The following is a 55,472-nucleotide window of genomic DNA, read 5'->3' on the forward strand; positions in this document are numbered from 1 at the left end:
ATCGCGATGTTCCGGCGGATGACGGGCACCACGCCGGACAAGGTCCGCGGCCACGGCTTCGTGGCGTCGTAGCGGGTCAATCCCTCACATCACTTCGCCGCGCCGCCGGATTGACGGACGACGGCGCTGGAGCCCGGCATGCGGCCTCCCTTCGGCAGCGGCTCGAAAGGCCTGGCAATCCGGTGGGATTGCCAGGCCTTGGAACAGCCGGGGAGCTTGGGTGTTCCCGGAGTCGTTTCGTCCGGAGGACTACCGGACGATGTTCAGCGCGGTGTCATCCAGGAAGAAGCTCGTCTGGAGCGACGAGTCCTCCGTGCCGTTGAAGTAGAGGCGGATGGTCTGGCCCTTGTACGCGGCCAGGTCGAACGTGCGCTGCACGTAGGCCGTGCCCTTGTCCAGGTTGCTGTACGTGGCGAGCGTGGCCAGCACCGTGCCCGCGCTGTTGCGGACCTGGACGGCCAGCTTGTCGTAGGCCGTGCTGGTGGTCGTCTCCGCCGTGGTGATGCGCGCCCAGAAGCTGAACGTGGCGCTGCACGCGGAGGCCGGGATGGTGATGTCCTGGTAGGCGAACTCGGTGCGCGTGGCGCCGTAGCCGTTCAGGTAGGCCTTGTACGTGCCCGTGCGCGGCGCGCTGCCGGACGTGCTGCCGTCAATGACGCCCGACGACGTGGTCCAGCCCGTGTTGCCGCTCTCGAAGCCCGCGTTCACCAGGAGTTGCTCGGAGATGGAGCAGCTGCCCGTGCCGTTGTTCACCGTCACCGACACCGTGGACGACGTGCCCACGTTGTTCGCCGCGTCGTACGCCTTCGTGGTCAGCGCGTAGGTGCCGTTGGCCACCGCCGTCGTGTTCCACGCGACGCTGTAGGGCGCCGCCGTCGCCGTGCCCACCAGCGTGGTGCCCGCGAAGAACTCCACGCGCGACACGCCCACGTTGTCGGAGGCGCTGGCGCTCAGGGTGGCGGTGCCGCTCAGCGTGGAGCCGCCCGCGGGAGAGGTGATGGACGTCGTGGGCGGGGTGGTATCGCTGCCGCCGCCGCCGGTGATGAAGAGCGTGTACAGCAGCTTGTTGGGCGAGCCCGTCCCGGGGCTCGTGACCTTGTTCGGCGTGGCGTTGTTCACCAGCGCGTCGCGCACCTGCGCGGGCGTCGCGCCGGGGTTGGCGCTCAGGTACAGCGCCGCGGCGCCGGCCACGTGCGGCGAGGCCATGGACGTGCCGCTCATCGACGTGCTGGACGAGTTGCCGGAGTTGGAGGCCGAGGTGATGCTCGAGCCCGGCGCGAAGATGTCCACGCACGTGCCGTAGTTGGAGAACGACGAGCGGCCGTCGCTGCTGGTGGTGGAGCCCACGGTGATGGCGTTGGGCGTGCGGGCCGGCGAGTAGTTGCAGGCGTTGGCGCCGTCGTTGCCGGCGGCGACCACCGTCGTGACGCCCGCGGCGATGAGCCGCTCCGTCGCGTCGTCGATGGCCTGGATGCCGACGTCGCCGAGGCTCATGTTGGCGACCGCGGGCTTGACGTGGTTGGCCGCCACCCAGTCGATACCGCCGATGACCTGCGCGTCGTTGCCGTAGCCCGTGCAGTCGAGCACGCGCACGCCGTGGAGGGTGACCTTCTTGGCCACGCCCCAGGTCGTGCCGCCCACCGTGCCGGACACGTGCGTGCCGTGGCCGTGGCAGTCGGACGGGTCGCTGTCGTTGTCGATGAAGTCGTAGCCGTTGCCGAGGCGGCCGGTGAACTCCGTGTGGGTCAGCCGGATGCCGGTGTCGATGACGTACGCGTGCACTCCGGTGCCGTCGACGTTGTAGGTGTAGGAGCTGTTGCGCGGCAGGTCCCGCTGGTCGATGCGGTCGATGCCCCAGGTCGCGCTGGTCTGCGTCGCGGACACGTGGATGAGGCCGTTCTCCTGCACGTAGGCCACGCGCGGGTCGGACAGGAGGCGCTGGGCCTCGGCCTCGGTCATGTTCGCGAGGAAGCCCTGGATGGAGTGCTCGTAGGTCCGCAGCACCCGGCCGCCGCCCAGGGACGTCAGCTCCCGGGCGATGTTCGACGCGCCCTGCTGCCGGACGTCCTTCGCGGAGTCGCGCAGGACGACGATGTACTCACCGGGGATGGCCCGCTCACGGCGGATCATCTGCGCCGTGTGACCGAACTGCTCGCTGTCGGACTCCGGTGCTTCCGGCATCGGGCCGCATGCCGCGGCCAGCAGGGAGAGGGCACTCACCGCCTGGGTCAGTTTCAGTTTCATTCGGCCTCACGGGGAACGTGCGGGCACCGGGACGGATGCCCTCGCACAGTCCGTGTAGTTAGCTTTTCTTGAAAAACCGGTCAATGCAGCCCCGGGTGCGAGGGAAGGGTAGAGTCATCGGTCCGACGGAGGCGGCCATGGATGATGACGACGCGTTTCTCGATGGGTTCTCACGCGGGGAGGTGAGCGGGTTCACGCACCAGGACCATGTGCGGGTGGTCTACCTCTACACGCGAAAGGCTGGCGGTGAGGCCGCCGTCGAGCTGACCCGCGCGGGACTGAAGACGTTGACCCGCAGGCTCGGGGTGCCGGAGAAGTTCCACGAGACCGTGACGGTGGCGTGGGCGCGGCTCGTCAGCGAGCAGGTGGAGGCGGCTCCGGGCCGCGACTTCACCGCGTTCATTGGCGACAACCCGCGCTTCCTGCGCAAGGACCTGCTCGAGGACTACTACTCCCGCGAGGTCCTCTTCGGCTCCGAAGCGCGGAGCCGGTTCATCGAGCCGGACCTGCGGCCCTTGCACCGCTGACTTTACATTGAGCGAACGTTCACTCAAAGATGCGGGGCATGCCTCGTTCGGCGGACGCCAACGCAGCCCTCCGGGAGAAGACGCGGGAGCGCGTGCTCCAGGCCGCGGTGCGGCTCTTCTCCCGGCACGGCTTTGATGGAACTCCCGTCCGCGCGCTCGCGGAAGAGGCGGGCATCGCGGTGGGGCTGCTCTATTCGCACTTCGAGTCGAAGGAGGCGGTGCTCCTGGCGCTGATGCAGTCGTCGATGGTGGACGTCGCGCGGACGCTGGAGGACGCGGACCGTGAGCCCACCGCGCGCGGGTTCGTCACGGCCCTGCTCACGTCCACCGCGGAGATGCTGGACGCGCACCGGGACCTCTGGCGGCTGAGCCAGGGCCTGCGTCACCAGCCGGAGGTGCTGGCGCGGCTGAAGCTGCCGCTGGAGCACTTCCTGGTGGCCACGCACCAGCGGCTGAAGCAGGCGCTGGCGGCGCGCGGGGTGCCGGAGGCGGGCCTTGAAGCGCGGGTGCTCTTCGCCACGGTGGAGGGCTTCACCCAGCAGTACCTGCAGCACGAGAGCGGCTACCCCGCCGCCGAGGTGATTCGCGCCGTGGCGCGGAAGTGGCCCGGTGCTCTTCGCAGGCGAAAGGCGGACGCCCCATGAAGCGGCTGAAGGTTCCCGGTGGTGAGATGGCGTGGTGGGAGGAAGGGCAGGGCACGCCGGTGGTGCTGGTGCACGGGACACCGTCGTCGTCGCGCGAGTGGCGGGACGTGGCCCGGCGGCTCACGCCGTCGTACCGCGTGCTCGCGCCGGATCACCTGGGCTTCGGTGACAGCGAGCGGCCCGGGGACTGGCGCACCTATTCGCTGCCCTGGCACGTGGAGAACCTGCGCGCGTGGTTCGAGCAGCAGGCGCTGGGGCCGTTCCACCTGGTGGTGCATGACTTCGGTGGGCCCATCGCGCTGCCGCTCGCCATCGCGGCGCCGGAGAAGGTGCTGAGCCTCACCGTGGTGCAGAGCTGGCTGTGGGACCTGAAGGGGCCCAACGTCGACAACGCGCTGATGCGGTGGCTGTACCTGTCCTGGAACTTCTCCGCGCGCGTGCTGGTGAAGATGTCCTGGGGCCGCCGCGCGAAGCTGACGCGCGAGCTGCACCAGTCCTTCCTGGCTCGGTTCCCGGACCGGGTGTCGCGGATGGGCACCTGGGGCTTCGCGCGCTCCATCTCCCACGAAGGTCCGTGGATGGAGGAGCAGGGCAAGGGACTGGGCCGGCTCGCGAACGTTCCCTCGCTCGTCGTCTGGGGCAAGGCGGACAAGGTCGTGAAGCCCGAGCACCTGTCCCGGTGGAAACAGACCCTGCCCCGGGCGCGCGTGCTGGAGCTGGAGGACGTGGGTCACTTCCCGCAGCTGGAAGCACCCGATGCGCTGGGTGATGCGCTCCGGGCTCACCTTGACTCTGTATCAATGTCGACAGTTTGATCCTGGGGTTCCGACACTCGCTCCCCAGGAGTCATCACCGTGCCCCACCCCAATGCCGAGACGGCGCTGGAGATGCTGGAGTACTGCCGTTTCGCCTACAAGGCGTACGCCCAGAGCTGTGTCTACCCGATGGATCCGTTCTACGAATCCCACGGGGCCGGGCTGTGGCAGGGCGCGCGGGACCGGGTGCTGGCCCGGGTGCACAAGCTGCGCGGCAGCGAAGCGCACGTCCACAAGTTCGATCCCATCGAGTACGAGCTGACGACTCCGCCAGACCCTACGCTCGGGGTCGTGTACCGGGGGGGCACTGGCGACTCGCCGTACATCCTCTTCCATCCGAGGGAGCTGGACCGCTCCATCTCCTTCTCCAAGGGCGTGGACCTGGGGGGCGAGGACGTCCCCATCAAGGTTGAGGACTTCTTCGGGGAGAAGACCCTGCTGGGGCGCGAGCACTCGCAGGCGACCGGCTCGAAGCGGTGCTGCTACTTCCAGGGCATGACGGGGATGACCCAGACGCACCCGAAGGCGGGCTGGCCCAGTTGGCTGGGGGCCGCCATCTATGACCCGGCCCTCCAGCGGCTGGTGGTGGTGTTTCGCGGGAGCCGGAGCGGAAGCGGTGGACGCGCGCTGGGGCAGGCGCTGGTCAAGAGCACGGGGAGCCCGGACTGGGTCACCGACATGAACCACCTGAAGGAGGCGCGTGTCGGCCGGTTCAGCAACGCGACGCTCTCCGCCGGCTTCTGGTACGCCTACGCGAGCTGCCAGGAGTCGCTGGCCGCGGCCTGCCTGGAGGCGATGCACGGCCGGGTGCCGCGAGAGATCATCTTCACCGGCCACAGCCTGGGGGGCGCGCTCGCGCAGTGCGCCTACCTGGACCTGGTGGGCGGCGAGCTGCTGGAGAAGGTCTACGCGAAGATCAAGAGCAAGGTGAGCGTCACCTGCTACGCCCTCTCCGCCCCGCCCGTCGTGCTCGGCGCGAAGGCGAAGGAGATGCTCACGGTGCACCTGGGCGGGGAGCCGCAGGTGTTCCACCACTTCTCGCCGCACGACGCCGTGCACAACAGCAAGAAGGTGAATCTCTCCGCGGTGACGGCCGTGAACTCCGTCGTGGCGAACCTCACCCATCCGCTCACGTCCTCCATCCACCTGGGGCAGGAGATTCCGCTGAAGGACTGCACCAAGGCCTTCCCGGACGCGCATGAGCCCGAGGAGGTGCGCGCGGGCCTCGTCGCACTCGTGCGCAAGGAGACCGGAGCGATGCTGCCGGCGGATCCCGGCTTCTGGCCCACGTTCGACTTCAACCCGACGGGCATGTGGGGGATGTCGGTGCGGCCGGGCGTGGACACGCTCGAGGCGCACCTGAAGATCGCGCTGCTGACCAGTGTCTCGGAAGAGCGGGCGCGGGTGCGCGCGCAGCTCTGGGCGGACGTGGTCAAGGGCAGTGGAAAGAAGCAGGACGGCTACGCGGTGCTGGAGGACACGGACGGCGACTCCTTCGACGCCTTCGCCAGTGCCTGTGAGCTGGTCGCGGAGCTCAGCAATCCCTTCACGGAGAACCGCAAGCAGAACAAGACCCAGCTTCGGGAGCTGCGCAACGAGATGATCAAGTCGTACCAGGGGGCCTCGGGCCACAAGGCCTCCTCCAGCGTCTACTTCGTGATGCTCCAGTACCTGACCGCGGCGCAGTACGGGCTCGACCTCGTCTGACGTCAGGGCCCATGCCCGGCTCAGAAGGCCGGGATGATGGCGCCGCCGTAGGTGGCTTCGATGTGGCGGCGCACCTCCTTGGACTGGAGCGCTTTCACCAGCGCACGGACCTCCGGGCGGTTCTCGTCGCCCGTCCGGACGGCCAGCACGTTCGCGTGGGGGTTGCGCGTCGCGGACTCACGGGCCAGGACGTGGGCGTCCAGGTGCAGTTGCTTCTGGGCCTCCAGGAAGTAGTTGCCGTTGATGACGGCGGCGTCCACGTCCTCCAGCGTGCGCGGCTGCTGCTCGGCGTCGATCTCCTTCAGCTCCAGCCTGCGGGGATTGCTCACTACGTCCTGGAGGGTGGCGTCCGCTCCCGCGCCCTCACGCAGCGTCAGCAGTCCCTGCTTCGCCAGCAGGTGCAGGGCCCGCGCGGCGTTGCTGGGGTCGGCTGGAAGGGTGAGCTTCGCGCCCTCGGGCAGCTCCGCGAGCTGCCGGTACCGGAGCGAGTAGAGCGCCAGCGGCTCCAGGTGCACCGCGCCCACGCTCTTCAACGCGAGGTGGCGCTCGCTGGCGAAGCGCTCCAGGTAGGGCTCGTGCTGGAAGTAGTTGGCGTCGAGCTGGCCATCCGCCAGCGCGAGGTTCGGCTGGATGTAGTCGGTGAACTCCACCACCTCCACCCGCACGCCTTCCCGCTCCGCGACCTTCGCCGCGACGCGGAGGATTTCGCCATGGGGCACGGGATTGACGCCGACCTTCAGCGGCCGGTGGGCACTCGCGGGCTCGGAGGGCGCGGGCTTGCAACCTCCCAGCAACGACGTGGCGAGGAACAGGAGGAAGGCGGACAGGACTCGGAAGGAAGTGCGCATGGGTTTACGTGTGATCAGGAGAAGGGGAGGGGGAGCCGTTGTGGTCGAAGCGGGAGGCCAGACGCTCTCCCAGCCATTGCAGGAGCTGCACGAGCACCAGCAGCACCGCGAGACAGCCCCACATGACGTCGACGCGAAAGCGCATGTAGCCGTACTTCACCGCCAGGTCGCCCAGGCCGCCTCCGCCCACCGCGCCCGCCATGGCGCTGTAGCCAAGCAGGCTGATGACGACGAGCGCCGCGCCTCGCACCAGCGAGGGCAGGGCTTCCGGAAGCAGCACGCGGAGGATGATGCGCGGGGGCGTGGAGCCCATCGCCACGGCCGCCTCGACCCGGCCGGCGTCCACTTCGCGCAGGGCCTGCTCCACCACCCGGCCCATGAAGGGAATGGCCGCCACGACCAGCGGCACGATGGCCGCCGTCGTTCCGATGGTGGTTCCCACCAGGAGCCGGGTGAGCGGCACGATGGCCACCATCAGGATGATGAACGGGATGGAGCGGCCCACGTTCACCAGCGTCCCCAGCACCCGGTTCAACGCGGGCACCGGCCAGAGCCCGCCCCGGTCCGTCACCACCAGCAACACGCCCAGCGGCAGGCCGGCGAGCGCCACCAGCACCGACGCCACCGACGTCATGTAGAGCGTCTCCAGGGTGGCCACCCCCAACGCTCGCGGCAGGTCACCCATGGGCGGCCTCCCCGGCGGTCAGCCCCTGGTCGCGCAGGAAGGTTCGCGCGTCCGCTATCGCTCCTGGCGCGCCGTGCAGCTCCACGAGCAGCCGGCCCACGCGGGCCCCGCCCACGCGCTCCACCGCGCCCTCCAGCAGCAGCACGTCCACGTCGAAGCGGCGGGCCAGGGTGCTGATCAACGGACTGCGGGCATGCGCATCCGTCAGGGACAGCTCCACGCGCTGGCCCACGGCGGCTTCCTGCGGGGAGAGCGGCGGAAAGCACAGCGCACGGAGCCGGGACTCCGGCGTCGCGAGCAGCTCCTGCACGCGTCCCTGCTCGACCAGCCTTCCGCCCTCCAGCACCGCCACCGAACCACAGAGCGCCTTCACCACCTCCAACTGGTGGGTGATGAGCAGCAGCGCCAAACCAAGCTGTTGCTGGAGGTCCTTCAAGAGCGCGAGCACGGAGCGGGTCGTCTCCGGATCCAGCGCGGACGTGGCTTCATCCGAAAGCAAGACACGCGGACGGGGCGCCAGGGCGCGGGCAATGCCCACCCGCTGCTTCTGTCCCCCCGACAGCTGCGCGGGATACGCGCGCGCCTTGTCGGACAGGCCCACCCGCGACAGCAGCTCCGCCACGCGCGCCCGGATGGCTTCGCGCGACAGGCCCATCACCTCCAGGGGATAGGCGACGTTGCCCTCCACCGTGCGCGAGGCGAACAGGTTGAAGTGCTGGAAGATCATCCCGATGCCTTGTCGCGCCTGCCGCAGCTCGCCGGGGCTCAGCGACAGCAGGTCCTGTCCCGCCATCCGCACCTCGCCCGTGGTGGGGCGCTCCAGGAGGTTGGCGCAGCGAAGGAGGGTGGACTTGCCGGCGCCGCTGCGCCCCAGCACTCCGAACACCTCTCCCTGTGGCACGTGCAGCGACACGTCGTGCAGGGCTGTCACGCGCCGGCCGCCGTGCCCGAAGACCTTGCCTACGCCTCGCAGTTCAATCACGCGCGCCTCCACACGGGGGCTGTGTCACGACGGTGCGGCATCGGGGGCTCCTGGGGCGCCCACGCTCACGGGAGCGGGGGCGCCGGACGGTTTCGGGATGGGGGTGGGAAAAATGAAAAGGCCCGTCCCCGGATGACGGGAACAGGCCAGACCGACAGGCGCGAATGCGCGGAGGGATGCTCAGCGCATGCGAACGGACGGACCGGCCGCGACACGGCAACACATGCCGTGACAACAGGTCCTGAACGTGGCGGCGCGAACGAGCATCAGCGGTGGAGGTAATCGAGCCCGCGCGGACTGTCAACCCGAGGCAGACCTGTCCGACAACCGGACAGGTTGAAGCGTGCGCCGCTCAGCGCCTGAACCACCACGTGCCCCGCGGTCAGCGACAGGGTGTCGCCCGCACCGAGCACGTGGTCGTGCGGGTCGCCCTCGAGCGTGAGCCAGACCTCTCCCTCCTCGCAGCGCAGCCTTCGCGATGAACCGCGCAGGCGCCTGCTCCACAGGCCGCCTTCCAGCAGCGACACCCGTTCCTGGCAATCCTCGGATGTGGGGCCCCACAGGCGTTCGGCCAGCGCTCGCAGCCAGGGGAGATTCAGCAGCGTGAAACGGTCCACCATCTCGGTCCTCCCGTGATGGACCCACCATGCGTCCGAAGCCCCGACCAGAACAGATGCAGCGAATGGCGATTGTGACCAGTACAGTTCCAGCCTGGCGAACTGTGCTGGTCACGGGGTCGCGAAGCTGTACCTGGGCAGCCGGAGCCTCCGGCGCTATCCGTTGAAGTCTCGAGGAGGGTCCCTCCATGGGTGCAGGTGCGCAGTCCCTGAAGCTCTACGAGAGCGTCGCGGAGCGGCTGAAGGACGCCATCGCCGCGGGCACGCTGCGCCCGGGTGAACGGCTGCCCTCGGTGCGGCAGTTGAGCGCCCGTGAGCGGGTGAGCGTCTCCACCGTGCTCCAGGCCTATGTGCAGTTGGAGTCCCAGGGCCTCATCGAGACGCGGCCCCAGTCCGGCCACTACGTGCGCGAGCGGGTGCGGCTCCGGCTCGCCGAGCCTCCGGTGTCCCGCCCTCCGGTCTCCGCGACGCCTGTCACCGTCAGCGACCTGGTGTCGCATCTGTACCGTGCGTCACGGGAGCCGCACATCGTGCAACTGGGCACCGCGTGGCCGGCGCCGGAGCTGCTGCCCACCCGCAGGCTGTCGCGGGAGTTGGGCCAGCTCGCACGGGAGCAGCAGGCCGAAGGCGTCATGTATGACCTGCCCGCCGGTTCGAAGCTGCTGCGCCAGCAACTGGCGAAGCGCTCGCTGGAGTGGGGCTGCGCGCTGGGCGCCGACGACTTCATCACCACCAACGGGGCTTCCGAAGCGGTGCACCTGTGCCTGTCGCTCGTCGCCGCCGCGCGCAGCGGTGACACCATCGCCATCGAGTCTCCCGCCTACTACGGCACGCTGCTCGCCATCGAGTCATTGGGACTCAAGGCCCTGGAGATTCCCTGCCATCCGCGCCATGGCATGGAGCTGGACGCGCTGGAGTCCGCGCTGGAGCGGCGGCGGGTGGCCGCGGTGCTGGTGGTCCCCAGCTTCAGCAACCCGGTGGGCAGCTGCATGCCGGAGGACAACCGGCGCAGGCTGGTGGAGCTGGTGACCGCTCACGACGTGCCGCTCATCGAGGACGACATCTACGGCGACCTGCACTTCGGTCCGGAGCGTCCCCGCCCGTGCAAGGCCTTCGACACGCGGGGACTGGTGATGCTGTGTGGTTCCTTCTCCAAGACGATCGCCCCGGGCTTCCGCGTGGGCTTCGTGGCCCCGGGCCGGTTCCGGGAGCGCATGGAACTGCTCAAGTTCACGCAGACCGTGGCTTCACCGCTGCTGACCCATGCGGCGGTCGCGCGCTTCCTGGAGAGCGGTGGCTATGACAGACACCTGCGTGGCCTGCGCCGCAACCTCGCCTCGCAGGTGGAGCACGTCGCGCACGCTGTCGCCGAGCACTTCCCCCAGGGCACGCGGGTGGCCCTGCCGTCAGGAGGCCTGCTGCTCTGGGTGCAGCTGCCGCCCTCGGTGGACGCACACGCGCTCAACGCACGCGCCCTGGAGGCGGGCATCAGCATCGCGCCGGGGTCCATCTTCTCCGCGCGGCCGGACTCCTACCGGAACTTCATCCGCCTGAGCTGCGGCCAGCCGTGGACGCCGCGCATCGAGGACGCTGTCGCCACGCTGGGACGGATGGCCTCCGGGCTGATGACGACCGCGCCGCGACGATGAACGGGAAGGGCCGTCACGGCATGCGCATGACGGAGGGAATCTCGGCGAGCGGCGGGAAGCCCCAGCGGGCGCGCTCCTCGTCCGTCACGCTGGGGTCCACCGGGTGGAGCTTCATGGCCTTGTCCGCCGGGTCGATCTTGTACTGGGTGCCAAAGCGCTGCGGGCGGTCCGCGTTCATCAGCCACCGGTCCCACGCCGCCGCGGCCAGCCACAGGCCCGAGGGGTGCCCGCGCTTCGCGGCCTCCGCGCCCATCCGCCGTGCCAGGGCGTAGTCCTCCAGCGTGTTGCCATGCTGGAAGATGAACCCCGCCGCGAGGAAGTCCGCTCCCTCCTTCAGGGCACCCTGGGCCAGGAGTTCCTGGACGCGATGCCGCCGCTGGGCATCGCGCGCCGAGATCTTCTTCCAGGCCTCCTTGCTTGGAAAGGGCCCCTGACGGTCCGCCTGGTCCTCCGTGAAGAGCCGCTTCAGCTCCTCGTTGGAATAGGGGTGCGGTTCCGGCAGCGTCGGCATCCGCTCCGCCAGCGTGATGAACGCCGGGTCGTCACGCAGCGGCGCGAGGTCTTCGTCCTTCTTCATCCGGGCCTCGTCGCGGAAGCCGGACTGGACCGCATGGGACAGCCAATCCAGCGCCTCCTGCCGCTTTCCGAGCAGCGACGCCGCGCACGCGGCCGAGTACGCGGCGTTCGGATCCGCGTTGCCCTTGGACCGGATCTGCTCATAGAGGGCCAGGGCCTCCGCGTACTTCTCCTCGTACATCAGGGCGGAGGCCCGCTTCGCCTGCTTCCAGCCCGCCATCGGTGCCGCGGGGGCTTCGATGGGGGGAAGGTCAGCGGTCTTCTCCCCGGCGGCCGTGGGCGCGCTGGAGGGAGCGTGTGCACATGCGACGGTGAACAGGCAGGACAGGGCGAGGATAGGGATTCGCATGGCGCGAACTCTACGCGAGATGGCCTGTCACGACGTCGCGACGATGAACAACCGGGGGAAGGGCAGCAGGACCGTGCCGTCCGGCAGGGCAGGATAGGCTTTGGCGATCCCGGCCTGATAGCGATTGAGGAACTCTGTCTTCTCACCCGCATCGAGCGGTTCGAGGAAGGGCCGGAGCCCCGAGCCCTTGAACCACTCCACCACCGCGCCGGCGCCTCCCGTCAGCGGGTGGAAGTAGGTCGTGCGCCAGACGTCCACCGTGGCGCCTGCGTCACGCAGCACGCGGAAGTACCAGTCGGCACCGAGGCGGGCCGTCCGCGCGTTCGCGGCGGCTCCCAGCTTGCCGGCCCATGGGCCCTCGCTGGCGGTCTGCCGCATCAGCCGGTGCGACGGCTCGTCCAGGTTGTCCGGCATCTGAACGGCGAGGCTTCCGCCCCGCGCCAGCTTGCTCAAGAGCGATGGCAGGAGGGTGGAGTGGTCTGGCACCCATTGCAGCACCGCGTTCGCGAGGATGACGTCGTAGGGGCCCGGGTCGCTCCAGGTCGCGATGTCTCCCAGGTCGAAGCGGACGTCCGGCAGCCGCTTGCGCGCCGCGGTCAGCATGTCCGGTGAGCTGTCCATGCCGGTGATGGCCGCCTGGGGGAAGCGGGCGCGCAGCAGCTCCGTGGAGTTGCCGGGGCCACAGCCGATGTCCGCCGCGCGCTTCACCTCGGGCGTGGGGACCCGCGCGAGCAGGTCCCGGATGGGACGGTTCCGCTCGTCCTCGAACCGCGTGTACTGCGCAGCCGACCAGTCCATGGGCCTCCTCCTTTTTCGGGAACCTATCGCGTCATGGCGGTGTCATGGGCTGGCCATGTCTTGGCGGGCATGCGCTCGCCAGTGGCGGATGGGTTAGCGTTCCAATCATGCGCCTCTTTCGTGCTTCCTCCGTCGTGTTGCTGATGGGGTTCCTCGCCTGGGGTTGTAAACGGGACGCTGACGTCGCCCCGGCCAAGGCCCCTGCTCCGGTCGCGGCGCCGGCCAATGCTCCGGCGCCCTTCGTCCAGGCGGGGCTGGTGGCGCCCGTCACTGCCGCGGGGCAGCCAGACACGGGGGAGGTGGACCTCGCGGCGCTGCGTGACTCCGTGGCGGATCCGCGGGTGCTCTCCGATGAAGAGCTGCAGGCGCTCTCGCCGGACACGAACCGCCGACGGGAGGCCCTTGAGCGCAGGGCCGCACCGCCGAGGGCGCTCGCCATGGAGGCACCCGGGCTGGGGGAAACGGACGTGATGGACAGCGTGCCGCCGGCTCCCACTGAAGACGCCGAGGAGGTGGAGGGGAGCGTCGCCGGGGGAGTCATCGGTGGCGTCGTCGGTGGGCAGCTCGCAGTGCCAGCCCCATCCGCCGCGCCTCCCATGCCGGAGGCGCGTCTGCGTTCCTCCATGCAGGTCATCCGGGGGGCCGGTAGTGGAGGAGGTGGAGTCGGCGCCGTTGGACGCGGCGCGGCGCCCGCGAAGAAGCAGGCCGCCGAACCGGAGGCTCCGAAGCCCGTGCTGCCTCGCGTGGAGGCCGCGCCCCGCGCCGCCAAGGTGCTGGTGATGAGCGACGACGGCCGCTACCAGCCCCTCAAGGCCCGCGCCGTGCGCGTCGTCACGTACATCCAGGGCTCCCGCGCGCGCACCGTGGTCGACCACCTCTTCGAGAACGACACCGGCCGCAGCCTCGAAGGCACGTTCTATTACCCGCTGCCCGGTGGCGCGACGGTGGCGGGCTTCGCGCTGTACTCCGGCGCGGTGGCGGTGGACACGCCGTCGCTGTTCCAGTCGTCGGACCTGCTGCCGCCACTCGGCGACAATTCGACGGAGTCGGAGCAGCTCGCCGCCTCCGCGCCTCCGGCTGCTCGTGGTTCGAAGCGCTCCTGGGGTGACATCCAGGAGGCTCGCGTCGTGGAGCAGAAGCGCGCACGGCAGGTGTACGAGGACGTCGTGCGCCGCAACGTGGACCCCGCGCTGCTCGAATGGTCCGGCGCTTCCACCTTCAGTGCCCGCGTCTTCCCCCTGCCTCCGAAGTCGCTCAAGCGCGTCGTCATCGCGTATGAGCAGACGCTCCTCTTCGACGGCACGCGCCTGCGCTACACGTGGCCGCTGCCCCCGGGCGCGGGCAAGGAGCTGCGCGTCAGCGCTCGCGTCCACGTGGATCCGCGACAGGCCCTGGAGGTCGCGGTGCAGCCGGATGCGGGCGCGAAGGCCCGCACGGTGGGCGCGTGGCAGGTCCATGACTTCCCGACGCTCTCGGGGGACGGCGCGCTGGGATTGGCGCTGAAGCCTCGCGGCGAGGACGCGGACGTGCTGGTGGGGGCCGACGCCGCAGGCCTTCCGGGCCGCGCCTTCCACGCGCGGGTGCGGCTGCCGGGCCGGCTCACCTCCGGCGCGGAGGGGCCTCCCACGGGCCGGGCGGTGCTGGTGGTGGACACGTCGCTGTCCTCCGAGGACGGCAACGCCTGGGCCATCCAGGCGGCCACGCTTCGCGCGCTGCTGGAGAAGGACGCGACGCTGAAGGAGTACGCGGTGCTCCTCTTCGACGTGCGCCCCCGCTGGCTGCACGGACCGGGCTTCCGCCCCAACGACGCCGCGCACCGGCAGGCGAGCTTCGCGGAGCTGGAGCACGTCTTCCTGGAGGGCGCGTCCCACGTGGACGGCGCGCTGGAGGAGCTGGACCGGGCCGGACGTGAATGGCTCAAGCCGTCCGTCTCCGGGGAGCGCGTGACGGCGTTCCTGCTCTCCGACGGCAACATCACCTGGGGGCAGAGCCGCGTGGACGCGCTCCTCTCCCGGCACCCGAGCGTGGAGTCGCTGCGCTGGGTGACGTACCGCTTCGGCGAGGCGGCGGTGAACACGGAGCTCTTCGACGCGCTGGCCCGCTCCAGCGGGGGGCGCGTCGTGAACGTCCTGTCCGCGGCGGAGGTGGAGGCCGCGGCGAAGGCGCACCGCGCGGCGTCCGTGGTGCTGTCCCGCGTGGCCGTGGTGGGCGCGGACGTGAAGGACCTGGTGGTGGCGGGCCGGCCCCGGCTCGTCTTCCCCGGCCAGGAGCTCCAGGTGGCGGGCCGGCTGCCGGGCAAGGGCGACGCGGCGCTGGAGGTGGTGACCCAGGCGGGAACCGGCCCCGAGCGCACGCTGCGCATCCCCCTGCCGTCCGGCGAGGACAGCGCCTTCGCACCCCGGGCGTGGGCGGAGCTCTTCGTGTCCCGGCTGGTGTCCCTGGATGACGAGCGCTTGGACCGGATGGTGGTGGCGCTCAGCCAGCACTACCGGCTGGCCAACGCCCGCGCGTCCATGCTCGTGCTGGAGTCCGAGGGCGACTACACCCGCTACGCCGTGCGCGACGCGCAGGTGGACCTGGAGAACCTGGAGTCGCTGCGGCGCAGGGAGGAGGACCAGCGCCGCGACAAGCTGCTGGGCATCGCGCTGGATGACGTGCCCGCGCGAGGCCGCGCGCTGGTGGCCCGGCTCACCGGGCAGAAGGGCGTGCCCGCGCTCCTGAAGCGGCAGCCGCTGCGGGACGCGCCCTACTCGGGCGGTGAGCAGCGGCTCCAGGCCGAGCTGACCTACCGCAAGGCACGGCGGGAGAACCGGGACGACGTGATGATCTACGAGGCCGTGGCCCGCAGCCGCGCCTTCTCCGGTGACACCTGGGGCGCCGTGCGCGCGCTGTCGTCGCCCGTGGAGCTGCGGCCTCGCGACGCGGAGGCGCTGCGGCTGGTGGGGTATGGCCTGCTGGCGCTGGGGCAGTACCCGGCGGCGGCGGAGCTCTTCGAGCACGTGCGCCTCAACCGTCCCTTCGAGGCGCAGGCCTTCCTGGAGGAGGCGCTCGCGCTGGATGCGGCGGGGCGCTACGCGGAGGCCGCGCGGAACTATGAAATCGTCCTGGCGCGTTCGTGGCCGCGCCATGGCGAGGAGCTGCGGACGGTGGCGGGCTTCCACTACGCCCGCATGCTGGCGGGGCTGGAGCGGCAGGCCCAACTCGCGGAGGTGGCCCCCCTGCTGCGCGAGCGCCGCAACGACTTGCGCGGACCCGACGGCGAGGCGCTGTCCTCGGACGCGCGGCCCATCGACTACCAGCTCACCACGCACTGGAACTCGGACAACACGGACATCGACCTGTGGGTCATCGAGCCGAACGGCGAGAAGTGCTTCTACCAGCACATGCGGTCGTCGCTGGGCGGGCGGCTGTACTGGGACATCACGGATGGCCTGGGGCCGGAGCTGTACCACGCGCGCAAGGCCGCTCCGGGCCCGTACCACGTGGTGGTGCACTACTACGGCAACCACTCGGCGCGGTACGTGGTGCCCACGGCGCTGCTGCTCGTGAGCGACCGGAACGTCTTCGCGGAGGACGACGGGGCCCAGCGTCGCTTCCAGGTGCGCATCCTGCCCAACGCGAACGCACGGCTGTTGCTGCGGCGCGAGGAGCTGGTGGCGGCGAAGGACCGCGTGTCGGCGCAGCCCTCACCGTGACGCGCGGCCCTCCTGCCGCAGCAGCCAGGTGGTGATGGCCTCCTGGCACTCGGCATGGCGGTCCAGGAAGGCGAAGTGCCCGCTGTCCACGCCGAACCAGGTCGCGCGCCTTCCCAGACGCGCGGCCACGTCCCGGGCAAGGCTGGCGGGCATCATCGTGTCGCGCGTCCCCTGCACGAACAGCACGGGGACCTCGGGCGTCGCCGCCCGGCGCTCCGCACCGGAGATCAACACCAGTCCCCGCAGCTCCAGGCCCGAGTCCGCGACACGGCTGCTGAGGACATGCGCCCCCACGGCTCCGTTGGACAGCCCCGCCAGGTAGACGCGGCGGATGCCCCGGGCCTTGAGCCCCGTCAGGGTTTGCTCGAGCGTCCTCGCGCCGTCCTCCGTCCACCAGGCGCCCTGTGGGCCCACGGAAGGACAGACGGTCCTCGCGGAGATGGCCCGGGCGGCCTGGGCCAGTTGCCAGCAATACACGGTGAAGTTGCCGGCGAAGCCGTGGAGCATCACCACGGCCGTGTCAGGACTGGGGTGCTCCGGGGTGATGACCACCGTGTCGAAGGCCTCCGGTGACTGGAGCCCGAGCCACGTCGCGATGGCGGGCGTGGCCACCGGGCCTTCCTCCCGCGCGAGCCGCTCAAAGGCAGACTCCAGCGCGGGGATGAACCCGGCCGCGTCCGAGGCGGGCAGCCGCCGCGCGAGCAGGAGCGCGTGGGCCGCGACGAGCGTCCCGTCGCGCTCGTCCACCAGCCGGTTCAGGTAACGCGTTCCCGGCGACGGCAGCCGCTCGGTGTGCACCCGGGCGCCATCCGCCACCGCGAGCCGGACCGCCGCGACCGTGACGAGGAGCGCCAGTCCCACGCGGGTCAGGCCCCGCCGCGTCCGCCAGGGCTTCGTGAGGAGGCCCAGCGAGAGCAGGACGCCTCCCAGCGCGTATCCCCAGCCAGATGCCGAGGCGCCGATGCAGGCCGCCAGCACGAACAGGCCGCAGGTGATGGGGCCCGTGACGAGCCCGAGAGAGAAGGCCGACCAGGAGAGAGGATGCCTCGAGGCATTCATGCCACGAAGCATCGCGGCGCGGGCCGCCCGGGAGGACTTCCGCTTCCCGAGCGGTCCCGCGTCAGGCCCGAGCGGTCGCTTGCCGGGGCCCGGCGGTGCCAGTCCCTTCAGCGCGGAGCGCTCTCAGGGAGGGCACTGCGAGATGCAGAACGCGCGATAGCTGTTGCAGTAGTACGGGTCGCCGCCGCCGAAGTAACACTGGTAGTACTTCGCGTCGCACGCGTCGGTACAGGCGCTGGGCACCGCCATCTCGACGACGCGGTTCGCCTCCTCGGGGCTCATCGGCTCCGCTTCCGCGGCACCGCCACAGCCCGCGAGCAGACCGACAGCCATCAGCCCGGCAATCATTGCCATGCGCATTCGCTTCTCCTGGGTTTTGGGGGAAGGTGTTTCCCCGCCAGGATAGCGCTGTCTTTCAATGGAAGACAATGGGCCGGCCGAAAGCCCTTTCAATGCCTTACGGGGCGCAGACGACCCCCACGCAGCCGCCCGCGCCGTTGCCGCGTGCGGCATTGCCTCCTGCGTCAATCGCCGTGGGCGCGTGGATGCCCCAGCCCGTGTTGCCCTGGGAGATATTTCTGGCGAGGGTGGGGGTGCTGCCGGGGAGGACGCGCAGGCCGTCGCCGTCGTTCGCCAGGAAGCGGTTGCCGTGGACGGGGCCGACGAGCGGCGTGGGCTCGAACTCCGGCAGGTCGGACAGGGTCAGTCCTCCCGCGTTGTCCCACCAGACGTTGTTCCGGATGTCGACGGTCCGGGTCGCGACCTTCAGGCCGCCGCCGTTGTTCATCACCCAGGAGTTGCGCAGCTGGAAGTCGAAGGGCTCCCAGTCGGGATGCTCGGGCGTGCCGAACGCGGTGTTGTTCGCGATGACGGTGTTGTCGAAGACGAGCTCCCAGCAGTTGTCGAAGGCGCTGCTGTTCCAGGTCAGGTCGGCCACGGAGGTGTTCCAGGCGAGCGTGCTCGACCTGAAGCGGACACGGCCGTAGAAGCAGAAGAGGACGTTCGCGTTCAGCGTGAAGGTCGAACCGGACACGTTGACCTCGTGGTCATCCACGAACAGCACGGTCCCGTTCCCGGTGAACTGGGACCCCCGCACGTCGACGACGCCATTGGCCGCGTCGAACTCACTGCGCATGCCGAAGGTGTTCCCGGCCAGCTGGGAGTCCGTGATGAGGACCTGGGCGTAGCCCAGGCGATGGTAGATGGCGGTCCGGTTGTCGAGCAGCGCCACCTGGTGCAGCCACACCGGCCCGGCGTCGAACACGTAGCCCGAGTCGAACCCACGCACCGTGCCGTTGCGCACCGTGCTCCCTTCCTCGGCCACGATGCCCAGGGAGTCATCGGTCGCGGGGCCGGAGCGGCGCACGGTGTGGCCGCCCAGGTCGAGCACGACGCCCGGGGCGGCGATCCGCAGCGCGGGCTCGGGCGTGCCCGGGCAGGACAGGTCGCTCGTGAGCCGCGTGTCCCGGGTCAGCACCTCGCCGCACCGGACAGGCCGCGCCTCGCTGGGCTCACTGGCCTTCGCGGTGGTGTCCCCAAGGAGCAACAGCGCCAGGGGCCACGTCACGACCCCACCTCGAATCCGTTGCATGGTGCTTCCCCCTGGCTGGAGGCCTTGCGCCTCCGCGCGAGGAGGCTGCTCACCCCACCGCGTGCCCCCCAGCCCGACCAGTGGTGGCAGGCGACTGCGTGGGGGGAGACAGTGCGGGTGCGTCCACGGGGCGGGGCTGTTGCTATCCTTGGGCTCCCCCTGCGACAGGAAGGACGGCGCACCATGACGACGAAGCCTCTGGCGACCCGGACCGACTTGAGGGAGGCGCTGCGGCGGCTGGGCATGGAGGAGGGCGACGTCGTGATGGTCCACGCCGGCCTCCGGAGCGTGGGGCCCGTCCTGGGCGGTGTGAACACCGTGGTGCAGGCGCTGCTCGACGCGGTGGGCTCCCGGGGCACGCTCATGGCGTACCTGGACTGGGAGATGGGCGTGGAGCCGGAGGACTTCGAGGACGCGCGCCTCCGGGAGGAGATTCCGACCTTCGACAAGCGCATCGCGCGGGCCACCCGCGACCACGGCATCCTCGCGGAGACGCTGCGGACGTGGCCCGGCGCGGTCCGCAGCGACCATCCGGACGCGGGCATGGTCGCCATCGGCGCACGGGCGGAGTGGCTGTGCTCCGAGCACCCCTTCCGCTACGGCTACGGCCCCGGCTCGCCGCTGGCCCGGCTGGTGGAGGCCGGGGGCAAGGTGCTGATGCTCGGGGCTCCGCTGGAGAAGCTCACGCTGCTGCACCACGCGGAGCACCTGGCGGACCTCCCCGGCAAGCGCGTCGTCCGCTACCAGCGGCCGCTGCTCGTCAACGGCGAGCGGCGCTGGGTGGACTTCGAGGAGTTCGACACCAGCGAGCCGGTGACCGACGCCCTGCGCGCGTCCAGCGTGGATCCGTTCACGCTCATTGGAGAGCAATGCCTGACGGAGGGAATCGGCCGCGCGGGAGCGGTTGGCCAGGCGCCCTCCCATCTCTTTGACGCCCGCCGGCTGTTGCTGCGCGGCGTTGCCTGGTTGGAGGCGTTTCCCCGCTGAAAGGAGCCGTTGTGATTCTCTTGAAGACCGCGCTCATCCTGGCCCTGACCGCCGCCAACCCCGAAGCCGCGCCCGCGAAGGCCGGCTGCGCCACCACGAACATCGAGGTCGCGCTGCGGCACCTGTTCGACCGCTACAAGGATGGCGGCACGCTGGACGTCGCGCGGGACTCCGGCGAGCCCATCACGCCCCAGTTCATCGCGGAGTCCCTGAAGGTGCGCGACGTGCCGAACGGCTACGCGCTGGTGGAGAGCCCGGACCTCATCGAGACGTACGAGGCCGCCCTGTTCAAGAACCCGGACGGCTACCACCTGGTGGTGGTGTCGTCCGGCGCGTCCGTGAGCCGCACGGCGGTCTTCAGGTGCGATGCGGAAGGGCTGAAGGCGGACAACACGGCCTTGCAGCTCTCCGACGCGGACGCCGTCCAGCTCTACACCGACGCGGGGCTCCTCAAGCCGAACGCCAGGAAGGGCCTGAGCGAGCAGACCCTCAAGGACTGGGCGGGCTCCATCATCACCCTGGCCCTGCCGCGCAAGGGCCGCGTCATCACCATCAAGGCGAACGTGGACGAACCGGCCGGCGTGTATGGGAAGAAGCTGGGCACCGTCGACTACGTCGACGGCCGGTTCGTCGTGAAGTCCCTCGCGAAGAAGGCCCGCTAGCTACGGGCTGGTGACGCGCACGTCGTCGTAGGTCGCCACGCCCGTGGCGTAGAAGCCGGGCTTGCCCGCGGTCAGGCTCGTGTCCGTCCCCTGCACGCGGAGCACGCCGTCCACGAAGCCCTGGAGGGACGTGCCGCTGACGGTGAGGGTCAGCGTGTAGAACGTGGACGTGCTCGCGGTGAACGGCACGGTCTGAAGGGTCGTCGTCGAGCCGGCGACCTTCTTGTTCAGCACCAGGTTCCCGTTGTGGAGGACCAGGAAGTAGAAGTTGTTCCCATCCACGTACCGGGCCACCAGGCCGTTGCGGATGGACGTGGAGCCGGTCTTCACCCGGGCCGAGTACGAGTAGTTCGCCCAGGTGGCCTGCCCGCCCGTGACGATGTAGGTCGCCGATGAGGTGGACTGCTGGCGCGCCGCCTTCGTCCCGTCCGTGACGATGGCCCAGGTCCCGTTGCCGCTGGCGTTCGTCCAGCCTCCCGCGGGGAAGGACGTGTAGGACTCGAAGTTGTCCGGCCCCGGGCCCGCGCACGGCGCGGTGGGCGTGCCCACGGACGTGCCCGTCACCACGGGCGCCGTCGTGTCGAACGTGTTGCCGCAGAAGGTCGCCTGCGCCGCGTCGTTGTCGTTGCGGATGAACGCGCCCGTCGCCTGCTGGAACGTGTTGTTCGTGGCGGAGTTGCCGCCCAGGTCATAGGCGTCCGAGTCCGACTTCATCTTGAGCGCGTAGCTGCGGCTGACCGCGAGGACGTTGGAGTCCAGCACGTTGTGGTGGCCGCGCAGCTCCACGAGGCTGCCCAGGTACTCCAGCGGCTCGTCGTTGTAGCGGCAGTCGTTGCGCGCGAACGTGTTGTCGTGCGCGTTCTCCTTCACGTTCAGGCACTCCGACCCGTACGTGTGGATGGTGTTGTCGCGGACGTTGTTGAAGGAGCTGGTGTCATTCGCATACATCGGCTGGTCCGTCGACTTGGGGCTGGTGCCGATGTAGACGCCCTCGCCGTTGTGGTAGCGGTAGCCGTCGCTGCTGCTCTTGGCGTACAGGCCGCACCACTGGATGACGGAGTTGGCGATCTCGTTGTGGTGCGCGTTGCTGCGCATGCGGATGCACTCGCCGCCCGCGCCGTTGAGGAACATGTCGCGGATCACCACGCCGGTGATGTCCCGAGACGTCTCCGACGAGCCGATGTAGATGAGCCGGCCGTCGGCGACGACGCCGGTGTTGGCGTCCTTGAAGGCGCTCACGCCGGACAGGGACGTGGGCCAGGACGCGTTGAGCAGCTTCTCCTGCCCATCGATGGTGAAGCCCTCCAGCACGTAATGGCTGTGGTCGATGTTGAAGATGCGCCCCGTGCCGAACAGCACCGCCTTGTAGCGCCCGGAGCGCGCCTTGCCCGTCTCCGGCCCCTTGATCGTGATGGGCGCGGTGGCGGTGCCCGCGCGCTTCGTCGTGGGCCGCTCGCGGTAGGTGCCCGCGGCCAGGTTGATGGTCGTGCCAGCGGTGGCCTTGTCCAGGGCCGCCTGGAGGGTCTTCAGCGGCGCGGAGGCGGAGGTGCCGGCGTTGGAGTCAGAGCCGCTGGGGCTCACGTAGAGCGGCGCGGCGCTGGCCAGGAAGGGCAGCAGCGCCAGCGCGGCCAGGACGCGGCCCGGGCGGAGGGAGAGGATCGCGGAGCGGTTCACGGGGGCTCGGGGGGATGGGGCGTTCTGCTGTCAGGGGCAGCCGGAGCTGACCTCGAGCGCGTCGTACGCCATCCAGCCGTTGCGGCGGGTGCCGGTGGCGGCGATGACGTAGCCGTAGATGAACTTCATGGTTCCCGACTGCTGGCGGTAGCGGCCCACGCTGTCCTGCACCCAGAGCGGGATGTCGATGGAGGGCGCGCCCGAGTTCGTCGGCACGTCCAGGCGCTGGAACTTCGTGCCCGCGGGGAAGTGGTCCACCGCCACGCCGCCCAGGCCGAAGCCCGGCACGTTGAAGGCGAGGTTCACCGAGCGCAGGCCGTTGGCGCGCACCAGCGGCAGGTAGTCACCAGCGCGCTCGTGCACCGCCGTGCTGTCGTAGACCACCTTCTTGAACTCCAGCGTGGTGTCGTGCGAGTTGCGCACGGCGTAGCACGCCATCTTGCTCAGCCCGGAGCTCAGCGCGGAGACGTGGCCGACCTTCTCCTCGAAGGAGGTGCGCCCCAGGATGGCGGACATGGGCAGCCAGCCCGCGCTGGAGTTGGACGTCGACGTGGCGAACGCGTGCAGTTCCCCGGCGAAGGTGCGCGTCTGGCCGTAGTTGAAGAGGGAGCGCGTCCGGGTGGACGTGCCCATGATGGTGCCGTTGCCGTCACGGATGGGCACGCCCACGGTGATGCCCCACGAGTCGTCGTCGCTCGTGTCGTTGGTCTGCACGCGGTTGCCGCCCGAGGGCCGCAGCTTGCAGTTGTACGGGCTCTCCTCGCACACCGTGCCGTTCACACCGGAGAAGGCCGCCTGCCGCGTGGTGGCCAGGTCCTCCGCCGCGACCGTGTCCTCCTCGAACGCTTCGCCGCCACAGGCGAGGGAGGCCATCACCACCGAGCACAGCACCGGATATTTGAAGTTCATGATAAAAATGGAAATCTGATTTTACCCGCTTTGTCAAACGGCAGGGCGTGGCAGTGCCCGCCAGGTGTCATGGCCGGGTTGCGTCGCGCACCCCCAGTGCGTTCAGCGGTTGGTGCGCGCCGGAAACGCCAGCGCGTGGAGGTGCTCCGGGAGTTGTTGCCGTTGCCACTCGCGCTCGCGGGCGGTGACTTCCGCGACGTCGGTGGCTTCGGCGGCGCCGTGGGCCGCGGCGGTGGCCGCGTAGGTGGCGGCGTGCGGTGCATGGGTGACGACGTGGGCGGTGGCGGCGGCGTGACCCGCGGCACGGGCGGCGGCGCAGGCGGCGGCGTGCGCGGTGGCATCGTGGGCGGCGGCGTGCGCGGCGAAGGCGGCGGCGCGTGCCTCGCTCATCGCCAGTGCTCCCTGTGCCCAGGCCCGAGCGGCCTCGAGGGCCCGGCGGGGACGGAGGTCCTCCGGGAACTTCTGTTCGAAGAAGGGGAGCACGTGCTCGGCGCAGTCAGCGGCCCAGCGGGCCAGGGCCTCGTGGTCGGATTTGCCGAACTCCATGCCCCCGCTCCTTCCGGCGTCATGCTCCTCGTGAGTTCTCTGTCATTCCTGGCGGACAGGTCAACGCGGGCGCTGCTGGATCCACGCCATGCGTCCGGGAGGGGACTTCCGGAGTTCTCGCCAGGGAACCCCGCGGCGGGGGGCGCCGGAGCCGTACGCCGTCAGCGCTCCGGCTCGTCGTCTTCGTTCAGGAGGCCGTGCTTGCGGAGCTTGTCGTGCAGCGTGGCACGGCCGATGCCCAGCGCCTTCGCGGCCTCCGTGCGCTGGCCCTTGGATGCCGCGAGCGCCGCGAGGATGAGCTCCCGCTCGTGCGCGTCCAGCTTCTCTCGCAGGGTGGCGCCGGTGGATGGGGGCAGGGGCGTGCTGGGGCCTCCGCCGGGCAGCAGCTCCAGGTCCAGCGTGCCGTCGGGAGACAGCACCACGGCGCTCTCCAGGGCGTTCTCCAACTCGCGCACATTGCCGGGCCAGGGGTGGGCCGTGAGGCGTTCCAGGAGCGCGGGCGTGAGCGCCACTGGCGGCATGCGGAAGCGCTCGGTGTGGCGGGCGAGGAAATGCTTCGCGAGCGCTGCGATGTCCTCCGGGCGGCTTCGCAGCGGGGGCACCTGGAGCGTCACGACCTTGAGTCGGTAGTACAGGTCCTCGCGGAAGCGGCCCTCCGCCACGCGCTGGGGAAGGTCGCGGTGGGTGGCGGCCAGCACGCGGACGTCCACGGGGAAGGCGCGGTCCTCGCCCACGGGCCGCACCTCGCCCTCTTGCAGGACGCGCAGGAGCTTCGCCTGGAGGGGCAGGGCGAGCTCTCCCACTTCGTCCAGGAGCAGGGTGCCTCCGGAAGCCTCGCGGAAGAGGCCGGGCCGGGCGCGCACGGCTCCGGTGAAGGCGCCCCTTGAGTGGCCGAAGAGCTCCGCCTCCGCGAGCTCCGGTGTGAGGGCTGCGCAGTTGAAGCGCACGTAGGGCTTGTCCGCGCGCGGGGAGGCGCGCACCAGGGCTTCGGCGACGCGCTCCTTGCCAGTGCCGCTCTCACCGGTGATGAGCACGGTGACGTCACGCGGGCCCACGCGCTGGATGAGCAGGGCCAGGCGGGCCATGGACGGCGACACGAAGACCAGCGAGCGCAGCAGGTTCACTTCGCCGGACAGCCGCTCGTTCTCCGCCTCCAGCCGGACCATCCCGAGCGCACGGCGCACCACGGCCAGCACGTCGTCCACGTCGAACGGCTTGCGGAAGTAGTCCAGCGCGCCGAGCTTCATGGCCTCCACCGCATGGCGCTCCGAGCCGTGCGCGGTGATGAGGATGACGCGGGGCGCATGCGGGAGCGCACGGACGCGGCGCAGCAGCTCCATGCCATCCACACGCGGCATGCGCAGGTCGCTGAGCACCAGGTCCACGGGAGGCTCCGCCTCCAGGCGAGCGAGGGCGGCCTCTCCGTCCACGGCTTCCTCCACGGCGAGCCCGTCGTCTTCCAGAAGGCCACGCAGCGTGTAGCGCACGCCCGCGTCGTCATCCGCCACCAGCACGCGTGCCTTCACGACAAGGCCTCCGTTCGACAGGCATTCACGAGCGGCTTCGCGGCGGGGCCACCCGCCTGCATCACACGAGACTTCACGGCAGGGCCTCCTTTCGCGGCGCTTCGGCCATCAGGGATGCGGCCGGCAGGAGCAGTTCCGCCACGCAGCCTCCGCCGTCGCGTGCGCGCAGGCTCAGCTCCCCGCCATGCTGACGCATCAGCGCTCGCGACAATGCGAGCCCCAGGCCGGAGCCGTGGGGCTTCGTGGTGATGCCTGGCTCGAAGACGCGCTCCCGCACCTCCTCCGCGAGCCCGGGGCCCCGGTCGCGCACCTCGACGCGGCCTCCGCCTCCTGGCTGCGTCCAGGCCTGGAGCTCCACCGTGGTGCCCCTTGGCGCGGCGTCCAGTGCGTTCTGCACCACGTCGATCAACACCTGCCGCACCTTGCGCGCGTCGCACCAGGCTTCGACGGGCGGTCCCTCCGTGACCCTCAGCGCCACGCCGCGCTCTCCCGCCATGCCTTCGTGCAGCTCCGCCACCTGCCGGCACAAGCCATCCAGTGGCACGTGCGCTTCGTTCAACGGGAGCAGCGGCCGGGAGAAGTTGAGGAACCCCTCCAGGATCTCCTGCATCCGGTCCACCTCCCGGCGCAGCACCGCCAGCCGCTCCGCGGGCCGTCCCTCCACCTCGCGCGCGATCATCGCCGCCAGGCCCTTCACGCTCGCCAGCGGGTTCTTCAGCTCGTGGGCAATCTCTCCCGACAGCGTCGTGAGCGAGCGCACCCGCTCCTCGTGCGCCTTCAGCGCTTCATCCCGCGCGTCCAGCGCCGTGCGCACCATGCCCCGGAACGTGCGCCGCAGGTTCGTGCCCACGAAGTTCGTCCACATGACGAGGAACACCATCACCGCGAGCATCATCAGGAGCAGCGCGTTGGTGTGCCCCGCGCGCGGACCGCCGCCGAACAGCGAGGGCACCAGGTCCTCCACCGCGCCCGTCAGCGTCACCGCCGCCTGCACGCCCACCAGCGCCAGCAGGTAGCCCGCCCACCTGCGGGCCCTTGGCGGCGGGAAGAGGATGGCCGTGGCCAGCGACACCGGCAGCACCAGCGGGATGAGTGGGCTCTCCAGTCCTCCCAGCGACAGGTTCACCACCGTGAACAGGGGGAAGGCCACCAGCGGCAACAGCCGGCCCGGCGCATCGGACACCACCGGCTGACGCCTCCACGCGGCGACGATGCCCAGCCCCACCAGGACAATCGCCAACGTGAGCGCCACGCACCACCGGCGCCACGCGGACGTGTCCCCGATGAGCCCCAGCGACACCAGCACCACCGGCAGGGGACTGAGGAACGACAGCACCTTCGTCACCTGCTGGAACAGCCGCGAGAACGCCTCGCGCTGGACCTGCTCGACTCCGGCGGCCGTGGGCTGGGTTGGGGAATGCAAGGCGCGTCCTCCTGGACCGTGGCGCTACCCTATGCCCAAGCAAGGCGGATGCCCCAGCCCGTGTGCCCTGGGGCGCCTCTTCCTCCGCCGCCTCCTGTTCGGCGTCCCGGCGTCCGGCGCCGGAAATCCGAACAGCGACGGCCCTGCCCCCGAGGGATCCCCTCGCGTTCAGTGCTGGCACGTCCGGTGCTCAAGGTGACGCCAGCACACAGGGCCAGGACGGCCCCGTGCGCCGGACGCGGACTCCCCGGGACGGGCAGGCGTAGCGTGGAGCCGCCGCGCTCCGGGGGCGCTTCATTCGCGGCATGGGCCGCGCCAGGAGGCTGGGGTGTCGGGACCGGGCAGGAAGTCGAAACACTCGAAGCGCGGCATGGTCGCGGGGGCCCTCCTGGTCGCCGTCATCGCCAGCGGCATCCTCTGGCTGCGGAGGCCGGCCCCGGAACCGCCGCCACGCTTCACCGGCTACGTCGTCAGCGACAACGTCTACCTGTCCTCCCCGGTGGCGGGCATGGTGGCGTCCGTCGCGGTGGCACGCGGACAGCGCGTGGAGCCCGGCACGCCGCTGTTCCGCATGGAGCCCACGTCGATGACGGCACGCGCGGATCAGGCGCGGGCGCAGGTGGGGCAGACGGAAGCCCAGCTCCTCGCGCGCCAGTCGGACGTGGCCCGTGCCCGTGCCTCGCTCGCCGCCGCGCAGGCGGAGGTGGAGCGCGCGGACGCGGAGCTGGCCCGCCTGGTCGCCGTGCAGAAGGCGATGGAGGGCGCAGTGACGCCCCAGCAGTTGGACCTGCTGCGCGCCACCGCGACCCGCGCCCATGCCCAGCGCGACGCGGCCCGCACGGACGTGGTGGCGGCGGGCGCGCAGCTGGAGGTCGTCCGCGCGCAGCTGGCCAGCGGCCGCGCGGGCGTCACCGCCGCGGAGCAGCAGGTCGTGGAGCTGGCGCCCGTGTCCCCCGTGGCGGGCCGCGTGGAGGACGTCCTCTTCCAGCAGGGCGAGTGGGCCATGCCCAACGCCCCCGTCGTCAGCATCATCCCGGACGCGAAGCTGAAGGTGCGCTTCTACGTGCCGCAGGGGCGGGTGGCGTCCTTCCCTCCTGGCACCACCGTGAACATCGCCTGCGACGGCTGCGACACCGGGATGACGGCGCGCGTGGACTACGTCGCCTCGCGCCCTGAATACACGCCGCCCATCATCTACAGCCTGGAGACGCGGCAGAAGCTGGTGTTCCTGGTGGAGGCCGTGCCCTCCGCGCCCACGCGCCTGTTGCCAGGACAGCCCATCGACGTGACGCCCCTCCAGCACGCGCCCGTGGAGGCGGACCGATGAACGCGCGGGCCATCGACGTGCGCGGGCTCAACAAGTCCTTCGGCGACCGGCATGTCGTGCGGGACGTCTCCATCGCCGTGGACACCGGGCGCATCACCGGGTTCCTGGGGCCCAACGGCTCCGGCAAGACGACGACGCTGCGGCTGTTGTGCGGGCTGCTCACTCCGGACAGCGGCGAGGGCACCGTGCTGGGCATGGACTTCCGCGCCCGGGGCGACGCCATCAAGCGCCAGACGGGCTACATGACGCAGAAGTTCTCCCTCTACGAGGACATGACGCTGGAGGAGAACCTCGCCTTCGTCGCGCGCGTCCACGGCCTGGAGCAGCGGCGCGAGCGGGTGGCGGACACGCTCCACCGGCTGGGCCTCTTCGACCGGCGGCGGCAGCTGGCGGGCGCGCTCTCCGGAGGCTGGAAGCAGCGCCTGGCCCTGGCCGCCGCGACGCTGCACTCGCCCCGGCTGCTGCTCCTGGACGAGCCCACCGCGGGCGTGGACCCCAAGGCCCGCCGCGAGTTCTGGGACGAAATCCACACGCTCGCCGCGGACGGCCTCACGGTGCTGGTGTCCACGCACTACATGGACGAAGCCGAGCGCTGTCACGACATCGGCTACATCCTCTATGGGCGCCTCATCGCCCGGGGCACGGCGGACACGCTCATCCGCGACTCCGGGCTGGTGACGTTCCTGGGCGAGGGCCCGGGCATCGACCGCGCGGCGCACCTGCTGGCCCGGGCGGACGGCGTGCTCAGCGCCTCCGCGTTCGGCGCCGCCGTGCACGTCAGCGGGCTGAAGCGGGAGGCCCTGGAGGCCGCGCTCGCTCCGTGGCGCAAGGAGCCCTTCCGGTGGAGCGAGGTGACGCCCTCCCTGGAGGACGTCTTCATCCAGCTCATGGGTCGCGAGCGCGACGAACGGTACACGTCATGACGGGCCCGCTTCCGCGCATCCTGGCCGTGCTGCTCAAGGAGTTCACGCAGCTGCGGCGCGACCGCATCACGTACGCGATGATCCTCGTCATGCCGGTGATGCAGCTGCTCATCTTCGGCTACGCCATCAACATGGACCCCAAGCACCTGCCCGCCGCGGTGCTGTCCCACGACACCAGCACCCTGGCGGACTCCGTCGTGTCCGCGCTGGAGCGCACGGGCTACGTGGACGTGCGCTACCTGCCGCGCTCCGACGAGGAGCTGGATCAGCTCATCCGCCGGGGACAGGTCATGCTGGGCATCACCATCCCGCCGGACTTCACCCGGCGCGTGCTCAAGGGGGAGCGCGCGCAGATCCTCGCGGAGGCGGACGCGTCCGACCCGCAGGCCGCCGCGGGGGCGCTGGCCGCGGTGAGCGTGCTGCCCGCGGAGGCGCTCCGGAACGAACGGTTGGGGCTGGGGCCGCCCCGGTCCACCGCGCCCGCGTTCGAGGTGGTGGTGCACCGGCGCTACAACCCGGAGAGCCGCTCGCCGTTCCACATCGTGCCGGGCCTCTTGGGCATCATCCTGTCCATGACGCTGGTGATGATGACCGCCATGGCCGTCACCCGCGAGCGCGAGCGCGGCACCATGGAGACGCTCCTGTCCACGCCCGCCACACCCGCGGAGATCATGGTGGGCAAGCTCACGCCGTACGTCGTCGTGGGCCTGGTGCAGACCGTCGTCGTGCTGGGCATGGCGCGGGGGTTGTTCTCGGTGCCCATGGCGCGCACGCCCGCGGGATGGCTGGCATTGGCGTGCGGCATCGTGCTGTTCATCGTGGGCAACCTGTCGCTGGGCTACCTCATCTCCACCGTGGCGCGCAGCCAGTTGCAGGCGATGCAGATGTCCATGTTCTACATGCTGCCGTCCATCTTCCTCTCCGGCTTCGCGTTCCCCTTCCTGGGGCTGCCGCCGTGGGCGCGGGTGCTGGGCGAAATCATCCCGGTGACGCACTTCCTGCGCATCGTCCGGGGCGCGCTGCTCAAGGACCAGGTGCTCGCGGACATGGGGAACGACCTGCTCGCGCTGGGGCTGTTCGTGCTCGCGGTGGCGGGCGCGGCGCTCGCGCGTTCACGCACCACCCTGGATTGACGCCCCACGTCGAACATGACGCATGCCGCGAAAGTGAAGGTGCGGGGGCCCCCGGCGATCCAATCGGACCGCTGATTGCAACCTTCTCCGCACTGGAGCCACGCCCCACGTGGTTTCGCGGGTTTCACGCCCGCGTCCGGTCTGGAGATGCCCATGTCCCGTGACAACTCCTTCGCGGCAGGTGCGGTGCGGACTTCGCGCCTGACCCTCTCACTCGCGCTGCTGGTCGTGGCGGCCTTCACTGCCGGCTGTGGCGACGACGAGTGCGTTCCCCGGACCTGCGAGTCGCAGGGCTTCAACTGTGGCGAGGCGACGGATGGCTGTGGCCAGCCGCTCGAATGCGGCACCTGCTCGGGGGCCTCCTCCTGTGGCGGCGGTGGCCAGGCGAATGTCTGTGGATGCACCGCGCAGAAGAAGGAATGCAGCGCCGGAGCCGAGTGCGGCACCGAACCGGATGAGTGCGGTGGCACCATCAGCTGCGGAACCTGCACGGCGCCGGAGGTGTGCGGCGGGCGCGGCGTGGAGAAGACCTGCGGCATCCCCGCCGCCAACCGCGAGTGCAGCGACGGCTGGTGCTGGGAGTACCCGCTGCCCCACGGCTACAGCTTCAAGGGCGCGCACTTCCGCGCCCCCGATGACGGCTGGGCGGTGGGCGAGGACGGCTTCATCCAGCACTGGGACGGAACGCGGTGGACGCGCGTGGCCAGCGGCACGCTGGCGCCGCTGCGCGACGTGTATGCCGTCACGCCGACGGACGTGTGGACGGTGGGCACGGGCGGCACCCTGCTGCACTCCACGACGGGCGGGGCCTTCTCCTCCGTGAGCTCCGGGACGACGCGCGACCTGCGGTCCGTGTGGGCCACCGGCCCGAGCGACGTCTGGGCCGTGGGCGCGGGCGGCACCGTGCGGCGCGACAAGGGCAGCGGCTTCCAGGGCGTGGACGTGTCCACGACGAAGGACCTCGACGGCGTGTGGGCCAGCGGGCCTTCGGATGTCTGGATGGTGGGACAGGCCGGCACGCTGCGCCGGTACGACGGCAACGCGGTCTCCAGCATCGACGCGGGCACGACGGACATCGACTTCCACGAGGTGACGGGCACCGGCCCGAACGACGTCTGGACCGTCGCCTCCGACGACCCGTGCATCTTCTGCGACGACTTCGGTCAGGTGTTCCGCACCACGCCCGCGGGCGTCGAGCAGTCGCTGCGCTCGTCGGATCAGCTGTTCTCCGTGTACGCCGCGTCACCCTCGCTGGTGCTGACGGGCGGAGAGGACTTCGGCTACGTCTGGAACGGCACGAAGTGGACGGACACGGACGAGGACGCCGTGGGCGCCCTCGCCGGCAGCGGGCCTGACGACGTGTGGTCCTTCGGTCCGGGCGGACAGGTGCAGAAGTGGACCGGGCAGGCGTGGACCCGCAAGGCGCCGCTGCGCACGCTGGGCGCGGCGCGGGCCGTCCATGGCACGGGGCCCTCGGACGTGTGGGTGGTGGCGGACACGGGCCGCGTGCTGCACTGGAACGGTGGCGGCTGGCTGGAGCCCGCGCTGGCGTCCTTCACCTCCGACAACGTGTCGGGCGTGTACGCGGCCTCCCCGACGGCGGTCTGGGTGACGACGTCGTTCTTCCGCCGCATCCTCCGGTTCGACGGGACTCGCTTCAACGAGGAGTTCAATTCGGAATCGCTGGAGCTGTACGCCATCCACGGCGCGTCGGCGACGGACATCTGGGTGGTGGGCAAGGGCGGCGAGGCCATCCACTCCGACGGCACCACCTGGACGCGGATGCCCACGGGGGCCAGCGCGGCGCTCAACGCCGTCTGGGTGCAGGGACCCTCGCTGGCCATCGCGGTGGGCGACGCCGGCACCATCATGCGCTGGGACGGCGCCGCCTGGACCGCCCTGGACTCCGGCGTGAAGGTGTCGCTGAAGGCCGTGTGGGGCAGCAGCCCGACGGACATCTGGGCCGCCGGCGAGGGGGGCACACTGCTGCGCTACAACGGCACGCTCTGGCTGCCCGTGGTCAGCGGCACGTCGTCCCAGCTCAACGGGCTGTTTGGCCGCTCCGCCACCGAGGTCTGGGCGGTGGGCGACAACGGCACGCTGCTGCGCTTCGACAACGGCAAGTGGACCGCGGAGACCACCGGCACCCGCCGCGTCCTGCGGGGCGTGTGGGCGCCTTCGTCCTCGGAGCTGTGGATGGTGGGGGACACGGCGGTCCTGCACAAACCCTGACACCGGCCCTTCGCCCTGGCCTCCAGCGTGCTCCCGCCCTGTAGATTGGGGCGGGACACGTCTTGCCTGGGAGGGCGCATGGGCTGCTGTCACTACCCCGCCGTGAAGGAAGGCTGCGACAGCGCCTTCACGGTGGACACCTCGCGCATCACCTTCGGTCCGGGCTGCCTGGCGGAAGTGGGCGACCGGGCGCGGGCGCTGGGGATGAAGCGGGTGGCGCTGTTCTCCGACGCGCGCGTGGCGCGGCTGCCCCACTTCCAGAAGGTGCGCCAGTCGCTGCTCGCCGCCGGGCTGGACGTCGTCGTCTTCACGGACGTGCACGTCGAGCCCACGGACCAGTCCTTCCTGGAGGCGGCACGCTTCGCCACGGAGGCCCGGCCGGACGGCTACGTGTCCCTGGGCGGCGGCTCGGTCATCGACACCTGCAAGGCGGCGAACCTCTACGCCACGCACCCGGCGGACTTCCTCGCCTACGTGAACGCGCCGGTGGGGGAGGGCAGGGCGGTGCCCGGGCCCCTCCAGCCGCACATCGCCTGCCCCACCACGTCCGGGACGGGCAGCGAGGTGACGGGCATCACCATCTTCGACCTGCTGTCGCTGTCCGCGAAGACGGGCATCGCGTCACCCGCGCTGCGGCCCACCGAGGCGCTCATCGACCCGGACTGCACCGCGACCCTGCCCGCGGAGGTCGTCGCGGCCAGCGGGCTGGACGTGCTGTCGCACGCGCTGGAGTCCTATACGGCGCGGCCCTTCGTCCACCGTCCCGCCCCCGCGCGCCCCAGCCTCCGGCCGATGAGCCAGGGCGCCAACCCGTGGAGCGACCTGGGCTGCCGCGAGGCCCTGCGCCTGATGGGCCTGTACCTGGAGCGCGGCGTGAAGGACGCCGGGGACACGGAGGCCCGCGAGCAGCTCATGTGGGCCGCCACGCTCGCGGGCATCGCGTTCGGCAACGCGGGCGTGCACGCGCCGCACGGCATGGCCTACGCGGTGGCGGGGCGGGTGCGCGACTTCCGGCCGTCCGGCTATCCGCAGGACGAGCCGCTGGTGCCGCACGGCATGGCCGTCATCGTCAACGCCCCGGCGGTGTTCCGCTACACGGCCGCCGCGCACCCCGAGCGCCACCTGGAGGCCGCGGGCTTCCTGGGCGCGGACGTGCGCGGCGCGGACAGCCGGGACGCGGGCGAGGTGCTCGCGGGCCGCGTCGTCCAGCTCATGCGGGCGGTGGGCGTGCCCAACGGCCTGGAGGGCGTGGGCTATACCGACGCGGACGTGGATGCCCTCACGGAGGGCGCCTTCCCGCAGCAGCGACTGCTCCAGAACGCGCCCCGGGAGATGACCCGGCCCGTGCTCACGGAGCTGTTCCGCCAGGCGCTGCGCTACTGGTAACCCGAACCCGCACCGACAAGGACCCTCCCGTGTCCGACGCAGAGACGGCCGACCGCTACCGCTACTTCCTGCCCATCACCACGCGGTGGATGGACAACGACGTGTACGGCCACATCAACAACGTCACGTACTACAGCTACTTCGACACCGTCGCGAACCACTACCTCGTCCACGAGGGCGGCCTGGACATCCACACGGGCTCGGTCATCGGGCTGGTGGTGGAGTCGAAGTGCGCCTACCGCGCGCCGCTCGCGTACCCGGACCCCCTGCGGGCGGGCCTGCGCGTGGACAAGCTGGGCCAGCGCTCGGTCACCTACGGCATCGCCATCTTCAAGGAGGGGGACGAGCAGGCGGCGGCGCACGGCCACTTCGTGCACGTCTTCGTGGACCGCCAGACGCGAAAGGCCGTGGCCATGCCCGAGCGGCTGCGTGAAGCCCTGGCCCGTCTGGTCCTGACGCCACGCGAGCAGGCCTGAGCGCGAGGCACCGCAAGGGTTCCCGGGCGACCGGGGAGCCCCTGCCGTTCCGCGTGCCGATTCCGGCTTGCCGTCATCCCCATCGTCTTCTTGAACCCTTTCAAGAAGGAGATGGGTGATGTGTTGCAACTCCAGACTCTGGCATTCCCACCACTGCATCCTGCCGCCGTACGTGAACCGCAGGATCGCGCAGAACGGCTCCCCGCAGCAGCGCACCCGGGCCCTGCGGACCCTGTCCGTTGACACCACCTTGCGCGCCATCCGCCTCTCGAGCAGTGGCGCGCCCCAGGCAGCGAAGCGCATGATCCCCGGCCCCATGGTCGTGGAGAGCCAGAAGCTCCGCACCATCTACGACGTGAAGAACTCCGAGGCCCTTCCGGGAATGGTGGTCCGCAAGGAGGGGGATGAGGACACCGGCGACGCGGCATGCGACGAGGCCTACGTCGGCCTGGGCGGCACCTACGACCTCTACTGGGAGGTCTTCGGGCGCAACTCCATTGACGGCAATGGCATGCCGCTGAACGCGCACGTCCACTATGGCAGCGGCTACGACAATGCCTTCTGGGACGGCGAGCGCATGGTGTTCGGCGACGGCGACGGCGATCTGTTCAACCGCTTCACCATCTCGGTGGACGTCATCGGGCACGAGCTGGCCCACGGCGTGACGGAGCACGAGGGCCCTCTTGCCTACTTCTCCCAGGCGGGCGCGCTCAACGAGCACCTGTCCGACGTCTTCGGCTCATTGGTGAAGCAGCGCCTGTTGAACCAGACGGCGGAGCAGGCCGACTGGCTCATTGGCGCGGGGCTCCTCACGGACCGCGTCCAGGGCAAGGCCCTGCGCTCCATGAAGGACCCTGGCACCGCGTTCGATGATCCGGTGCTCGGCAAGGACCCGCAGCCGGCCCACATGAAGGACTTCGTGAACACGTGGGAGGACAACGGCGGCGTGCACATCAACTCCGGCATCCCCAACAAGGTCTTCTGCATCGCGGCCACCAATCTGAAGGGCTTCGCGTGGGAGAAGGCCGGCCTCATCTGGCTGGAGACGCTGCGCGACTCCCGGCTGAAGCCCAACGCCTCGTTCCTCTCGTTCGCCCGGCTCACCGTGACGGCGGCCGTCCGGCTCTACGGCAGCGGCGACGAGGAGCAGATCGTGCGCGACGCCTGGAACCAGGTGGGCATCAAGGTCTCCAAGGAGCGGGCAGGCCAGCCAGCCTGGACGCCGCAGATGCAGAAGCAGGCCGCGCAGCCGGCCCAGCGCAAGCACTAGGGCGGGAGCCGGGAATGCGAATCGAGCTCAAGCGGGAAGGGGGCATCGCCTTCTTCCCGGGCCTCGCCAGGCCCCGCACGGTGGACCTCGCGGCCCTGCCTCCCGCCACGGCGGAGGCACTCCAGCGGGAGGTGCGGGAGGCCCGCTTCTTCGAGCAGCCCGCCGTCGTGGGGGGCAGCCCCACCGCGGGCGCGGACCGGACGCGCTACACCGTCACCATCGAGGACGACGGGGGACGGCGGCACTCGGTCCAGTTGCTGGAGCCGGTGAAGGAGCCGCACCTGCGCTCCCTGCTGGACCTCATCCAGCAGGCCGCGCGGGGCAGCGCCTAGTAGTGCGGCCGGGTGGGCAGGTTCAGGTCGTCGCGGAGGACGTTCTCCCCGGGGCGGCCGCCCTGCACCACGTCCGGCGTGGACGGGTCCTGGTCCAGGTCGATGGGCAGGCCCACCGCGGACGTCTCGCGGTTGTTCACGCCGTCCTTCTCCCCGCGCGCCAGCGTGCCGTTGGCGTAGTCCGAGGCGTGCACCAGCTCGTGGAAGAGGCCGACGACGGGCGGGCGGTTCTGCCAGTCCTCGGTGCCCAGCGAGATGCGCGTGGTGTTGTAGTTCACCGTGCCGTTGGTGCCCTTGTTCTTCGTGCCGTCGGTGTTGAGCCAGGCGTCGTCCTTGTTCTGCGCGGCCGCGGAGTTGCCGCTGGACGTCTGCTGGATGGTCGTCGTGTGCCCGCTGTCGTCCAGCGTGCGCAGCAGTTCCTGGCCCGAGGGCAGCGAGCGCATCGCGTCCAGGTCCGACTGCACGCGCGCCTGGAACTCCGCGCTGCCCGACACCGTCACCGAGCGGCCGCGCTGGTCCGCGTCCGTCATGTCGACGATTTCGCGCTCGGCCTTCTCCGCGTCGGCGGTCGTCTCATTCTCCTCGACGTAGAGCTTGTCGGTGCCCGTGCCGCCCGACACCTTGTCGGCGCCTTCGCCGCCCGCCACCGCGTCGTTGCCGCGCCCGCCGCTCAGCGTGTCGTTGCCGCGCCCGCCGATGACCTGATCATCCCCGTCGCCGCCGTAGGCCCGGTCGTTGCCCGCGCCGCCGTCGATGTAGTCCCGGCCATTGCCGCCGGACACGTAGTCGTTGCCGTCCAGGCCGTAGAGGACGTCGCGGCCCTCGCCGCCCAGGATGCGGTCATCGCCCGCGCCGCCCTCCAGGTAGTCGTCGCCGTCCTGGCCCTGGAGCGTGTCCTTGCCCTCGCCGCCGATGATGGTGTCGTTGCCCGCGCCGCCGACGAGCGTGTCGTTGCCCTTGCCGCCGGTGAGCTTGTCGTCGCCCGCGCCGCCGTCCAGCGTGAGGTCCTGCGTGACGCTGGCGTCCAGGGTGATGGAGTCGTTGCCGTCACCGCCGTTGATGATGGCGCCCTTGGCCTGCTCGGCGGTGAGCGTCACCGTGTCGCTGCCGGACTTGATGGTGAGCCCGCCGTCCTTGTTCTGCGACACCGTCGCGGTGTTGTTGCCCGTGCCCAGGTCCACCACCGTGCGGCCCTGCGCGTTCGTGCTCACCTGCGGCCCGGCGAGGGCGCTGCCAATGCGGCCCGCGAGCTTGCCCAGCGCCTCACCGATGCCGCCCGCGGCCTTGCCCGCCGCCTTGCCCACGGCGGACCCGAGGGTGGCTCCGGCGCCCGCCGCACCCTCACCGGCGCGCGGGGTGGCGCGGGTCTCCGCGGAGAGCGGCGGCCGGGAAGCGGCGCCCGTGCGGGGGCCCGCGTCAAAGCCGTCCTTCATCCGCTGGGCCACGGCGGTCTGCACCGCGTTGGGCTTCGCCGGGGCGGGCGCCTTCACGGGCTGCGCGCTCACGGAGGACGGGGTGGGACGCGAACCGGGCTTTCCGATGGAGGTCATGTCGCTTCTCGCCGGGTGACGGGCACGCCCGGTGCGGGCCCGGCGGACGGCGGCCGGGGAGCGGAGGAATGCCGCCCGAAGGGGATTGTCGCGGAAGCGTGACGCCGGTTGCCTGGGCCCTCCGGATTCAGGCCCAACCCCGCGAAACGACTTGCCCGGAAGGGTGGGCTCAGAGGGGAAGCTGGGCCCCGTCCAGGGTGAGCACGCACTGGGGGACCGCCCAGGGCTCTTGGGGATCGGACAGGACTCCCAGGTACGCACCGGGCACGACATGCCCGGCGGTTCCGATGGAGACCGTCACCCGCAGGGAGACGCGTGCGGTGGGGCCCGCCGCGTGCCAGGGAACGACGTCCAGCGCGAGCTCATGGCCCGTGACCATCCCCTTGCGGTGGACCGAGCCGACGATGGCCGCCTGCTCCACCCGCGCCCAGGTCAACCGGGCGCGGCGAAGGTGTTCGGCCTGGAGATGCCGCTGACGCTGGTGCTCCGCGCCCTCTCTTCCCAGGAGGCGCGCGGCGTTGAGCACCGCCGCCAGGCCGCAGAGGCCAATGCCCACGCCGACCACGGGGTGGCCTTGCGTGTAGGCCAGGGCCCCGAGCCCCAGGGCGAGCAGCCCGAACATCAGGTCGTTCGAGGTCCGCGCGTAGGCCTCCGGCAGCTTCGGCTCCACGCGCAGGACGGGCGGCGGCCACGGTGGCTCCACCCCCGGTGCGAGGGTGGCGGGCGCCGGCCGCAGCGCGACGAGGCTCGCGGGCTCCAGCGGAAGCGGATGGCTCATGGGGGCAACAGTCCTTCGACAGCGCTGCGTTCACGGGCGCCCGCCGGTCCCTGGCCCCCACGTTGGATGCTGACGTGATGCCGGGGCCATGTCACGGGCGTGTGACATGAAGCGCTCGTTCCTGTGACAGGACGGCGTCGCCGGTAACGGTGTGGCAACAACAGAGGGCGGTGTGTGGCGGAGGGCTGCTCCATTCGGTAACGGGTGCGCCACATCGGGACCGGGCGGGTCCCTCCCCGTTCCCCGCCCGGCGCCCACGCACCCATGACCTTCGCCACGTCCCACCGCTCCGTCCTTCAGGCCCTGCTGGCTGGTACCGCGCTCTTCTGCTCCTCCTCCGCCCTGGCCCTGGCGCAGGAAACCCCGCCCGAACCCGCGCCCGTGGGTGAGGCTCCGCCGCCCGCGGAGCCGCCCGCGCCCGCGCCCGTGCCTCCCGCCGCCGCGCCGCCTCCGGAGGAGGAGAAGAAGAAGGACAAGCCCTGGTACGAGAACCTCCGCCTCCGGGGCTACACGCAGGTCCGCTACAACCGGCTGCCCAGCTTCCGGGTGAACGACTCGCTCATCAACGACCAGGGCGACCGCTTCCTGGGCAAGGACACCGGCTTCGGCATCCGCCGCGCGCGGCTGGTCATCTTCGGGGACGTGCACCCGCACGTGTCCATCTACCTGCAGCCGGACTTCGCCTCCGTCATCGGGGACCAGTACAACGTCGCCATCATGCGGGACTGGTACGCGGACATCTTCGTGGACACGAAGAAGGAGTTCCGCTTCCGCGTGGGCCAGTCCAAGGTGCCGTTCGGCTTCGAGAACCTCCAGTCCAGCCAGAACCGCCTGGCGCTGGACCGCAACGACGCCATCAACAGCGCGCTGAAGGACGAGCGCGACCTGGGCGTGTTCTTCTACTGGGAGCCCGCGCACATCCGCGAGCGCTTCAAGCACCTCGTCGACAGCGGCCTCAAGGGCTCCGGTGACTACGGCGTCGTGGGCCTGGGCGTCTACAACGGCCAGACGGCCAATCGCGCCGAGCGCAACAACAGCCCGCACGCCGTCGCGCGCATCACCTATCCGTTCCTCTTCGGCTCGCAGTACGTGGAGGTCGGCGCCGGCGCCTACTACGGCCGCTTCAACCTGAGCGCGTCCCCGCGCGACGACGCGGCCTATGCGCTCGCGCGCGGAGGGAACCTGGTGGATGCCCGCGCCATCGTCAGCCTGATGATCTACCCGCAGCCCCTGGGCTTCCAGGCGGAGTACAACGTGGGCCGGGGGCCGTCGCTGGGCACGGGAGACGAAGCCCTCCTCATCGACAGCCGCAACCTCCAGGGCGGCTACGCGCAGCTCATGTACAAGCTGGACGGCGTGGTGGGCGTGTCGCTCATCCCCTACGTGCGCGGCACCCTCTACAAGGGCGGCAAGAAGTTCGAGACCAACGCCCCCCGCTACGACGTGCGCGAGCTGGAGCTGGGCGCGGAGTGGCAGCTCTGGAAGGCCCTGGAGCTGACGGCGGCCTACGTCATCGCGGACCGCACGTCGTCTCGCTACCCGTATGAACAGGAGCAGGGGCACATCACGCGCCTCCAGCTCCAGTTCAACTACTGAGCCCCCGCGCTACCCGCCGACCACCTGGTCGATGGCGCCGAAGATGCTGTTGCCTGCGTCGTCCCGCATCTCGATGCGCACCCGGTTGCCGCGCTTCAGGAAGGGCGTCTTCGGCGCGCCGTCGCGGAGGGTTTCCACCACGCGCACCTCCGCGATGCACGAGTAGCCCGCGCCGCCGTCCCGCACGGGCTTGCCGGGGCCGCCGTCCGGGCCCCGGTTGGACACCGTGCCGGACCCGATGATGCTGCCCGCGCACAGCGAGCGCGTCTTCGCCGCGTGCGCCACCAGCGTGCCGAAGTCGAACGTCATGTCCACGCCCGCGTCCGCGCGGCCGAAGGGCTCTGCGTCGAGGAAGACCTCCAGGCGGCGGTGCAGCTTGCCGTCCCGCCACGCGGTCCCCAGCTCGTCCGGCGTCACGAACACCGGGGAGAACGCCGACGCGGGCTTGGACTGGAAGAAGCCGAAGCCCTTCGCCAGCTCCGCCGGGATCAGGTTGCGCAGCGATACATCATTGACCAGCCCTACCAGCACCACCGCCGCCAGGGACTGCTCGCGCGTGGCGCCCAGGGGCACGTCGCGCGTCACCACCACGACCTCGCCCTCCATGTCGCAGCCCCACGCCTCGTCGGCCAGCGGGATGGGCTGACACGGCCCGAGGAAGCCGTCGGAGCCGCCCTGGTACATCAGCGGATCCGTCCAGAAGGAGGGCGGCAGCTCCGCGCCCCGCGCCTTGCGCACCAGCTCCACGTGGTTCACGTACGCCGAGCCGTCCGCCCACTGGTACGCGCGGGGCAGGGGGGCCGCGCACGCGGCGGGATGGAAGGACGCGCCCGGAAGCGCTCCGCGCTCCAGCCGCTCCGACAGCGCGCGCAGGGCCGGCGCGTGGCGCTCCCAGTCATCCAGCGCGGCCTGGAGGGTGGGCGCGATGGCGGACGCGTCCGTGTACCGGGAGAGGTCCTTCGTCACGACGACGAGCCGGCCGTCGCGTCCCTGGTTGAGTGACGCGAGCTTCACGGCTGTCCGCCTCCCGTGGACGGCACCTTCGCCTTGGGCAGGTCCGCCCAGCAGGCGTCGTAGTCCGCCTGGAGCGCGGGGCTCTCCATCGCCTGGCGCGTGGGCGCGATGACCCAGCGGGTCTCGAACATGAACGCGAGCGTGTTGTCGATCTTCTTCGGCGTCAGCTCCGCGGCGACGGCGGCCTCGTACGTCTTGCGGTCGGGGCCGTGGGCGCTCATGCAGTTGTGCAGCGACGCGCCGCCGGGCAGGAACGCGTCCGCCTTGGCGTCGTAGACGCCGTGCACCAGGCCCATCAATTCGCTCATCACGTTGCGGTGGAACCAGGGCGGCCGGAAGGTGTGCTCCGCCACCATCCACCGGGGCGGGAAGATGACGAAGTCGCAGTTCGCCGTTCCCGGCGTGTCGCTGGGCGACGTGAGCACCGTGAAGATGGACGGATCCGGGTGGTCGAAGCTCACCGTGTTGATGGTGTTGAAGCGCGCCAGGTCGTACGTGTACGGCGCGTAGTTGCCGTGCCACGCGACGACGTTGAAGGGCGAGTGGTCCAGCGTCGTCTCCCAGAGGTTCCCCTGGAACTTCTGCACCACGCGCGTGGGGCGCTCCACGTCCTCGTACGCGGCGTTCGGCGCCACGAAGTCGCGCGGGTTCGCCAGCCCGTTGGAGCCGATGGGCCCCAGCTCCGGGAGCCGGAACGCCGCGCCGTAGTTCTCACAGATGTAGCCGCGCGCGGGGCCGCCGGGCAGCTCCACCCGCATGCGCATGCCGCGAGGAATCAGCGCGACGTGGCCGGGCGGAACCTCCAGCACGCCCAGTTCCGTGACGATGCGCAGCGTGCCGGACTGCGGGACGATGAGCAGCTCGCCGTCCGCGTTGAAGAACGCCGTGTCCGTCATGGACGCGTTCGCAGCGTACAGGTGCACCGCCGCGCCCGCGCCCTCCGCGGGTGAGCCGTTGCCGCCCAGCGTGAAGAGGCCCTCCAGGAACGTGGTGGGCGCCGTGGGCATGGGCGAAGGGCTCCAGCGCAGCCGGTTGGGCGACGGGGGCACCTCCCGGAACGGACCGCTGCGCAGCGTGCGGGCCTCCACGGGCCGGTACGCCGGGTGCCCCGCGCTGGGCCGCAGCCGGTACAGCCACGTGCGCCGGTTCACGCCGCGCGGCGCGGTGAACGCGGTGCCGGAGAGCTGCTCGGCGTAGAGGCCGAAGGCGACGCGCTGGGGCGTGTTCTGGCCCACTGGAAGCGCACCGGGGACAGCCTCCGATGCGTGCTCATTCCCAAAGCCTGTCAGGTGGCGGACGTTTTCCATGGCACCCGAAATAGTAACAGATGTAACCAATGCGGCAAGGCTCAGGGGGCGGGCTCCAGGGCCCGGACGGCGGCGCGCTCCACGCGCTCCAGCAGGGAGCGCAGCACCGCGCGTTCAGCGGCTGACAGCTCCGCCAGCACCTCCGCCTCCGCCCGGAGCGCGGCGGGGGCCACGCGCTGGTAGAGCTTGCGGCCGGAGGCGGTCAGCGTCAGGCGCCGCGAGCGGGCATCGCTCTGGCTCGTGGCGCGCCGCACCAGGCCGCGCTCCTCCAGCGAGCGCGCGGCGCGGCTCACCGGCACCTTGTCCATCCGCGTGCGCAGCACGAGCTCCCGCTGCGAGCGCTCGCCGTCCTCGCCCAAGACGGCGATGAGCCGCCACTCCTGGGTGGAGAGGCCGTCCTCGGCCGCGTACACGCGCGCGATGCGCTGGCTCACCACGTTGTCCGCGACCGACAGGCGATAGGGGAGGAAGTCGTCGAGGGTGAGGCGCGCGGGACGTGCTTTCTTCATCGGGCGGCCGACTATAGCCAGCGCCGTGCGCCTGACAGCCCGCCGATGCGCGCTCGCGCGACGTGGTTTCATCGCCGGGCGGGTTTCGTTCCCTTGTCCGCTGACGCCCGTCCGGCTGCCCACCGAGGCGGGCGGACGCGGCCCCGTTGCAGGAGCGGGCAGGGGCGTGGACCTTTCACGCACCATGGCCACGAGCAAGCAGCGCGCCGCCGGGCGCAAGAACATCAAGAAGGCCGCGACCGCCGCCAAGCGCAAGCGCACCTTGAGCAAGCTCCCCAAGAGCACCCGCAGCGCGCTGGGCAAGCAGGCCAACAAGGTGAAGCGCGCCAAGGCGAAGGCGCGCTGAGTCGTCGCGCCCGGGGACGGGAACGCCATGCCACTCTGGCTCCAGGCCGGACTGTGGGGACTGCTCGCCGGGAGCGCGCTGCTCGTCGGCGCGGCGGCGGGCTATGCCTTCCGGCTGCCCACGCGGCTCATCGCCAGCGTCATGGCGTTTGGCGCGGGCGTGCTCATCTCCGCGCTCTCCTTCGACCTGATGGACGAGGCCTTCCACCAGGGCGGCTTCACCCCCACCGCGCTGGGCTTCGTCGCGGGCGCGTCCCTCTACAGCGCGGCCAACGTGGCGCTCTCACGCAGGGGGGCGAAGCACCGCAAGCGCTCCGGCGGGAAGCAGCCCTCGGAGGCCGAGCATGGGGGCAGCGGCATGGCCATCGCCGTGGGCGCGCTGCTCGACGGCATCCCGGAGTCCATCGTCATCGGCGTGAGCCTCATCGCCGGAGGCGCGGTGAGCCTCGTGGCCGTCGTGGCCGTCTTCCTCTCCAACGTCCCGGAGGGTCTCTCCTCCGCGGCGGGGATGAAGCAGGCCGGGCGCTCCCGGGGCTACGTCTTCGGCGTGTGGGGCGGCATCGCGCTCATCTCCGGCCTGGCGTCGCTGCTGGGCTACGTCGTCTTCCGCGGCTTCGACCCCAGCGTGGTCGCGGGCACCACCGCCGTGGCCGCCGGCGCCATCCTCGCCATGCTCGCGGACACGATGATGCCGGAGGCCACCGAGGGGGCCCATGAGCTCACCGGCCTCATCACCGTCGCGGGCTTCCTCGCCGCGTTCATGCTCACGAAGCTGGGTGGGTGACTTTCCGGGGAATGCGGGGGTGGGTGCTAGTCTCGCGCTCCCATCCGTCTTCGGAAGGAGTGCGCTCCATGTTGTCGTTGCTCGCCGCCGTCCTGCTGGCCTCCGCGCCCACGTCCCCGTCGCTGTCACTGCTGACGCCGGAGGATGGGCCGGCGCACTCCGCGCGGCTGCTGGGGGCGCAGCAGGCCCCGGTGGTTGGGGCTCCCGAGTCGACGCCCTTTCCGGACGGCGGCCTGGACGCGCGAATCCAGGAGCTGACCCAGCGCGTGGGCCTGCTCCAGGAGGAGATCGACGGCATCCGCCTGGGGCGTCCCCGCAGCTCGAAGATCATGACGACCTTCGGCTTCATCCTCGGGGCGGCGCTGCTGTTCGGCCTGCCCGTGTTGATTGATGGCTTGCTGGACTCAGGCACGGACCAGGACCTGAAGCTCATCGTGGGCGTTCCCCTGACGATCGTCGGTGTGGTGGGGGTGGTGATGGTGGTCGTGGGCTTCAGCCGGGGAGGGCGCATCGCGCGGGAGAAGAAGGCGCGCCGCGACGCGCTCGTCCAGGAGAAGACCCAGTTGGAGGCGGAGCTGCGGGACCTGCGGGCCCGCCGCAACGGGATGCGCACGCGGCAGTGGCAGCCCCGTCCGTCCCTGCCCCTCATCGCCGTGAACTTCTAGGCCGGGCCCCTGGTGACAGCGGTCATCAGGCCCCTGACGGCGGTCATCAGGGGCCGGGCTCCGGGGCCGGAGTAAACCCCTGGAATCACGAGGAGGCCTTGCGTTCCAGGGGGGCTCCGGAGGCGGCACGGCGGTTGCTCTAGGGATGGGCACACGACGTCTTCCGCATCCGAGGCCCCTCATGAAGCTGCGCTCCTCCTCCTTCTCCAAGCCTTCCATCCCCTCCGGTTCCAGCACGCGCAGCCCCAGCGCGCCCCCCAAGCTGGAGACGCCCAAGACGGTGAAGCCGGAGACGGTGTCGAAGCCGAAGGCGCCCACGGCCTCGGAGCTGCAGGCCGGCAAGAACAACCTCAAGCCCGCGGACCACGGCGTGGTGCACCCGGACCTGCCGGGTATCCGGACCCGCCGTGACAACGGCCAGACCGGCGCGCAGTTCGCGGACTTCACGCAGGACGCGCGCAACTCCACGCACACGCTGATGAGCCGCCCCGTGGGCAACCAGATGCTGACGGACCTCAACGGCCGCACGCAGCACGTGAACCCCGGCAAGACGGGCACGCCGCAGAAGCCGCTGACGGTGGCGGACATCTACTCCGGCCGCAACGAGTCCATGCCCATGTCGCACCGCCCGCGTCACGACGGCACGGTGCAGTCGCTGCGCCCGGCGTACCGCTACGACGGCCAGCCCAGCGCGGGCCAGGCCAGCCGCATCAACTACAACGAGAACGACCCCGGCAAGCGCTTCAACAGCCTGGGCCACGAGTCCGTGCACGCCTGGCGCGCCGCCAATGGCACGCAGGTGAGCCCGCTGGCGGTGAGCAAGCACTCCAACGCGGACGTGTTCAAGCGCTACCCCGAGCACTCGGCCGCGATGAAGGACACGGTGGAGACGCGCCTGCAGCTGCGCGAGGAGTTCGAGACGGTGGGCCTGCGCCCCACGCCGCGCATGCCGAACGCGCCCACGGAGAACGCCATCCGTGCCGAGCACGGCCTGCCCGCGCGCCAGGACTACTCGGGCTTCCGCCCCGGCGCGAACAAGAACGACGCGAACTTCGAGAACTACGACATGGGCTCGGATGACCGCAGCCGGTTCCAGAAGTTCATGGGCACCCCGTCGCCGCTCGGGAAGATCGTCGGCGACCTGGAGAAGTAGGCCCTCTTTCGGGACGCGTCCGGGCGAGGGGTTCGCCGGTGGGATTGCCGCGCGCGCAACCACCCCCCACCGTTGACCTGGGACCCAGGTCCAAGGGGGCATTCCATGCGCGCGCGATTCCTGTTCATCCTCATCCCGTTCCTGATGACCTCGGGGACGTCTGTCGGAGCGCATGGCAATCCGTCCGCCCTGTCGAGCCTGACCTCGCTCGCGCAGGGGGCCGTGCTCTTCGATGACCTGGGGAACTTCCAGCGCAAGGTGAGCACGCGGTCACCGGAGGCGCAGGCCTTCTTCGACCAGGGCATGCGGCTGACGTATGCCTTCAACCACGACGAGGCCGCGCGCTCGTTCGCCCGGGCCGCGCAGTTGGATCCGTCCTGCGCCATGTGCTTCTGGGGCACCGCCCTGGTGCTGGGGCCCAACTACAACGTGCCCATGCTGCCGGACCGGGCCGCGACCGCGTGGACCGCCCTGCAGCGGGCCCGGGCGCTCGCCCCCACGGCGCCCCCGGTGGAGCAGGCGCTCATCGGCGCGCTGTCGAAGCGCTATGGAGGGCCGGAGCCCCGCACGCCGGAGCAGATGAAGCCCTTCTCCCAGTCCTATGCCAACGCCATGCGCGACGTGGCGAAGCGCTTCCCGGACGACCTGGACGTGCAGGTGCTGTTCGCCGAGTCGTTGATGGACCTGAACCCGTGGAAGCTGTGGACGCTGGAGGGCAAGCCCAACCCGGGGACGGAGGAGATCGTCTCGCGGCTGGAGAAGGTGCTCGCGCGCGCGCCGGACCACCCGGGCGCCAATCACTATTACATCCACGCCATCGAGGCTTCGGAGCACCCCGAGCGCGCGCTGGCCTCCGCGGACCGGCTGCCGGACCTGATGCCGGGCGCGGGGCACGTCGTGCACATGCCGGCGCACATCTACCAGCGCGTGGGCCGGTATGCGGACGCCTCGGAGAGCAACCGCCGCGCCGTCGACGCGGACAATGCCTATCTGCGCAAGGTGGAGCCCATCGGTTACTACCCGATGTACCTCGCGCACAACTGGGGCTTCCTGTCGTTCTCCGCGTCCATGGAGGGCCGGCGCGAGGAGTCCATCCGCGCCGCGCGCGAGTCCTCGAAGGTCCTGCCGCCGGAGATGCTGACGGAGATGCCGGGCATGGACTTCTTCGTCTCCGAGCCGCTGCTGGCGATGGTGCGCTTCGGCCGCTTCGATGAGCTGCTCGCCCAGCCCCGGCCGGACGCGAAGTACCCGGTGCTGACGGGCCTGTGGCTGCACGCGCACGGACTGGCGCTCGCCGCGAAGGGCGAGTTCAAGCGGGCCCGCGCGGAGCACGATGAGCTGGTGAAGCTGGCCGCGAGCGTCCCGGACACGCTGACCGCCGGGAACAACTCGGCGAAGGACGTGCTGGACGTGGCGGCCCGCGTGCTCGACGCCTCCATCGCGGAGCGGCAGGGCTGCGCGGATGCGTTGTCGCGCTGGGACGACGCGGTGCGGGCGGCGGATCAGCTGGCCTACTCCGAGCCCAGCGACTGGTTCTACCCGGTGCGCCACTACCAGGGCGCGGCGCTGCTGGACGCGAAGCAGTACAGGGCCGCGGAGGCCGTCTACCAGGAGGACCTGCGCCGCAACCCGGGCAACGGCTGGGCCCTCTTCGGGCTCATGCAGTCGCTGAAGGGGCAGGGCAGGACGGCGGAAGCCACCGCCGCGCGTCAGCGCTTCGAGACGGCCTGGGCGAACGCGGACATCGCGCTCACGCGCACGGCCTTCTGAAGTCAGCGCGCTTCGGCGCGGCGAAAGCCATACACCCAGGCTCCGGCGGCGATGAGCGCGGGGAGGACCACGGACAGGGTGAGCGCGCCGAACACGGCGTCGTTCACCGGCTGCCCGATGAGGTCCACGCCGGACACCCGCAGCCACGCCTTCACGCAGGTGATGCCCCAGTTGGCCCAGTTGGCGACGATGACCGCCCAGGCCAGCCGGCGCTGTCCCACGGGGCCGTAGCGCAGCATGGGCAGCGTCCACGCGACGCCCAAGAGGAAGAACGTCCCCATCAGCGCGTTCAGGTGCGCGGCGAGCGCCATGTGCGGATCCGCCGGCACCTTGCCCGTCATCGCCGCGGAGACGTAGCCGCCCGTGAGCAGCCCCACCAGCATCAGCCAGGCCCCGGCGTGCGCCATGAGCCGGGCCGCGGGCTGGACCTGTGCCTGGGTCTCAGGCACCGCGGTGGATTCGGGGACGGCGGCCTCGGAGAGGGGACGGGCGGAAGCGGTGTGCATGGTGGGCGGAGCGTCATCCTCGCACCCGGCCAAGCCTGGACGCCAATCACCCCCTCCTGACTCCCAGCGTCAGAAGCGGGCCTGGAGCAGCACGTTGACGCCCACCGCGTTGGCGGGCTGGAAGACGGGCTCGGCGACGCCCGTCAGGTCGTCCTCGAAGCGGGTCCGGTTCGGGTCGTGGGTGTAGGAGACCTCCGCCAGCACGCCCGCCACCGTCCCCAGGTCCCAGCGGGCCGTGGCCTTCACGGTCACCACCAGCCTCGGGACCTCACCCTCGGGCAGGATGTCGAGCTGGTTGGGGCCCCGGAACACGATGTCGCGGGCCGGGAAGTCCACCAGCGCGTTCCGGAGCGAGGCGGGCCGGGTGACGCGCAGGAGCAGCCCGGGCGTCAGCCCCCAGGCCTGGAGGTGGTAGTCGCTGCTCAGCGTGCCGGACACCTCCGCGCGCGTCTCCGCGTCGTCCAGGAAGTCCTGGTGCGGGGGGAACCCGGGCACGTCCATCTGGAGGAAGCCGAGCGTGCGGACATAGGCCAGCGCGTGCGCCCGCCAGAAGCCCTGCTTCACCCGCGCCTCCAGGGCCCCCGCCCCCGAGGTCTGCGTGCTTCGCTGGGGCGGGGTGGTCCCCGGAGCCAGCAGGCCCTGCGACGCGAAACTTCCCTCCAGCGACACGGAGGCGCCGAAGCCTCCGGTGTACGTCTCCGGCTGGAAGAAGCGCTCGAAGAAGGTCGGGTCGCCCGAGTAGAGCGTCAGGTCGACGTTGTTCCCCACGGGCTCGCCCCGGTGCCAGACCGCGCCCAGCGAGGCCCCACGCACGGGGACGTCCAGCTCGATGCCCTGGATCGCGGCGGCGGGGATCTGCCCCCGGTTGAGCACGGTGCCCTTCGCGGCCAGCCGCAGCTCGGGGGTGACGTCCAGGAAGCCGCCCGCGAGCAGGGCATAGTGGCGTGAGGACTCCAGCACGAGGTCATCGGCCACGTTGGCGGACTTGAGCGCCACGAAGGCCTCCCACCGCCGCCGGGACAGGCGCAGCTCCAGCGCGGACTCGTTGCCGGTGCGGCGGGGGAACGCCTGCCGCTCCCAGCTCACCGGCCAGGTGAAGCCCATGTAGAGCCGCGACGTGCTCAGCGGATGGACCGCTACGACAAAACCCTCTCCGGACTCCCAGCCCGACGGGCGGTAGCGCAGCCGCAGGTTGCTGCCGAAGTCCTGCAGGCTGATGCCCTGGGTGCCCGGCGTGGACAGGAAGAACGACAGCGTGGCTTCCGCGCGCAGGCCCGACGCGAGCTCCGGCGTATGGCCTTCCAGCGCCGCGTGGAAGGACGTGCCCGAGCCCTCGCGGTCGATGTCCTCGTCGAGGGCCTGGAACGACAGCCGCGCCTGGAGGGGCGCTTCAGCGGGCGTGGATTCGGGGGCCTGCCCCAGGAGGAGCAGCAGGGGCAGCGTCAGCAAGGGAGCCGTCATGGACGCGCGCGTCTATCACGGGTCGATGCGGCTGTGGCGCCGGGTGTCTGGCATCACGGTGTAGACGAGCAGCGAGCAGAAGATGCAGGCCGTGACGTACCAGAAGAACCACGCCTCGTGCCCGGCCAGCTTCAGGCGCGTGCCCACGTACTCCGCGGTGCCGCCGAAGAGGGACACCGTGAGCGCGTACGGCAGCCCCACGCCCAGTGCGCGGATGCGCGCGGGGAACAGCTCCGCCTTCACCACCGCGTTGATGGACGTGTAGCCGGAGAGGATGACCAGCGCCGCGAGCACCAGCAGGAACGCGGTGAAGGCGTCCTTCGTCCGCGTCAGCGCGGTGAGCAGCGGCACGGTGCACAGCGTGCCCAGGATGCCAAAGCCCATCAGCACCGGCCTGCGCCCCACCTTGTCGGAGACGAAGCCCAGCACCGGCTGGAGCAGCATGTACAGGAACAACGAGCCCGCGGAGATGAGCGTGGCCTCATCCCGCGTGAGCCCCACGGAGTTCACCAGGAACTTCTGCATGTAGACGGTGTATGTGTAGAAGGCCAGCGTCCCGCCCAGGGTGAGCCCCACCACGACGGCGATCTCCTTCGGGTGGCGCAACAGCTCCCGCATGGGGTGGTGCCGGGCCTTCGTCGCGGCCTCGCGCGTGAAGGCCTCCGTCTCCACCATGTTGCGCCGCATGTAGAAGCCGAAGACGGCCAGCGCCGCGCCAATGCCAAACGGGATGCGCCAGCCCCACGCCTCCAGCTGCGGGCCCGTCAACAGCAGCCGCTGCAACACCAGCAGCGTCAGCGTGGCCAGGAGCTGTCCCAGGATGAGCGTGACGTACTGGAAGGAGCTGTAGAAGCCCCGGTGGCGGGAGGTGGCCACCTCGCTCAGGTACGTGGCGCTGGTGCCGTACTCGCCGCCCAGGGAGAGCCCCTGGAGCAGCCGCGCGAGCATCAGCACGATGGGGGCCGCCACGCCGATGCGCGCGTACGTGGGGCACACGGCGATGACCAGCGAGCCCAGGCACATCAGCGTGACGGACACCGTCAGCGCGGACCTGCGGCCCTTCAGGTCCGCGTAGAGCCCCATCAGCCAGCCGCCCACCGGCCGGATGAGGAAGCCCAGCGCGAACACCCCGGCGGTGTTGAGCTGCTGCACCAGCGGATCCGCGTCCGGGAAGAACGCCTGCGCGAAGTACAGCGAGAACGCGGAGTAGACGTAGAAGTCGTACCACTCGATGAGGTTGCCCACCGAGCCGCCGAAGATGGAGAGCAGCCGCTGCCGCGTCGCGGACATCGGGCGGGCTCAGGCCTTCAGCGTGCGGCCGAACAGGTCCTCGATGCGGGTCCAATGCGTCTCCGCGACCTCCGCGTTGAACTGCGGCGTGCCCGGCACCGCGTAGCCGTGCTGTGCGCCGGGGTAGAGCTCCGAGCGGTACTTCACGCCCGCGTCCTTCAGCGCCGCCTCCAGCGTGCGGATGGCGTCCGCGGGCATGGCGTTGTCCTGGTCCGCGTGGCCGAAGTACAGCTCCGCCTTCACCTGGTTCAGCAGGCGGTGGGGGCTCTCCGGCGAGTCCGTGGCCAGCCGTCCGCCGTGGGACGACGCCACCGCGGCGATGCGGTCCGGGAAGTCCGCGCCCATGCGCACCGCGAGCCCGCCGCTGAAGCAGTAGCCGGCCACGCCCGCCTTCGGGCCCTTCACGAAGGGCTGGCGGAAGAGGAAGTCCAACTCCGCTCCCGCGTCCGCCTTCAGGCGGTCCGGCGTCAGCGTGCCGATGAGCGCGTAGATGCGCTTGCGGAAGGCCTCGTCATGGAACGTGCCCTTGAGCTCCAGCTTCGACGCGGGCGCCTCCCGGTAGAACACGTTGGGCAGCAGCACGACGAAGCCGGACTTCGACAGGCGCCGGGCCATCTGCTCGAAGACGGGCCGGACGCCAAAGGCATCCGTCAGCATGATGACCGCGGGCCACGGCCCCGAGCCTTCCGGCTGGAACAGCTTCGCGTCCATCACTCCATCCGCGGTCTTGATGTCGACGTCCTGCATGGCGTGGGTCTCCTCCAGGGCGGGCAGGGCTGCGCGCCCGCGCTGGAAGAGACACCACACGTGCTGGCGATGCGCCATCCGTTTCGCGCCGGGCCCCCACCACCCCTCGCGAAACGGACACTTGCTTCCCTGGCGGGCCGCGCGACTACTTGACGCAGTTGCCCCAGCCGCGCTTGCTGTTGGAGACGGTCATCTCCCAGTAGCGGGTGCCGCTGTTGTAGTCGATGGACACGCCGTCGGTGTAGTTGCTGGTGCTGAAGTTGCCACCGATGCCGGACAGCATGCAGGCGACGCCACCCGGATCGTAGGCCAGGTTGTGCGTGAAGCTGCCCGGGTTGCCCGCGATCCACAGCCAGCCGCCCTGGTCCGAGGCGACGTCCACGCAGACGGCGCGAGCGCCGCCCGCCGCGCCCAGGTTGCCGCCCAGGTACCAGTTGTACCCGTCGTTCCAGACGCGGGCGTAGTCGGAGTTGGCCGTGTAGCCGCCCGCGGCCTCCACCTGCGTGAGGAAGCAGCGGCGCGCGGAGGTGACCGCGCCCAGCAGCTTCGCCGCCTGGCCGTCGTACCAGGAGACCTCCGGGGTCCGGTTGGTGGCGGTGTTGATGCACTGCACGCCCGAGCTCAGCGCCTTGCCGTTGCTCTGGTTGACGAAGATCATCCAGTTGCCCGCGTAATCGAACACGCCCACGCCGGCCCAGCTGGTGCCCTTCAGGTTGCCCTGGACGCCGGTCAGGAAGCAGGTGCGGTTCGTGGACGTCCCGATGGACGTGGAGGTCAGGCCGTTGGCGGCGGTGCCCCACCAGTACGTCCCGCCCAGGGCCACACCCTGCTCGCTCGCCGCGAGGGACGCGTCCGCCGGGGCGGCGGTCTCGGTGACAGCTTCGGCCGGCGCGGTCTCGTTCGCCAGGGACTGGTCCATCATCGGGTCGCCACCGCAGCCCACCGCGAAGAGGGACAGGGGGGCCGCCAGGAACAGCTTCCGCGCGAAGTGATGGGTAGACATGACGTTTCTCCGTTCTGCGTTCGGGAAATGCCAGCGATGCGTCCTGCTGGCCGGGGTTCGTCCCGGCCGGGTCGCCAGCGGGGAACGTGACGGTGCATGAGCAACCGGGATGCCAACGCCTCGCTCCAGGGGGCGCGCTGCCGAGGGCCGCGAGGAACGGCAAGCCTTGCGTGTCCCCGGTGCCTGGGGCCCGGCAAGGCTTGCACGGACGGCAAGAGTTGCACGGGGGAGCCCTCCTGGCAGGATCCGCGCAGTCTCCGGAAGCGGGAGGACAAGGTGGGCATGCATCGCGAAGGCGCGGCCGTGGTCCGGACCCTGGTGGTGCTGGGCCTGATGTGGGGCGCGGGCGCGCGGGCGGAGGTGACGCGCGCGGAGTTCCTGGTGCCTTCGGAAGAAGGCATCGAGGTGTCCGTCCGCGAGGTGAAGGACTCCGGCATGCAGATGGCGAACCTGCCGCCCCTCATCCTCCTGCACGGCGCGCGGGTGCCGGGGCGCGCCTCGTTCGACCTGCCGGTGGAGGGCGGCTCCCTCGCGGCGGAGCTCGCTCGGGCGGGGCACGCCGTGTACCTCATGGACGCGCGCGGCTATGGCGGCTCCACGCGGCCCCTGGCCATGAGCACGCCCGCGAAGGGCCCGCCCCTGGTGGGCTCGCACGAGGTCGTCCAGGACGTGCACGCGGTGGTGGCCTGGGTGAAGGCGCGCACGGGGCAGCGCCGCGTGGGGCTGGTGGGGTGGGCCACCGGAGGCCACTGGGCGGGCATGTACGCCAGCCTCCACCCGGACAACGTCAGCCACCTGGTGATGCTCAACGCGCTCTATGCGGGCAGCGCGGAGCACAAGATGCTGGGCAGGGGCACGGACTTCGAGGACCCCAAGCGGCCAGGGCAGTTCAACGCGGAGGGCATGGGCGCCTACCGGTGGAACACGGGCGCGTCGCTGATGGCGGTGTGGGACCGGCAACTGCCGGCGGAGGAGGCGGAGCGCGCGAAGTGGCGCGACCCGGAGGTGGCCGCGTCCTTCCAGCGCGAGGCGCTCGCGAGTGATCCGCTGGGCCCTTCGCGCACGCCGTTCGCGTTCCGGGCGCCGTCAGGGGCGCTGGAGGACAGCTTCTACCTGGCCACGGGCCGGCAGCTCTGGGACGGGGCCGCCATCACGGGGAAGGTGTTGATTGTCCGCGCGGAGAACGACTTCTGGAGCCGGCCGGAGGACGTCACGCGCCTCCAGGAGCACCTGAACCACGCGGCCAGCGTGAAGGCCGTGGTGCTGCCGGGCGCGACGCACTTCGTGCACCTGGAGCGGCCGGAGCGGGGCCGCCGCGTCTTCATGGACGAGCTGCTGCGCTTCACCGGCGCCCGCGTCACCCCCGCGCCGAAGCCCCCGAAGCCGGCCGCGCCGTGAGCCGGTTAGACTGGCGATGATGATTTCCATCCGGAGACTCGAACAGGCGACCCCCGACGAGCGGCGGGCGTTGGCCGAGCTGCTCATCGACTCCGTCGAGGGCGGCGCATCGGTGGGCTTCCTGCCGCCGCTGTCGCTGGACGCGGCGGAGGAGTACTGGCGGGGCGTCCTCGCGGCGCTGGGCCCGGGGCTGGTGCTCTGGGTGGCGGAGGTGGACGGGCGCATCGACGGCACCGTGCAGCTCGCGCCGTCCCTGCGTCCCAACGGGCTGCACCGCGCGGAGGTGCAGAAGCTGCTCGTGCACTCGCGGGCCCGGGGACAGGGGCTCGCGTCACGGCTGCTCCAGGAGGTCGAGCAGTTCGCCCGGGGACAGGGGCGCACGTTGCTGGTGCTCGACACGTTGGCGGGCTCGAAGGCGGAGGCCGTCTACCAGCACTTCCAGTGGCAGCGCGCCGGAGAGATTCCCGACTGGGCGCGGCACACCGACGGGGAGCTGCACCCCACGGTCCTCTTCTTCAAACGCCTCACGCCATAGGCATTACGGCGGGAGAACGGCTGCTGGCTTCCCTGGTCCCGGGAGCGCCGAGGGGCGGGGCTTCGCCGCGCCACCCGTGCAGGTGCGGATGCCGCGCGTCTTCATCTGTCATGAGAAGGAGGCCCGGGTGCTCCCCATCGGGCGTGGTGGTTGGAGGACGCGTGATGCGTGGGGCGCGTCCGCTGCTCCAGTAGCGTCCGGAGGCGAAGAAGATGCAGTCCGAGGCATCCAAGGCGACGGGCCGCACCGGCAGGGGGCGCAACAAGGTCCCCAAGGTGTCGCGCGCGGACTCCTCGGAGAAGAAGGGCGGGAAGCTGCGCGGCAATCACTCCACCAAGGCCTGACGTGGCCCGCGGGAGCCTGTGGCCCAGGTGCCCCTATCAGGGATGGTAGGGGTACCGCGCCAGGACCTTCCCCTCTGGCGATACGGCATACAGTTCGTACCAGTGCGCGGAGGGGTTGAATCCAGGTGCTGCCCAGCCGCACTTCTCGACGCGCCGGTTGATCTGCACGAAGTACAGACCGCCATGCTGAGCGACGGAGACCTCCATCGCCTTGGCGGTGTACGAACAATCTTTCGCATACTCCTTTGGAAAGCTCGCCAGCAGCCGCTGCAAGGCCGCATGGGCGGCGAGGAGCGCCGGGCCATCCAGCGTTGCCAGGGGCCGCAGGTCCTCAGGCCATTCGATTCCCTCCGCGATAAGAGGCGTGCGTGGGGTGGTGCCTCCGTCCGCGCTTGTCACCGTGGCGGAGGACACGGGGCTGCCCCCATCTCTCGCGGCGGTACCAGAGGAGGCGGGAGGCGTGCCTCCATCCAGCAGGAGCGTCATGAGAAGGACGTGGTGAGGAAGTTTCATCATGGGGACAGGCTCCAGGGAACTTCTACCACTTCAGTTCGGGCGAGCAGCGAGGCAGCAGCATGCGGGGGCTGCGCATGCCGGAGGACTCTTGTGGACGACAGTTCGCCTGGAACTCCCAACGCGCCTTGTCCTCGCTCCACTGGAAGACCTCCCCGGCGGTGTTCCACTTGTAGAAACGGGGTTCGTCCTTGTGACCCGTGGCGAGCCAGGCCCATGCGGGGATCAACCGGTTGCTTGAATCACGCGCCAGCTGTCCATCCGGGCTTGCCGCATAGGACACCATTGTCCACAACCCATCCGCCATCTTCACTGCGGGAAACTGCCCCAGGTCGTCACTGCTCATGCGCGTCGAGCAGGGATGGTTGTGCGCGAAGCCGATGATGGGCACGCCCCGGCCATAGGACTCATCGTCGACGCCACCGAAGGGAGGCTGGCAGGAGCTGCGCTCCTTCAGCAGGTTGCGGATGGGCCAGGAAACACGCCAGTCCTGCGGCGTCTTGTAGAGGGCGACACAATATTCGGCTGCATCCGGCCGTGGACCACCGGTGTTCGGGTCGCAGGCGTCCGCCGCGCCCGGCAAGGCCATCAGGGCCCGGAGCGTTGGCAGCA

At 70.7% G+C, this 55,472-nt stretch carries 53 protein-coding genes (2 of these 53 cut by a window edge); 26 read left to right on the plus strand and 27 right to left on the minus strand.

Translation table 11 applies throughout. The annotated features are described in order from the left end of the window. On the plus strand, positions 1 to 72 hold the final stretch of the coding sequence (locus JYK02_RS03250) for an AraC family transcriptional regulator (RefSeq protein WP_207048369.1). It extends 714 nt beyond the left edge of the window; 72 of the gene's 786 nt are visible here — the last part of the coding sequence; the start codon falls outside the window, past its left edge; the stop codon is at positions 70 to 72. 177 nt (positions 73 to 249) lie between these two features. Here JYK02_RS03250 and JYK02_RS03255 read toward each other — a convergent pair whose 3' ends face one another. Then, positions 250 to 2,244 (minus strand): S8 family serine peptidase, encoded by a 1,995-nt coding sequence (locus JYK02_RS03255; protein ID WP_207048370.1) that lies wholly within the window; start codon positions 2,242 to 2,244, stop codon positions 250 to 252. Positions 2,245 to 2,381: 137 nt separating this feature from the next. Here JYK02_RS03255 and JYK02_RS03260 point away from each other — a divergent pair, with 137 nt between their 5' ends. The 4 genes from JYK02_RS03260 to JYK02_RS39450 are packed head-to-tail and all read left to right on the plus strand — an operon-like array spanning position 2,382 to position 5,937. Further along, on the plus strand, positions 2,382 to 2,771 hold the full coding sequence (locus tag JYK02_RS03260) for a hypothetical protein (RefSeq protein ID WP_207048371.1): 390 nt from the start codon (positions 2,382 to 2,384) through the stop codon (positions 2,769 to 2,771). A gap of 38 nt (positions 2,772 to 2,809) precedes the next feature. Next, on the plus strand, positions 2,810 to 3,415 hold the full coding sequence (locus tag JYK02_RS03265) for a TetR/AcrR family transcriptional regulator (protein WP_207048372.1): 606 nt from the start codon (positions 2,810 to 2,812) through the stop codon (positions 3,413 to 3,415). Beyond that, positions 3,412 to 4,230, plus strand: a complete 819-nt coding sequence (locus JYK02_RS03270; RefSeq protein WP_207048373.1) for an alpha/beta fold hydrolase — start codon at positions 3,412 to 3,414, stop codon at positions 4,228 to 4,230. Before JYK02_RS03265 ends, JYK02_RS03270 begins: the two co-directional genes overlap by 4 nt. 39 nt (positions 4,231 to 4,269) lie before the next feature. Then, positions 4,270 to 5,937 carry a lipase family protein gene (locus tag JYK02_RS39450; RefSeq protein WP_207048374.1) on the plus strand — a complete coding sequence of 556 codons (1,668 nt, stop codon included), beginning with the start codon at positions 4,270 to 4,272 and terminating at the stop codon, positions 5,935 to 5,937. A 20-nt stretch (positions 5,938 to 5,957) separates the two neighbouring features. On the opposite strand, the gene JYK02_RS03280 is transcribed toward JYK02_RS39450, so the two are convergent. The 4 genes from JYK02_RS03280 to JYK02_RS03295 all read right to left on the minus strand — a co-directional run bounded on the left by JYK02_RS03280 (position 5,958) and on the right by JYK02_RS03295 (position 9,072). Beyond that, the gene (locus JYK02_RS03280) at positions 5,958 to 6,785 is read right to left on the minus strand and encodes a MetQ/NlpA family ABC transporter substrate-binding protein (protein ID WP_207048375.1); all 828 of its coding nucleotides are present in this window, start codon (positions 6,783 to 6,785) and stop codon (positions 5,958 to 5,960) included. 4 nt (positions 6,786 to 6,789) lie between these two features. Then, positions 6,790 to 7,470 carry a methionine ABC transporter permease gene (locus JYK02_RS03285; RefSeq protein WP_207048376.1) on the minus strand — a complete coding sequence of 227 codons (681 nt, stop codon included), beginning with the start codon at positions 7,468 to 7,470 and terminating at the stop codon, positions 6,790 to 6,792. After that, on the minus strand, positions 7,463 to 8,452 hold the full coding sequence (locus JYK02_RS03290; protein WP_207048377.1) for an ATP-binding cassette domain-containing protein: 990 nt from the start codon (positions 8,450 to 8,452) through the stop codon (positions 7,463 to 7,465). The genes JYK02_RS03285 and JYK02_RS03290 overlap by 8 nt, the downstream gene beginning before the upstream one ends. 266 nt (positions 8,453 to 8,718) lie before the next feature. Further along, positions 8,719 to 9,072, minus strand: coding sequence for a DUF2917 domain-containing protein (locus JYK02_RS03295; RefSeq protein ID WP_207048378.1), 354 nt, complete (start codon positions 9,070 to 9,072; stop codon positions 8,719 to 8,721). 185 nt (positions 9,073 to 9,257) lie between these two features. Between JYK02_RS03295 and JYK02_RS03300 the strand changes: the two genes are divergently transcribed. Then, on the plus strand, positions 9,258 to 10,718 hold the full coding sequence (locus JYK02_RS03300; RefSeq protein ID WP_207048379.1) for a PLP-dependent aminotransferase family protein: 1,461 nt from the start codon (positions 9,258 to 9,260) through the stop codon (positions 10,716 to 10,718). Positions 10,719 to 10,731: 13 nt separating this feature from the next. Here the strand turns inward: JYK02_RS03300 and JYK02_RS03305 are convergent, their stop codons facing one another. Both JYK02_RS03305 and tam read right to left on the minus strand, forming a co-directional pair. Then, positions 10,732 to 11,643, minus strand: coding sequence for a TPR end-of-group domain-containing protein (locus JYK02_RS03305; protein ID WP_207048380.1), 912 nt, complete (start codon positions 11,641 to 11,643; stop codon positions 10,732 to 10,734). A 27-nt stretch (positions 11,644 to 11,670) separates the two neighbouring features. Then, positions 11,671 to 12,441, minus strand: coding sequence for a trans-aconitate 2-methyltransferase (gene tam, locus JYK02_RS03310; RefSeq protein ID WP_207048381.1), 771 nt, complete (start codon positions 12,439 to 12,441; stop codon positions 11,671 to 11,673). A gap of 107 nt (positions 12,442 to 12,548) precedes the next feature. Here tam and JYK02_RS03315 point away from each other — a divergent pair, with 107 nt between their 5' ends. Next, the gene (locus JYK02_RS03315; protein WP_207048382.1) at positions 12,549 to 16,136 is read left to right on the plus strand and encodes a VIT domain-containing protein; all 3,588 of its coding nucleotides are present in this window, start codon (positions 12,549 to 12,551) and stop codon (positions 16,134 to 16,136) included. On the opposite strand, the gene JYK02_RS03320 is transcribed toward JYK02_RS03315, so the two are convergent. From JYK02_RS03320 to JYK02_RS03330, 3 genes are all read right to left on the minus strand, one after another. Beyond that, on the minus strand, positions 16,128 to 17,195 hold the full coding sequence (locus JYK02_RS03320) for an alpha/beta fold hydrolase (protein WP_207048383.1): 1,068 nt from the start codon (positions 17,193 to 17,195) through the stop codon (positions 16,128 to 16,130). The two genes, JYK02_RS03315 and JYK02_RS03320, sit on opposite strands and share 9 nt — an antisense overlap. 123 nt (positions 17,196 to 17,318) lie before the next feature. After that, positions 17,319 to 17,549, minus strand: coding sequence for a hypothetical protein (locus JYK02_RS03325; RefSeq protein WP_207048384.1), 231 nt, complete (start codon positions 17,547 to 17,549; stop codon positions 17,319 to 17,321). Positions 17,550 to 17,652: 103 nt separating this feature from the next. Continuing rightward, entirely contained in the window at positions 17,653 to 18,786 is a 1,134-nt protein-coding gene (locus JYK02_RS03330; RefSeq protein ID WP_207048385.1) for a right-handed parallel beta-helix repeat-containing protein, read from the minus strand. 183 nt (positions 18,787 to 18,969) lie between these two features. On the opposite strand from JYK02_RS03330, the gene aac(3) reads away from it, so the two are divergent. Continuing rightward, on the plus strand, positions 18,970 to 19,773 hold the full coding sequence (gene aac(3) / locus JYK02_RS03335) for an aminoglycoside 3-N-acetyltransferase (protein ID WP_207048386.1): 804 nt from the start codon (positions 18,970 to 18,972) through the stop codon (positions 19,771 to 19,773). A gap of 11 nt (positions 19,774 to 19,784) precedes the next feature. Next, the gene (locus JYK02_RS03340) at positions 19,785 to 20,435 is read left to right on the plus strand and encodes a hypothetical protein (protein WP_207048387.1); all 651 of its coding nucleotides are present in this window, start codon (positions 19,785 to 19,787) and stop codon (positions 20,433 to 20,435) included. Here the strand turns inward: JYK02_RS03340 and JYK02_RS03345 are convergent, their stop codons facing one another. From JYK02_RS03345 to JYK02_RS03365, 5 genes are all read right to left on the minus strand, one after another. Beyond that, positions 20,436 to 22,109 (minus strand): DUF1565 domain-containing protein, encoded by a 1,674-nt coding sequence (locus JYK02_RS03345; RefSeq protein WP_207048388.1) that lies wholly within the window; start codon positions 22,107 to 22,109, stop codon positions 20,436 to 20,438. It lies immediately after the preceding gene. Positions 22,110 to 22,139: 30 nt separating this feature from the next. After that, positions 22,140 to 23,018: a hypothetical protein gene (locus JYK02_RS03350; RefSeq protein ID WP_207048389.1), complete on the minus strand. Its 879-nt coding sequence runs from the start codon at positions 23,016 to 23,018 to the stop codon at positions 22,140 to 22,142. Between the two features lie 102 nt (positions 23,019 to 23,120). After that, complete coding sequence (locus JYK02_RS03355) at positions 23,121 to 23,564, minus strand: putative immunity protein (protein ID WP_207048390.1); 444 nt, start codon at positions 23,562 to 23,564, stop codon at positions 23,121 to 23,123. A 161-nt stretch (positions 23,565 to 23,725) separates the two neighbouring features. Further along, positions 23,726 to 25,090 (minus strand): sigma 54-interacting transcriptional regulator, encoded by a 1,365-nt coding sequence (locus JYK02_RS03360; RefSeq protein ID WP_207048391.1) that lies wholly within the window; start codon positions 25,088 to 25,090, stop codon positions 23,726 to 23,728. A 73-nt stretch (positions 25,091 to 25,163) separates the two neighbouring features. Next, a complete protein-coding gene (locus tag JYK02_RS03365) occupies positions 25,164 to 26,513 on the minus strand; it encodes a sensor histidine kinase (RefSeq protein WP_207048392.1) in 1,350 nt (449 codons plus the stop codon). A gap of 370 nt (positions 26,514 to 26,883) precedes the next feature. On the opposite strand from JYK02_RS03365, the gene JYK02_RS03370 reads away from it, so the two are divergent. From JYK02_RS03370 to JYK02_RS03405, 8 genes are all read left to right on the plus strand, one after another. Then, positions 26,884 to 27,840 carry an HlyD family secretion protein gene (locus JYK02_RS03370; RefSeq protein ID WP_207048393.1) on the plus strand — a complete coding sequence of 319 codons (957 nt, stop codon included), beginning with the start codon at positions 26,884 to 26,886 and terminating at the stop codon, positions 27,838 to 27,840. Further along, positions 27,837 to 28,763 carry an ABC transporter ATP-binding protein gene (locus JYK02_RS03375; RefSeq protein WP_207048394.1) on the plus strand — a complete coding sequence of 309 codons (927 nt, stop codon included), beginning with the start codon at positions 27,837 to 27,839 and terminating at the stop codon, positions 28,761 to 28,763. Before JYK02_RS03370 ends, JYK02_RS03375 begins: the two co-directional genes overlap by 4 nt. Then, positions 28,760 to 29,896 (plus strand): ABC transporter permease, encoded by a 1,137-nt coding sequence (locus JYK02_RS03380; protein WP_207048395.1) that lies wholly within the window; start codon positions 28,760 to 28,762, stop codon positions 29,894 to 29,896. Before JYK02_RS03375 ends, JYK02_RS03380 begins: the two co-directional genes overlap by 4 nt. Positions 29,897 to 30,049: 153 nt before the next feature. Further along, entirely contained in the window at positions 30,050 to 32,128 is a 2,079-nt protein-coding gene (locus JYK02_RS03385) for a hypothetical protein (RefSeq protein ID WP_207048396.1), read from the plus strand. Between the two features lie 78 nt (positions 32,129 to 32,206). Continuing rightward, the gene (locus JYK02_RS03390; RefSeq protein ID WP_207048397.1) at positions 32,207 to 33,514 is read left to right on the plus strand and encodes a hydroxyacid-oxoacid transhydrogenase; all 1,308 of its coding nucleotides are present in this window, start codon (positions 32,207 to 32,209) and stop codon (positions 33,512 to 33,514) included. A gap of 29 nt (positions 33,515 to 33,543) precedes the next feature. Then, a complete protein-coding gene (locus JYK02_RS03395) occupies positions 33,544 to 33,990 on the plus strand; it encodes a thioesterase family protein (RefSeq protein WP_207048398.1) in 447 nt (148 codons plus the stop codon). Between the two features lie 172 nt (positions 33,991 to 34,162). Continuing rightward, entirely contained in the window at positions 34,163 to 35,260 is a 1,098-nt protein-coding gene (locus JYK02_RS03400; protein ID WP_431603465.1) for a M4 family metallopeptidase, read from the plus strand. A gap of 14 nt (positions 35,261 to 35,274) precedes the next feature. After that, positions 35,275 to 35,592 carry a protealysin inhibitor emfourin gene (locus JYK02_RS03405; RefSeq protein ID WP_207048400.1) on the plus strand — a complete coding sequence of 106 codons (318 nt, stop codon included), beginning with the start codon at positions 35,275 to 35,277 and terminating at the stop codon, positions 35,590 to 35,592. Here JYK02_RS03405 and JYK02_RS03410 read toward each other — a convergent pair. Then, positions 35,589 to 37,142: a M91 family zinc metallopeptidase gene (locus JYK02_RS03410; protein WP_207048401.1), complete on the minus strand. Its 1,554-nt coding sequence runs from the start codon at positions 37,140 to 37,142 to the stop codon at positions 35,589 to 35,591. The genes JYK02_RS03405 and JYK02_RS03410 overlap by 4 nt on opposite strands. Positions 37,143 to 37,311: 169 nt before the next feature. Next, a complete protein-coding gene (locus JYK02_RS03415) occupies positions 37,312 to 37,920 on the minus strand; it encodes a hypothetical protein (RefSeq protein WP_207048402.1) in 609 nt (202 codons plus the stop codon). 264 nt (positions 37,921 to 38,184) lie between these two features. Here JYK02_RS03415 and JYK02_RS03420 point away from each other — a divergent pair, with 264 nt between their 5' ends. Continuing rightward, positions 38,185 to 39,516: a porin gene (locus JYK02_RS03420; RefSeq protein ID WP_207048403.1), complete on the plus strand. Its 1,332-nt coding sequence runs from the start codon at positions 38,185 to 38,187 to the stop codon at positions 39,514 to 39,516. 9 nt (positions 39,517 to 39,525) lie between these two features. Here the strand turns inward: JYK02_RS03420 and JYK02_RS03425 are convergent, their stop codons facing one another. Genes JYK02_RS03425 through JYK02_RS03435 form a run of 3 tightly spaced genes read right to left on the minus strand, consistent with a single transcriptional unit; the run spans position 39,526 to position 42,346 of the window. Beyond that, positions 39,526 to 40,530 (minus strand): fumarylacetoacetate hydrolase family protein, encoded by a 1,005-nt coding sequence (locus JYK02_RS03425; protein WP_207048404.1) that lies wholly within the window; start codon positions 40,528 to 40,530, stop codon positions 39,526 to 39,528. Further along, entirely contained in the window at positions 40,527 to 41,837 is a 1,311-nt protein-coding gene (hmgA, locus tag JYK02_RS03430) for a homogentisate 1,2-dioxygenase (RefSeq protein ID WP_207048405.1), read from the minus strand. The genes JYK02_RS03425 and hmgA overlap by 4 nt, the downstream gene beginning before the upstream one ends. A gap of 41 nt (positions 41,838 to 41,878) precedes the next feature. After that, the gene (locus JYK02_RS03435; RefSeq protein ID WP_207048406.1) at positions 41,879 to 42,346 is read right to left on the minus strand and encodes a MarR family winged helix-turn-helix transcriptional regulator; all 468 of its coding nucleotides are present in this window, start codon (positions 42,344 to 42,346) and stop codon (positions 41,879 to 41,881) included. 166 nt (positions 42,347 to 42,512) lie between these two features. Here JYK02_RS03435 and JYK02_RS03440 point away from each other — a divergent pair, with 166 nt between their 5' ends. The 5 genes from JYK02_RS03440 (at position 42,513) to JYK02_RS03460 (ending at position 47,063) form a co-directional block, all read left to right on the plus strand. Next, positions 42,513 to 42,692, plus strand: a complete 180-nt coding sequence (locus JYK02_RS03440) for a hypothetical protein (RefSeq protein ID WP_207048407.1) — start codon at positions 42,513 to 42,515, stop codon at positions 42,690 to 42,692. Positions 42,693 to 42,719: 27 nt separating this feature from the next. Beyond that, on the plus strand, positions 42,720 to 43,475 hold the full coding sequence (locus JYK02_RS03445) for a ZIP family metal transporter (protein ID WP_207048408.1): 756 nt from the start codon (positions 42,720 to 42,722) through the stop codon (positions 43,473 to 43,475). Between the two features lie 68 nt (positions 43,476 to 43,543). Beyond that, positions 43,544 to 44,140, plus strand: a complete 597-nt coding sequence (locus JYK02_RS03450) for a hypothetical protein (RefSeq protein ID WP_207048409.1) — start codon at positions 43,544 to 43,546, stop codon at positions 44,138 to 44,140. Positions 44,141 to 44,321: 181 nt separating this feature from the next. Then, complete coding sequence (locus JYK02_RS03455; protein ID WP_207048410.1) at positions 44,322 to 45,293, plus strand: type III secretion system effector protein; 972 nt, start codon at positions 44,322 to 44,324, stop codon at positions 45,291 to 45,293. A gap of 105 nt (positions 45,294 to 45,398) precedes the next feature. Continuing rightward, positions 45,399 to 47,063 (plus strand): tetratricopeptide repeat protein, encoded by a 1,665-nt coding sequence (locus JYK02_RS03460; protein WP_207048411.1) that lies wholly within the window; start codon positions 45,399 to 45,401, stop codon positions 47,061 to 47,063. A 2-nt stretch (positions 47,064 to 47,065) separates the two neighbouring features. On the opposite strand, the gene JYK02_RS03465 is transcribed toward JYK02_RS03460, so the two are convergent. The 5 genes from JYK02_RS03465 to JYK02_RS03485 form a co-directional block, all read right to left on the minus strand. Then, positions 47,066 to 47,569 (minus strand): hypothetical protein, encoded by a 504-nt coding sequence (locus JYK02_RS03465; RefSeq protein ID WP_242588308.1) that lies wholly within the window; start codon positions 47,567 to 47,569, stop codon positions 47,066 to 47,068. 69 nt (positions 47,570 to 47,638) lie between these two features. Next, complete coding sequence (locus tag JYK02_RS03470; RefSeq protein WP_207048412.1) at positions 47,639 to 49,030, minus strand: hypothetical protein; 1,392 nt, start codon at positions 49,028 to 49,030, stop codon at positions 47,639 to 47,641. 15 nt (positions 49,031 to 49,045) lie between these two features. Further along, a complete protein-coding gene (locus JYK02_RS03475; RefSeq protein WP_207048413.1) occupies positions 49,046 to 50,320 on the minus strand; it encodes an MFS transporter in 1,275 nt (424 codons plus the stop codon). A 9-nt stretch (positions 50,321 to 50,329) separates the two neighbouring features. Continuing rightward, on the minus strand, positions 50,330 to 51,067 hold the full coding sequence (locus tag JYK02_RS03480) for a dienelactone hydrolase family protein (RefSeq protein WP_207048414.1): 738 nt from the start codon (positions 51,065 to 51,067) through the stop codon (positions 50,330 to 50,332). A 145-nt stretch (positions 51,068 to 51,212) separates the two neighbouring features. Continuing rightward, positions 51,213 to 52,070 carry a hypothetical protein gene (locus tag JYK02_RS03485; protein ID WP_207048415.1) on the minus strand — a complete coding sequence of 286 codons (858 nt, stop codon included), beginning with the start codon at positions 52,068 to 52,070 and terminating at the stop codon, positions 51,213 to 51,215. A gap of 282 nt (positions 52,071 to 52,352) precedes the next feature. Here JYK02_RS03485 and JYK02_RS03490 point away from each other — a divergent pair, with 282 nt between their 5' ends. From JYK02_RS03490 to JYK02_RS40325, 3 genes are all read left to right on the plus strand, one after another. Continuing rightward, complete coding sequence (locus JYK02_RS03490; protein ID WP_207048416.1) at positions 52,353 to 53,468, plus strand: alpha/beta fold hydrolase; 1,116 nt, start codon at positions 52,353 to 52,355, stop codon at positions 53,466 to 53,468. A gap of 16 nt (positions 53,469 to 53,484) precedes the next feature. Continuing rightward, on the plus strand, positions 53,485 to 54,003 hold the full coding sequence (locus tag JYK02_RS03495; RefSeq protein ID WP_242588309.1) for a GNAT family N-acetyltransferase: 519 nt from the start codon (positions 53,485 to 53,487) through the stop codon (positions 54,001 to 54,003). Positions 54,004 to 54,215: 212 nt separating this feature from the next. Beyond that, positions 54,216 to 54,347 (plus strand): hypothetical protein, encoded by a 132-nt coding sequence (locus tag JYK02_RS40325; protein WP_277991222.1) that lies wholly within the window; start codon positions 54,216 to 54,218, stop codon positions 54,345 to 54,347. A 36-nt stretch (positions 54,348 to 54,383) separates the two neighbouring features. On the opposite strand, the gene JYK02_RS03500 is transcribed toward JYK02_RS40325, so the two are convergent. After that, a complete protein-coding gene (locus tag JYK02_RS03500) occupies positions 54,384 to 54,761 on the minus strand; it encodes a hypothetical protein (protein WP_242588310.1) in 378 nt (125 codons plus the stop codon). A gap of 124 nt (positions 54,762 to 54,885) precedes the next feature. Next, positions 54,886 to 55,472: the 3' portion of a hypothetical protein gene (locus JYK02_RS03505; RefSeq protein ID WP_242588311.1), read on the minus strand. The gene runs 166 nt beyond the window's last position; 587 of the gene's 753 nt are visible here — the last part of the coding sequence; its start codon lies off the right edge, out of view — the gene reads right to left on this strand; the stop codon is at positions 54,886 to 54,888.

Source organism: Corallococcus macrosporus, from assembly GCF_017302985.1.
Lineage (GTDB): Bacteria > Myxococcota > Myxococcia > Myxococcales > Myxococcaceae > Corallococcus > Corallococcus macrosporus_A.

What these genes read in the sequence shown, in the direction of transcription:
- JYK02_RS03470 (WP_207048412.1), bottom strand. Translation starts at nt 49,030, where the DNA reads ATGACGGCTCCCTTGCTGACGCTGCCCCTGCTGCTCCTCCTGGGGCAG.
- JYK02_RS03435 (WP_207048406.1), bottom strand. Translation starts at nt 42,346, where the DNA reads ATGAAGAAAGCACGTCCCGCGCGCCTCACCCTCGACGACTTCCTCCCC.
- JYK02_RS03480 (WP_207048414.1), bottom strand. Translation starts at nt 51,067, where the DNA reads ATGCAGGACGTCGACATCAAGACCGCGGATGGAGTGATGGACGCGAAG.
- JYK02_RS03255 (WP_207048370.1), bottom strand. Translation starts at nt 2,244, where the DNA reads ATGAAACTGAAACTGACCCAGGCGGTGAGTGCCCTCTCCCTGCTGGCC.
- JYK02_RS03495 (WP_242588309.1), top strand. Translation starts at nt 53,485, where the DNA reads ATGATGATTTCCATCCGGAGACTCGAACAGGCGACCCCCGACGAGCGG.
- JYK02_RS03380 (WP_207048395.1), top strand. Translation starts at nt 28,760, where the DNA reads ATGACGGGCCCGCTTCCGCGCATCCTGGCCGTGCTGCTCAAGGAGTTC.
- JYK02_RS03385 (WP_207048396.1), top strand. Translation starts at nt 30,050, where the DNA reads ATGTCCCGTGACAACTCCTTCGCGGCAGGTGCGGTGCGGACTTCGCGC.
- hmgA (WP_207048405.1), bottom strand. Translation starts at nt 41,837, where the DNA reads ATGGAAAACGTCCGCCACCTGACAGGCTTTGGGAATGAGCACGCATCG.
- JYK02_RS03300 (WP_207048379.1), top strand. Translation starts at nt 9,258, where the DNA reads ATGGGTGCAGGTGCGCAGTCCCTGAAGCTCTACGAGAGCGTCGCGGAG.
- JYK02_RS03315 (WP_207048382.1), top strand. Translation starts at nt 12,549, where the DNA reads ATGCGCCTCTTTCGTGCTTCCTCCGTCGTGTTGCTGATGGGGTTCCTC.
- JYK02_RS03370 (WP_207048393.1), top strand. Translation starts at nt 26,884, where the DNA reads ATGGTCGCGGGGGCCCTCCTGGTCGCCGTCATCGCCAGCGGCATCCTC.
- JYK02_RS03320 (WP_207048383.1), bottom strand. Translation starts at nt 17,195, where the DNA reads ATGAATGCCTCGAGGCATCCTCTCTCCTGGTCGGCCTTCTCTCTCGGG.
- JYK02_RS03445 (WP_207048408.1), top strand. Translation starts at nt 42,720, where the DNA reads ATGCCACTCTGGCTCCAGGCCGGACTGTGGGGACTGCTCGCCGGGAGC.
- JYK02_RS03485 (WP_207048415.1), bottom strand. Translation starts at nt 52,070, where the DNA reads ATGTCTACCCATCACTTCGCGCGGAAGCTGTTCCTGGCGGCCCCCCTG.
- JYK02_RS40325 (WP_277991222.1), top strand. Translation starts at nt 54,216, where the DNA reads ATGCAGTCCGAGGCATCCAAGGCGACGGGCCGCACCGGCAGGGGGCGC.
- JYK02_RS03415 (WP_207048402.1), bottom strand. Translation starts at nt 37,920, where the DNA reads ATGAGCCATCCGCTTCCGCTGGAGCCCGCGAGCCTCGTCGCGCTGCGG.
- JYK02_RS03475 (WP_207048413.1), bottom strand. Translation starts at nt 50,320, where the DNA reads ATGTCCGCGACGCGGCAGCGGCTGCTCTCCATCTTCGGCGGCTCGGTG.
- JYK02_RS03325 (WP_207048384.1), bottom strand. Translation starts at nt 17,549, where the DNA reads ATGGCAATGATTGCCGGGCTGATGGCTGTCGGTCTGCTCGCGGGCTGT.
- JYK02_RS03355 (WP_207048390.1), bottom strand. Translation starts at nt 23,564, where the DNA reads ATGGAGTTCGGCAAATCCGACCACGAGGCCCTGGCCCGCTGGGCCGCT.
- JYK02_RS03410 (WP_207048401.1), bottom strand. Translation starts at nt 37,142, where the DNA reads ATGACCTCCATCGGAAAGCCCGGTTCGCGTCCCACCCCGTCCTCCGTG.
- JYK02_RS03465 (WP_242588308.1), bottom strand. Translation starts at nt 47,569, where the DNA reads ATGCACACCGCTTCCGCCCGTCCCCTCTCCGAGGCCGCCGTCCCCGAA.
- JYK02_RS03420 (WP_207048403.1), top strand. Translation starts at nt 38,185, where the DNA reads ATGACCTTCGCCACGTCCCACCGCTCCGTCCTTCAGGCCCTGCTGGCT.
- tam (WP_207048381.1), bottom strand. Translation starts at nt 12,441, where the DNA reads ATGGACTGGTCGGCTGCGCAGTACACGCGGTTCGAGGACGAGCGGAAC.
- JYK02_RS03305 (WP_207048380.1), bottom strand. Translation starts at nt 11,643, where the DNA reads ATGCGAATCCCTATCCTCGCCCTGTCCTGCCTGTTCACCGTCGCATGT.
- JYK02_RS03295 (WP_207048378.1), bottom strand. Translation starts at nt 9,072, where the DNA reads ATGGTGGACCGTTTCACGCTGCTGAATCTCCCCTGGCTGCGAGCGCTG.
- JYK02_RS03270 (WP_207048373.1), top strand. Translation starts at nt 3,412, where the DNA reads ATGAAGCGGCTGAAGGTTCCCGGTGGTGAGATGGCGTGGTGGGAGGAA.
- JYK02_RS03350 (WP_207048389.1), bottom strand. Translation starts at nt 23,018, where the DNA reads ATGAACTTCAAATATCCGGTGCTGTGCTCGGTGGTGATGGCCTCCCTC.
- JYK02_RS03405 (WP_207048400.1), top strand. Translation starts at nt 35,275, where the DNA reads ATGCGAATCGAGCTCAAGCGGGAAGGGGGCATCGCCTTCTTCCCGGGC.
- JYK02_RS03450 (WP_207048409.1), top strand. Translation starts at nt 43,544, where the DNA reads ATGTTGTCGTTGCTCGCCGCCGTCCTGCTGGCCTCCGCGCCCACGTCC.
- JYK02_RS03260 (WP_207048371.1), top strand. Translation starts at nt 2,382, where the DNA reads ATGGATGATGACGACGCGTTTCTCGATGGGTTCTCACGCGGGGAGGTG.
- JYK02_RS03460 (WP_207048411.1), top strand. Translation starts at nt 45,399, where the DNA reads ATGCGCGCGCGATTCCTGTTCATCCTCATCCCGTTCCTGATGACCTCG.
- JYK02_RS03280 (WP_207048375.1), bottom strand. Translation starts at nt 6,785, where the DNA reads ATGCGCACTTCCTTCCGAGTCCTGTCCGCCTTCCTCCTGTTCCTCGCC.
- JYK02_RS03265 (WP_207048372.1), top strand. Translation starts at nt 2,810, where the DNA reads ATGCCTCGTTCGGCGGACGCCAACGCAGCCCTCCGGGAGAAGACGCGG.
- JYK02_RS03375 (WP_207048394.1), top strand. Translation starts at nt 27,837, where the DNA reads ATGAACGCGCGGGCCATCGACGTGCGCGGGCTCAACAAGTCCTTCGGC.
- JYK02_RS03455 (WP_207048410.1), top strand. Translation starts at nt 44,322, where the DNA reads ATGAAGCTGCGCTCCTCCTCCTTCTCCAAGCCTTCCATCCCCTCCGGT.
- JYK02_RS03330 (WP_207048385.1), bottom strand. Translation starts at nt 18,786, where the DNA reads ATGCAACGGATTCGAGGTGGGGTCGTGACGTGGCCCCTGGCGCTGTTG.
- JYK02_RS03390 (WP_207048397.1), top strand. Translation starts at nt 32,207, where the DNA reads ATGGGCTGCTGTCACTACCCCGCCGTGAAGGAAGGCTGCGACAGCGCC.
- JYK02_RS03490 (WP_207048416.1), top strand. Translation starts at nt 52,353, where the DNA reads ATGCATCGCGAAGGCGCGGCCGTGGTCCGGACCCTGGTGGTGCTGGGC.
- JYK02_RS03285 (WP_207048376.1), bottom strand. Translation starts at nt 7,470, where the DNA reads ATGGGTGACCTGCCGCGAGCGTTGGGGGTGGCCACCCTGGAGACGCTC.